Below are 56,212 nucleotides of genomic sequence, written 5' to 3'. Positions count from 1 at the left end.
CGGCTGTGTCACTGGCATCAGCCGGGAAACCTGACCAAAATGGGTTCATGGAAAATGAATCGACTTTGGAACACGAGACAACGCTGGAACACGCGTTGGACGTAGCACGGGCCAACCACAAGCAGGCACAGAAACTGCTGGACCAGGCCATCGCAGCAAACGCCGCGGGGGACGTCAGCGACGAACGCGTCCAGCAATTGCGTACGCTGCTGGAGGTGGCTGCGGAAGACCTGCAACGCGTTATGCGTGAGCAGTAACCCGGGGAAGAACCCCACCACTGCAGTGTGACTTCTCCTACACACTGTGGATATCGGCTCTGACTGTCGGTGCCGTGTCCTACGCTCGAAGGACACCACCCACCCCGACTGGACGGAGCCCCTTGAGTATCACCTGGTCTGCCTACAAACGCGCACGCAGACGATCACGCCAAGCCTGGGCCGTTCTAGGGTTAGTGGCCGCCACCCTCGTGGCAGGACTGTCTTGGTTCTTCACCACCGGCCAGTTCAACGCGGCTGAGCCTTGGGTCTCCGGCCCCGCTGATGCGCCGGTATTTAACCCGGCTTGGATGAAACCCATTTCCGGCATCGAGGCTGTTCCCGCGGAGAAGGCAAGCGCCGCACTGGAAGGTCTGGAAGTCAAGGGGCGGGCATCCCAGGAAGACTATGAGCGAACCGCATTCGGCCAGGCCTGGCTGGATGCGGACCGAAACGGATGCGATACCAGGAACGACATCCTGCGCAGGGACCTGTCGTCGGTGGAGTTCACCAGCGGTTCCTCATGCAAGGTTGCCACTGGAGAGTTTCACGAACCCTACACGGGCGCCCACGTGACCTTCCGTCGGGGCCAGGACACCAGCGCTGATGTTCAGATTGACCACATTGTCGCCCTCGCCGACGCATGGCAGAAGGGTGCCAAGCAATTAACGGTGCAGCAGCGTCAAAGGCTGGCAAATGATCCCTTGAACCTGATTGCAGCTGATGGGCCCGAGAATGTGAAGAAGGGCGCAGGCGACGCCGCCACCTGGCTCCCGCCGAACAAGAACTTCCGGTGTCACTACGTAGCACGGCAGATCTCCGTCAAGGCAGCCTACAAGCTCTGGGTCACACAGGCGGAGAAGGACGCCATGATGCGCGTCCTCTCTTCTTGCCCGGATCAGCAGACCATTTACAGCGCCAGGTGACCGTGTCCCAGTTGCCAGGTACCGCCGTCGTCGATTCTTTTCAGAACTATGCGTTGAAGCGAAGTTTCCCGGGGTAGTTTGTCCAGGTTCTCCAGCCCCCGCTGCCGAAACGTGAAGTACACGGCATCCGTGGGGGCATCGGTGCACCGATCCAACGTGAAACGGCGGGCGAAGGATGCGATGTTGCTGTTTGGAAGCCGCTCAACCAAGTAGGGATCCAACATCCAGGACTCGCACGTGGCCACGGTAACTGGCTTGTCCGGGAAATAGTGGGGAAAAAACGAGCGCGCCTCGTCAAAGCTGGCGTCTACCAGTGCGGGGGAGAGACCGCCATCCTCGGGAATGTGGACACCCAGGACCCAATCGGATGCGTACGTCAGGCTRCTCCCTGGCCCGTCGTGAGGCCCGCTCCGGATCAAATGGAATTGCAATCGGCCGAGCCGGAACAGATTGCCTGCCATATGTAACGTCAGCCAGCTCCAGGTGTCCAAGCCGAAATGTCCATGCACGCGGCGGTTGATGCGGAGCTGAAGTCCCACGTCAGCCAGCGTGGCTGCCGACACGTCGGCGCTGATTCCCAACTCCAGATGGTATGCGTGGACCCTGGGTGCGAAGCGGAGCAGGGCTTCGATCCAGACGGTCTCGCCCAGCTCATGGGGAGAAATACTGTCAGCTGGAAAAGTGCCAAGCCTTTGCTGCAGCAGTTCCAATGCGTCCAAGACGTGGCCGCCGGGGTTTCTGTCCAAGAGCGTGGTGCATTCCATGGCGTCCTCGCCGGTAATGTCCAGGAGCTGAAACAATTCTGCGTGGCGTTCTTGGTTCATCGGATCAGTGTCCGAACGGGTCCGGGTCGACGCCAGGCATCCATGTCAATCCGGGAACGCCCCAACCGTTCTTCTTGGCCTGCTTCATTGCCTTCCTGGCATATCGGTCCACAAGGCGGTTGATGTAAAGCTTGCCGTCCAAATGGTCGTACTCGTGTTGCATGACTCGAGCGAACCAGCCCGTAGCTTCGAAGTCCACGGGGTTTCCGTCACCATCAAAGCCTTGGACGCGGGCCCACTCAGCGCGCTGCAGAGGATAGTGCTCTCCGGGGAACGACAGGCACCCCTCAATGTGCTCTTCCGGGTCCGGGAGGGCTCCTGAGATCTTTGAGAGGGTCAAGACGGGATTGACCAGAACGCCTTGCTCAGGCGCGTCGTCGTCATTGGCGTACTTATACACAAAGATGCGCTTGCCGACTCCCACCTGGGGTGCGGCGAGGCCCACTCCGTTCGCGGCATCATTGGTTTCGAACATGTCCGCGATGAGTTTTCGGAGCTCGTCATCGAATACTTCAACTTCACTTGCCCGACGGTGCAAAACGGGTTCGCCCCAAATGGTCACAGGGAGGACGGTCATGTCAGCTCTTCCTTATACGATCGCTGTGTTCCGGAAGCAACCCGTGGGACTGCAGGCGGGCCAAAACAAAACAAAGGCCGCACCGGATAACCGGTGCGGCCTTTGTGGAAACCGGCTTTTGAGCCAATCTCGGCGGGGTGAGCGACGGGGGTTGAACCCGCGACCTCCTGGACCACAACCAGGCGCTCTGCCAACTGAGCTACGCCCACCATGCGCCTTTTTCGGTAAGTCCGTATGACCGGCATTCCGTGAAGGCAACGACAAATAGCTTACCTGCTGTTTTGGGGTGAAAAGTCCACTTTTGCCGGTTTCGACGAAAAAACCTTCAAAAATGGCACAGATCACATAGTTTCTGTTGAACCCAGAGTCTCAGCAGTGGCCGTGATGTCCTTGGAGATGCGCTGCGCCGTGGCAGTGTCGGGTCCCGGCGCTGGGACAAATACAGCCTGCCTGTAGTAGCGGAGCTCGTCGATGGAATCCTTGATGTCTCCCAGTGCGCGGTGTCCGCCATGCTTGGCCGGCGACTGGAAGTAGGCCCGCGGGAACCAGCGGCGGGAGAGTTCCTTGATGGTGCTCACATCGATGACGCGATAGTGGAGGTGCTCCACGATGTTCGGCATGTCCCTGGCCAGGAACATCCTGTCCGTGCCCACTGAGTTGCCTCCCAAGGGGGCCTTGCGGGGGTCCGGAACCCACTTCTCGATGTACTCAAGCACCTGCGCCTCAGCTTCGGCCATCGTCTTGCCGTGGGGGAGTTCGTCAAGGAGTTTCGATCGGGTGTGCATGTCGCGAACGAAGTCGTTCATTTGCTCCAGCGCTGCGTCGTCGGGCTTGATGACGACGTCCACGCCATCGCCCAGGATGTTGAGCTCGGAGTCCGTCACGAGCGCTGCAACCTCAATCAGGGCATCGTTCTTGAGGTCCAGGCCGGTCATTTCGCAGTCAATCCAGACGATGCGTTCATTAGTAATAGGCACGCGCCTAGCCTATCCTTCAGGCGGTTCCAACTGCTCCGATGGTAGGATTTTTGAGCACGGCAGTGTCCTTTCTTCCTGTCGTGGACAGCCCCCAGAGATTCAGATTTCTGTCCCGGAACGCAACGGGCAAACGATTGGATGAAGACCACATGACGGTGCCTGTACCCGCCGCCCAGAAGGCAGGGAAAGAAGCGCCGMCTGCGGATGCTGCTGCCAGCGAAGTGGATAACGCCAGGTCCCCGCTGATCGCCGGTTTCATTGGTTCGCTGTTCCTTGTCTTCGGCTCGCTGGGCGTTGGCTGGCTCGCGCCGGTTTCTGAACTTCGCCGGCTTCCGCTTTTCATCTGGATGCGTACCGAAGGTGTGGGCGTCGCGCTGTCCATCGTCCTGCTGGCCGTTGGTGGCATGCTGCTTGTCCGGGCTTGGCTGCGCCTGGGGCAACGTGTTCGGGTCTGGGGACTCCAAGCCCGCAAGGCCACCTTGCAGGCTGTGGTGGCCTGGGGACTGCCTATGATGTTCACTGTCCCGCTGTTCAGTAGGGACGTCTACGCCTACATCGGGCAAGGCAGACTCATGGTTGAGGGAATGAATCCCTACGAGAATGGGATTTCCGCCCTCCCGAACTACTTCCAATTGGGTGCTGACAAGATGTGGACGGAAGCCCCCGTTCCCTACGGTCAGCTCTTCCTTTGGATCGAACAATTTGTTGTTTGGGTGACCAATGTCCAACCTGAGGCTTGCATCATGCTCTTCAGGCTGGTGGCAGTTGCGGGCGTCATACTTTGCATCATTTACGTACCCAAGCTGGCAGAACTCCACGGCGTCAATCCGCACCGCGCACTATGGTTGACAGCCGCCAACCCCCTCTTTCTCACCAACTTCATTGCCAGTGTCCATAATGACGCACTCATGATTGGTCTGGCCTTGGCAGGCCTGTACTACTGCGCCACCCGCCGGGTGGTCCTGGGCTTGGTGCTGGTGACACTCTCCATTTCGGTCAAGCCAATTACGGTGGTCTTCCTGCCCTTTATTGGCTTGCTCTGGGCGGGCAAGGGTGCGTCATGGCCGCGCAAGATCCTTTTCTGGTTCCTGACGGCCGCCCTGACCTTCGGCCTCCTGTATGCCATGAGCCTGGTCAACGGGTTTGGGTTTGGATGGGTGAAGGGCCTGTCTGCCCCCGGGAGCGTCTGGATCTGGTACGCACCCATCGGCTTGATTGGCCTGGTTGTCGCGTCGATCTTCAACGTCTTTGGACTCGATGGCTGGGGCATGGCCAAGTGGGTTTACGACGCCGGCAAAGTGCTGATGGTGGGAGCCATTGCCTGGCAGGTCTTCCGGGGAGAACACGATCGCCTCATGCGCCGGCTCACCCTTGCCTTTGCGGCGATCGTCTTGTTGGCCCCGATGATCCAGTCCTGGTACGTGGTGTGGCTGATTCCGTTGTTTGCGGTGACAGGCATACGCAATGACTGGCAGGTAAAGGCGGTCTACTTCGTCGTGTCGTTCTTCATGGTCTACGCCATCTCAGACCAACTGGATGTGTTTCCCTATCTTCAAAGCGAGGATCTCGGCCTTGCCCTGACCTTGGCGCGGAACGCGGCAGCCATCATCGCGCTGCTTTTTGCCGTTTACTTGATCTTCGTTGATCCGAAGACAAAGAGCCTTTTCCGCAAGCGCGACGAGCCGGGCCTGCGCCCGATCATCTGAGGAATCGGGCGAGCGTCTTGAGGGCTCCTGTTCCAATGCTTAAAGCGACGACAGAAGCCGTACCGCCTCACGCGTGGAGAGTGGGCTAAGCGCTGGAGCATTCTCTGCCGCGAATGCCCTGACCCATTCGGGGTTCGTCTTACTGTACTCCCGCAAGGCCCATCCGATGGCCTTGCGGATGAAGAACTCCTTGTCGGCAAGGTTCGGTTTGATGACAGCCGCCAGCAGTCCCGGGTCCGTAAGGCCCTTGGCTGCCAATTGCGCAGTAATGGACGCCCTTCGGATCCACATGTCCTGGTCCGTGGACCATTGGAGTAATAACGGCGTCATGGTGGACCTGTGGGCAAGCAGGAGGCTGCAGAGACGGTGGGCCACCCCGTCGACGAGGTCCCACCACGCGCCGGTGCGAATTATTTCCTCGTAGACCGGCAGCATGCCAAGGTCTTCCTTGACCAACGGCAGGCCCGTCAATTCAATGGCTGCATATCGTTCTTCGCGCGCCTGGGCATTCCGCCATAAATCATGAACGGCCTCGCGAAGGCTGGCGGGTGAAGAGATGGGAAACTGCTTCGCTGCCACCTTGACGATCCTGCGAACTTCAGGCACCCGGATTCCCCAGGACGGCATGTCCGACTTCATATATGCCTGGGCTCCCCGGGCTCGCTCAGCGTCCCCCGCGGAGCGAAGTGTTGACCGGATGGCCTCAAGTAAGTCCTTGTTCTCCATGCCCCAACTCTATGACCGGCCGTCCTGGGAAGTATCCAGTCGGGAACTCCTCCTTATTCTCCACGCCATGCAGCCACCTGCCCCACGTAGAGTGGGTCCAATGGCCAGCGGATCCCACGATGATCCAGAACAGCGAATGACCCTGAACAGCGAATGACCCTGAACAGCAAATGCTCCCGCCCAGCAAAACCGGAGGAATCCCATGTCCATGCTTAAGACACCGGACCAGATCTCGATGATGCGTGAGGCCGGCAGGGTGGTGGCCAACGCCTTGGCAGCAGTCAGGGAGCATGCCGACGTCGGCGTTTCCCTCAAGGAACTGGATGAGGTTGCTGCGGACGTCATTTCAGGCGCTGGGGCCAAACCGGCCTTCCTGGATTACCACCCGCGGTGGGCAGCGCTCCCGTTTCCCGGGGTGATCTGTGCCAGCGTTAATGACGCTGTGGTGCATGGAATACCAGATGGCTACGTCCTCCAGGACGGGGACCTCCTAAGTGTGGATTGCGGCGCCTTCCTTGAAGGCTGGTGTGGAGATGCTGCCATCAGCTTTGTCGTAGGGACGGCAGATCCAGCGGACCAGGCACTGATCGATGCCACAGACGCTGCACTCGCCCGGGGTATCGAAGCTGCCCGGGTGGGCAACAAGATGGGCGACCTCGCCTATGCAATCGGCGGTGAGGCCAAACGTGCTGGATATGGTTTGTTGGCCGATCACGGTGGCCACGGTATCGGCCGGACAATGCACGCCGAACCGCCCGTTCCCAACATCGGCAGGCCGGGCAGGGGCATCAAACTTCAAGAAGGGCTGGTCATTGCCATCGAACCAATGCTCATCCTTGGAGGTAAGGACGACTATTACCACGATGACGATGAGTGGACTCTGCGCTCCTCCAGCGGAAACAGGGCCGCGCATAGCGAACACACCGTGGCGATCACCGCCGATGGGCCCATGATCCTGACCTTGCCGTAGCTGCCTCGATGGCGCGGTTCCACAGCGCACCAGCCGACCGCCTGACCGCCCCGGAATGCCAGTACCCCTGGCTCTGGATCCTCATCGAAGCGTGCCCGCAGGAGCTCCTTGAGTTCGCTGGGTGCCGTGGACCTGAACTCCTTGCCGGGGAGGGCGAACCAGCGGCACCAGCACCGGGATGGCTCGCCCTTGACCCCGAATAACTCCTCCAAGGCCTCCCAGGATGCAGGAGCGGTCTCCAGCCGGGGAGCTGCTGCGTCGTATGCCATGGACCCAGAATAATCTCCACCCGCGGGGCTGGTCCCACGAGTTTCATCGCGGTCCCCGATGCGGAAGTTCAAGCCCCGGCGCCCACCAACTCACCTGTGGTGGTGTTTACCACCAGCGGACCGGTACCGTCCGGGTCATCGACGTCGACTGTTTCTGTCTCCTCCTCCGGGGGCGCTTGTTCGTTGTCGCCGGACTCCCACTCAATCCCCGGATCTCCAAGCTTCCCGGCTGCCTCGCCGGACGGGTTCGAGTCAGCTGGAGCCGACGTCCCGTTCATCCGGGTGAAGTTCGCAGAGCCCCACATGAGATCGTGCCCGACTGATTCCGCGTCGACTTCTGCCACATGGTAGATCCTGCCCTCGTGTTCCCACTGCCGCAGGCGTAGCTTTCCGACGACGATGACGCGTTGACCCTTCTTCACGCTGCAGCCGACATGGCCGGCTAAGTAGCGAAACGACTGCACGGTGTACCAGTTGGTATTGCCGTCCACCCATGTATTGCTGGCCCGGTCGTAGCGGCGTTCAGTTGTCCCAAGACGAAATGAAGCAGTGGACGTACCCCGCGTAGTGGTAGAACTCTTGACCTCCGAGGCTACGAAGCCTCGAAGAGTAATGGTGTCGTTCATGGTGGTCCTTCTGGATGTAGGAAAGTGCCCGTCCGGCCCTCTTAGCTTCATCCACACAACCCGCGCAGGGGAGTACGGTATGTGCCTATGTGAATAACTACCGAACGAAGGCCTGTTGTGGAGGAGAAGTACCCATAGGCGTGGGCTGACAGGCTGGAGGTCGAATGCACTGTAAACTCTTTGTGGCGCCAGCGGCTTAGGCTGGTATTGGCGCCAGTGCGCCCCAGTAGCTCAGGGGATAGAGCAGCGGCCTTCTAATCCGCCGGTCGGGGGTTCGATTCCCTCCTGGGGCACGAGAAATCCCCCGGAACCTGCAGGGTTCCGGGGGATTTATTCTTTCAATGCCTGGCACCTGGCCTGTGACTCAAGAAATTTGGGGCTGTGACTCAAGAAATTCCTTGAGGTTCTGAAGAACCGTGCGCCACGTCGCTGCGGAATGCTCCACTTCTTCTTCGCTCTTGTTGTTGCCCTGCGCAATCGTGACTGATGTTCCTTCATCCGCATCGTCGAGTCGGTATTCGACCGTGTGATAGTTCCCGGGGGAATCGAGAAGTCCTGACGCAGGACTGTAGTGAGTGGTTTTCAAGAGCTGTAGGGGTTCGAAGGCCAGGATGACGCCCTTGTCCTCGTATGCTTTGCCGTTGTACTCGCCGGAGTACGTGATTGGGTCGCCGACCTTCCACGACGTTTCGACATTGGTCCCGAGGAAGTATTGCTTGATGAGGCCAGGATCCGTCAGGGCCTTCCATACCTGCTCGCGCCGGGCGGCCACCGTGATCGAGGCCTCGGCATTGGGAACTTTCCCTTCCATGGTTTCTCCTTCCTGCGGCCCACCCGTCCCGGCGAGCCAGCACTTGACCCACGCTACGCCCGCCTGCAGCCCGTGGGAATGGCAGAATGGCTATGTGATGAGCAGGGGAACCAGGGTGGAGCAGCCGAGTCGTGCAAGAAATTTTCAGTTGAACGGTAAGGCTGTTGGGACGGCCCTGGTCATTGTTGCTGCGCTGGCGCTGCCTGCATGTGCCGCGTCCCCCAAAACACCCACGGCAGGCAACACTTCTTCAAGCCCTGCATCCCAACAGCCCGGCGGCGAAGCGAGTGTGGACCCTGCAGCAGTGGCCACCAGCACGGCTGTGGAGGCGGCACTGAAGAAAATCGTGGCTGCCAACCCCAAGCCGGATACGGAAGCCGTGCGCGCAGCCTTGGTATCTGCGGGCATTCCCAAAGCGAATGTGGAAGTGTCTGTGAGCCGGACACCCACAGGTCTTGATGTCGATGCGTTGGAAGCTGCGGCGCTGGCAGGCGATAGTTGCGTCATGGGCCAGATCCGGGATGGAGGCGTCGTGATGAGCGTTCTGCCGGTACTTGCCACGGGGAAATGCTTCGTGGGCAGCGTTCGCTAGGAGCACCGCCCCAAGGAGCTGCTGGCAGGGGCCCAATCGCACCGAATGTGAGATCTGTCCGCCTACCCACTAGATTTAAGGGCATGGCGGAATTCATTTACACGATGACCAAGGCTCGCAAGGCCGTTGGCGACAAACTTATTTTGGACGATGTAAGCATGTCGTTCTACCCTGGCGCGAAGATTGGCGTCGTGGGCCCGAACGGTGCTGGCAAGTCCACCATCCTGAAGATCATGGCCGGGCTGGACACTCCTTCAAACGGCGAGGCCCGCCTGAGCCCCGGGTATACCGTGGGCATCCTCTTGCAGGAACCGCCGCTGAATGAGGAAAAGACTGTCCTTGGCAACGTCCAGGAAGGCGTTGGCGAGATCTACGGCAAGATCCAGCGTTTCAACGAGATCTCCGAAGAGATGGCGAACCCGGATGCGGACTATGACACTCTCCTGGATGAGATGGGCAAGCTGCAGGAAGCCATTGACGCTGCCGATGCCTGGGATATCGATTCCCAGCTCGAGCAGGCCATGGACGCATTGCGATGCCCGCCGGCTGATTCCGATGTCACCGTCCTCTCCGGTGGTGAGCGCCGCCGCGTAGCGCTGTGCAAGCTTCTGCTCCAGAAGCCGGACCTTCTGCTCCTTGACGAGCCCACCAACCACTTGGACGCCGAGAGCGTTCTTTGGCTTGAGCAGCACCTCTCCCAGTACCCCGGTGCCGTCCTTGCCGTGACTCACGACCGGTACTTCCTGGATCACGTGGCTGAGTGGATCGCAGAAGTGGACCGCGGCCACCTTTACCCGTACGAAGGTAACTACTCCACCTACCTGGAGAAGAAGAAGGCCCGCCTTGAGGTCCAAGGTAAGAAGGACGCAAAGCTGTCCAAGCGCCTTACCGAAGAACTTGAATGGGTGCGCTCCAACGCCAAGGGCCGTCAGACCAAGTCAAAGGCCCGTCTTGCCCGCTATGAAGAAATGGCTGCAGAGGCCGAGCGCACACGCAAGCTCGACTTCGAAGAGATCCAGATTCCGCCGGGCCCGCGCCTGGGTTCCGTGGTTATCGAGGCGAAGAACCTGAAGAAGGGCTTCGACGATCGTGTCCTGATCGAGGACCTCTCCTTCTCACTGCCCCGGAACGGCATTGTCGGCGTCATCGGCCCGAACGGTGTGGGCAAGTCCACCTTGTTCAAGACCATCGTTGGCATGGAGCCCCTGGACGATGGTGAGCTCAAGATCGGCGAGTCCGTGAAGATCTCCTACGTGGACCAGTCCCGTGGCGGCATCGATCCCAATAAGTCTCTCTGGGAAGTTGTTTCCGAAGGCCATGACTACATTCAGGTCGGGCAGGTCGAAATGCCTTCACGTGCCTACGTTTCGGCGTTTGGCTTCAAGGGACCGGACCAGCAGAAGAAGGCTGGTGTCCTCTCCGGTGGTGAGCGCAACCGCCTCAACCTTGCCTTGACCCTTAAGCAGGGTGGCAACCTCCTGCTCCTTGACGAGCCCACTAACGACCTCGACGTCGAAACCCTGAGCAGCCTGGAAAATGCCCTGCTCGAGTTCCCTGGCTGCGCCGTGGTGGTCTCTCACGACCGTTGGTTCCTGGACAGGGTAGCAACCCACATCCTCGCCTATGAAGGTGACGACGAGAACCCCTCCAAGTGGTACTGGTTCGAAGGTAACTTCGACTCCTATGAGGAGAACAAGGTGGAGCGCCTCGGCGCTGATGCGGCAAAGCCGCACCGCGTGACGCACCGCCGTCTGACCCGCGATTAACGGGTAGCCACAGACACAAAAGAGGCCGGTCCCACCAGGGGCCGGCCTCTTTGCTTTAACACCTGCGCTTCAACCTTCCAGCGCACCAACTGCCTACGGAATCCTGATCATCCCCTCCTGTGCCACGGTCGCGACGTGCACGCCTTCGCGGTTGAATATCCGGCCGGTAGCCAAACCACGTGCCCCTTGGGCGCTGGGGGACTCCTGGACGTACAGCATCCACTCGTCCACCCGGACGGGCCGGTGCCACCACATGGCGTGATCGAGACTTGCGACGCTCATGCCCGGTGTCATCCAGGCGAGGCCGTGTTTGCGGAGAATGGGCTCCAACAAGGTGTAGTCGCTGGCGTATGCCAACGCGGCCAAGTGCAGCTTGGGATCGTCGGGCAAGGGGCCCATGGTTTTCATCCAGACGGCATTGGTGGCCACGTGCTCGTTGGGCGGTGACACGTAAAGTGCGGGGTCGATGTGGCGGACATCGAACGGCCGCTCCGAGGACATATGCCGTGCCAACGGGTGGTCGAATTGAGCCAGCAACTCAGCCGTGCTGGGCAAGGATTCGGGGTCCGGAATGCCTTCGGGCATTGTCGCTTGATGGTCCAGGCCTTCATCTTGAACCTGGAATGAGGCAATCATGGAAAGGATGGGGACACCGTCCTGATAAGCATGAACGCGCCGCGCCGAGAAGGACCGACCGTCACGCAACCGTTCCACACCGAAGGTGATGGGCTTATTGGCGTCACCGGGACGCAGGAAATAGCCGTGCATGGAGTGCGCCACCCGGTCAGGTTCCACGGTTCGCATGCCAGCCATCATGGATTGGGCTAGAACCTGGCCGCCGAATACACGATGCCGGGGCTGTTTTTGGGAAGGTCCAAGGAAGATGTCCTCATTGGTCCGGGCTCCGTCGAAGTCACCCAGGTCCAACAGGCCAATCAGGACTTCCGTCGGATCTTCGGCGGGTGCCTCAACCTTGAGGCCAGCGTTCGTGTCAGTCATGGTTCGACTCTAGACGGCCCCCGGACCCCTCTCAACCGCGGACATGCCGGTAGAGTCGATGCTGTGACAGACCTCTTGACCCAGTCCTTCCGCTTTGCCGATCCCAGCGACCTCGTTGACCTGCGGACGTACGTCACGCGTGCCAAGAGCATCGATGACGGTGCTATCCGCCTGCAGGCCGCAGGCCAGGTATTGGCCGCGTACGTGTGTGTGCTCAGGCCACGCATCCTGGGCGAATCGACTCCCACAATCCTTGGGTTACGGACTATGGCACTTGCAGAACCCGCGCAGGCCGATGTCACGGTGACGCTCGCCTCCGTCATGGACCGTCTTGCCCGCTCAGGTGCCGACGACGTCGAGTTGCCCATTCCGCCGTCGACGGTTTCGGAGTCCTGGGCTGGCGTCGGCGCGCCGAGGAGCGGTTGGGAAGTCCTGGGGAAGGTGCTCGACGCCGACCTGAAGTCAGCAGCGGAGGCCGGCATTGCAGAGGTGGCTGGCGTGGTGCCCACTGCCGCCGGGGCTGCCGTTGTGAATACCGCCCGGGCCGCCGTGTGGGGACGGGAGCTACCCGGCCTCAGTGACCTGCCTGCCGGTGCGGCCTTCGCTGCATTCGCCCTGGGATTCCTGGGAGCGGGCGAACAGCAGTTGTTCCGCAATGGACGGTGGTTCCGCTTAAGTGGTCCTCGTGGCCATGTACTGGTTCGCACGGGCGCAGGCTTGGGCCTGGGCTTCTAGCCTCAGACGACCAGAAGCAGACGACCAGGAGCAGACGACCAGGTTCAGACGGCGGAGGGGCTGTTCACCATGGTCAGGGCAGCGCGTTCCATGTAGTCCCAAAGGGTTCCCTCGTGAAGGGGCGACAACCCCAGCGAGTCCACTGCTGTCCGCATGTGGAAGAGCCAGCGGTCCTTCGCTTCGGGCGTGACGCGGAACGGCATGTGGCGCATCCGCAGGCGTGGATGGCCGCGCTCCTCACTGTAAGTAGTAGGACCGCCCCAATACTGTTCAAGGAACATGAGGAAGCGCCGTTTGGCCGGTTCCAGGTCTTCTTCGGGGTACATGGGCCGCAGGAGTGGATCCTGCGCCACGCCGTCGTAGAAGACGTCAATCAGCTTCACGAAAGTATCGTGCCCGCCCACAGCTGCGTAAAAGCTGTCGGTGTAGGCAGGTTGGCTGAAGGGATCGTTCTGCATGAGCTGGCGTCGTGGACCAGCCTGGGGGTTCGTGTCACTCACTGGCCTTCTCCTCAGCCTTCTTGGCAGCATCATTGTCGTCGGTTTCCGGCGACTCCAACGGAACGTAGTCTCCCTGCGAGCGGTTGCCCACGCGCAGGATTTCACCGTTTCGCAGATACCAGATGGCTCCGTCCTCAGCGCGGACCCGCGTAATGCGCAGGCCCACTGATTCAACGGTACCAATCACTTCGCTGGTGACGATCACATCGCCTATTCCGTACTGGTCTTCGATGGTGATGAAGATACCGGCGAGGAAGTCACGGATCAGCTGCTGTGCACCGAAACCGATAGCGACACCCAGTATTCCCACGCTTGTCAGCAGGGGCGCGACGTCCACGTTCATGAACTTGAGGACGTAAATGATCACGATCACCACAACGACGACGCTCACGAGGCTTGTCAGCAAAGTGCCGATGGTTTCGGCACGCTGTGAACGGCGTTCGTGATCCAGTGCGCGGATTGCCGGTTGCACCCATTTGAAGTGGGGCTTCTTGAAGAAGGAACTGCCCGCGGACACTCGCCGCGTGATGCGCAGGATGATGAATCGCGCCACGATCCACACCAGCAGGCCCACGGCCAAGGTGATGAGGATCGAAACGAAGTCGATTTTCTCCGGTTCGATGGTGATGGTTTCCGCCAGGGGGATGGAGGTCAAGGTGGAATAACTCCTTGTGGTCGGCCCGTGTTCGCCGGGCGCGGAACACTCTGTCCACGTCCAACCCTATCGCCGTAGCGTGACGGTATGCGCATCCTGGTCCTTGGCGGTACTGCCTTCCTGTCAGCTGAAATCGCAAAGCAGGCGCTTGCCTTGGGGCACGACGTCACGTGTCTTGCCCTTCGGCACCCAGGCGAACCCGCCCGACGGCGTGACCTGGGTTCGTGGCGATCGCGCCTTGGGTAGAGCAGCCTATAAGGATGTGAACAGCAGCTGGGACGCGGTTATTGATGTTTCCAGGGATCCTGTTCAGGCGCGGGATGCCCTTGAGGTCTTGGGACCGCCTGCGCGCCATTGGACCTTCGTGTCCAGTTGCTCTGTGTATGCCGATCATTCGGTTCCCGGGGCTGACGAGACGGCGGGGCTCCTTGAACCCCTGCCCGAAGGACAAGCCGGAACTCCGGAAACCTATGGGGAATCAAAATCTGCGATCGAGCGCATAACGCTGGACCTGGTGGGGCACAAGGCCCACATTGTGCGGGCAGGTCTGATCGGAGGGCCAGAGGACGGCTCTGACCGTTACGGCTATTGGCCTGGGCGCTTTGCTGCCAATACTGAGCCGGTTCTAGTGCCAAATATTCCAGATGACGCCACCCAGGTCATCGACGTCCGGGACCTCGCCAGGTGGATCATTCAAGGGGCACAGAAGGGCCTGACGGGCACCTACAACGCGTTGGGAGATGTAGTTCCGTTCCGTGAGTATATTTCGGAATCCAGCCGCGTGGCCCTGGGCCGGGAGAGGCAGCCGGACACTGAGGAGAGGCTACCGTTGAGCGAAACAGTCCAGGCCGACGAAGACTGGCTGGTGGAGCAAGGCGTTGACTACTGGGCCGGGCCGGACTCACTTCCCTTGTGGTTGCCAGCGGACCACGACGGCTTCCAATCGCGAAGCAACCAAGCCGCCAAGGTCCTCGGTATGACGTTGCGCCCATGGCAGGAGACTCTCCGGGACGCCTTGGACTACGAGCGCAGCCTGGGCTTGGAAAGGGAGCGCAAGGCAGGCTTAAGCCGCGAAACCGAACGCAGGCTGGTAGGACTCCTGCGGGAACAAAGGACCTAAGGCGGGTTCAACAGCCTCAGGCTGGTGCCGACGTCGTGATTGGTTCGTGCAGAACGGGGAAGTTGACGCTGCGGGCTATGAAACAGACCTGGTTGGCTTCGTGGTGAAGTTGCGCCATCAATGCCGAATGAGCCGGGTCTGCGATGGTGACGTGAGGCTTCAGGGTCACGCTCTCGAACTGACCGCTGCCATCACGATTTAGCTTCATGACGCCCTCGGCGTTGTCCTCGTAACCGGTAACAACAACTCCATGTCTTACCGCCACGTGGAGGAACGAGAGCATGTGGCATTGCGCCAGAGCAGCAAGCAGGAGTTGCTCTGGGTTGTAGCGTGCGCGGTCGCCGTGGAAGGTCGGGTCCGAGGAACCCTTCAAGATCGGAAGGCCCGGGATATCCACATCATGATCCCGCGAGTACCCTCGGTAGCTTTCTGTACCGACGCCCAGGTTTCCAGTCCAGCGGACGGTCAATGCATAGTGGTGTTCGTTGAGGCCCATGTGGACAGTTTAGCCATCAGCCAAACAGCGCCAGCACAGGCCCCAACGGACTTGCTTAGGCGTCTGCGTCCACGTCCACGTCCGCTGCCCGGGCACGGAGCGCCCGCGCCACTGCGTCCCGGTTTTCCAGCATCATGCGGCGCAGCGCTGCACTTTCTTCGGGCAGGTTCGCGAGGAACTCGTCCGTGCGGTCCACCGTGGCCTGGGTTGTGAGTTGCGCCGGGTAGAGGCCCACGACGATCTGCTGGGCCAAGGCGTGCGTGCGTTCTTTGACAATCCCGGGGACCGCTTCAAAGTACTTTTCCGCGTACGGCTCCAGCAGGCTGGTGTCAGGCACCCGCATGAAGCCGGCCACCGCTGAGGCTTGCAGGGCGTTGGAGAGTTCGCCCTTGACCACGATGGAATCCCACGCCGCAGCCTTGGCCCCGGCTGTGGGAATAGCGGCCTTGGCCTGTGCCGCGGCATTTTGGCCGGTGGAGGTGTTGTCGCGGGCGAGTTCCTGGTCGATGCGCTCCTGGCCCTGCCTGCCGCCGGCCACCAAGGCGGTTAGCAGCTCCCACCGCATGTCCTGGTCGACGGTGAGGCCCTCAAGCGTGTCGGTCCCGTCCAGCAGCCCTTGGATGCGATCCAGCTGATCCCCGCTCCGTGAAAGTTGAGCATAGGACTTCACGAACTGCAGCTGCGCATCCGAGCCGGCTTCCACTTCGGAGGCGAGGTCCCACAACTTGTCGGCGGAGGCAATCGTTGCGTTCTGCTTGTGCTCGGCTGCCACGTAGTAGGTCAGCGTCGTGGCAAGCTGCCGCAATTGGACGAGGATCACCGAGGAGTCTGTTTCCTCTGCGATGTTTGCCAGGATCAGGTCGACGTAGCCGCGCGCGGGAGTTTCTCCGTCCCGTGCCGCATCCCACGCCGAACCCCAGACCAGCGTGCGGGGCAGGCTGGCGGCAAAATCCTTGAGATGCGCTTTCGCTGTGGCCAGCGAGTGAGCATCCAGGCGTACCTTGGCGTAGGCGAGATCGTCGTCGTTGAGCAGGATGAGGTCCGGGCGTGCGAGGCCAGCCAGGGTGGGGACTTCGGTCCGAGGGCCCTCGACGTCCAGCTCCTCGCGATGCGTCCGCTCCAGCTTGCCCTGTTCGGAAAGGTTGTAGAAGCCCACCGCAAGGCGGTGAGGGCGGAGGGTTGGTTGTTCATCGATCGCGGACTGCAGGATGCTGAACGCGGTGATGGTGCCGTCGGCGTCCACGTCCACCTCGGGAGCGAGGGTGTTCACGCCGGCGGTTTCAAGCCAGAGCTTGCCCCAAACGTCCAGGTCACGGCCGCTTGCGGCTTCAAGTTCCACCATGAGATCAGCAAGTTCAGTGTTCTTCCAGGCGTGCTTGGCAAAATACGCGCGCACCCCGGACATGAACTGCTCGGGTCCAACCCAGGCAACCAATTGCCGCAAGACAGAGGCGCCCTTGGCATAGGTGATGCCGTCGAAGTTAACTTCCACATCTTCAAGGTTGTTGATTTCCGCGAAGATCGGGTGCGTGGTGGGCAGCTGGTCCTGACGGTAGGCCCAGGACTTCTCCACCGAGGCGAAGGTGGTCCACGCCCGGTCGAAGGCAGTGTTTTCCACCGCGGCCAGGTGGGACATGTACTCGGCGAAGGACTCGTTGAGCCAGAGGTCGTTCCACCAGCGCATGGTCACAAGGTCCCCGAACCACATGTGCGCGAGCTCGTGCAGGACCGTGATGGCACGGCGCTCGATCTGTGCACCGGCGACCTTGCCGCGGAAGATGTATCCCTCCAGGATTGTCACGGCACCTGCGTTTTCCATCGCGCCGGCATTGAACTCCGGGACGAACAGCTGATCGTACTTTTCAAACGGGTACGGGCAGCCGAACTGTGCCTCGAAGAATTCGAAGCCCTGGCGGGTCAGTTCGAAGATGTTGTCCGCGTCCAGGTACTGCATCAGGGATTTGCGCGCGAAGACGCCGAGCGGAATGACCCTGCCATCCGAACTTGTCACCTCGGAACGAATGGACTGGTACGGTCCGGCTATCAGGGCGGTGACATACGAGGACAGACGCGGCGTGGGAGCGAATTCCCACACGGACCTGCCTCCACCGTCCTCGTCTCCATCAGTTTCAACCGGTACCGGCGTGGGGGAGTTGGAGACGACGTCCCAGTGGGAGGGAGCGGTGATGTGGAACGTGAAGCTGGCCTTCAGGTCCGGCTGCTCGAAGACAGCGAACATCCGCCGGGAATCCGGAACCTCGAACTGGGTGTAGAGATAGACCTCCCCATCCACCGGATCCACGAAGCGGTGGAGGCCCTCGCCCGTGTTCATGTACCGCGCATCGGCGACGACTATGAGTTCATTCTCGGCAGCGAGGTTTGGAAGTTGGATGCGGATGCCATCAGATACCTCGGCGGGATCCAGTTCGGTGCCGTTAAGGGTAACGCTGTGAACGCTCTCGGTGACGGCGTCGATAAAGGTCGCGGTTCCAGCCTTGGCCGAAAACTTCACCATGGTGGTGGATCCGAAGACCTCGGCACCCTTGGTCAGATCCAGGGTGACGTTGTAGGACTCGACGTTGAGCATTTCAGCGCGCTGAGCAGCTTCTTCGCGCGTCAGGTTAAGGCCTGGCAAGTGGTGCCTCCAGAGGTTGGGGTGACCGGCCGGGGCAGGTCCGGTCGATGGTGTGAAGCCATTCTTTCACTCCACGCGCCGATGGCAAGGAGGTGCCACCACAGTGTCGCCGCCACGGAGTAGCTTTGAACCATGGGAACGTTCAGGGAGTCTCTTGATATCCGCGCACTCAGGTTTGCACTCGCCTTTCCGTTGCTGCTGGCCACAGGTTTCGTCGTATGCGCACAGATGGTGCGAAACGATCTTCCTGATCCCGTAGCAGTCATGTGGAACGCCGACGGCGGCAGCGCCTTTGCTCCCTTCGGCGCCTATGTAGCCGGCGGCGCGGCCATGATCACCTTTTTCGGTTGGGTCGCCTTCCTGCAGGCCGTACCGCTATCACGACCGGTGGTCATGCGCAGGGTCATGATGGGTCTTGGCCTCATGGTGAGCCTCTTCGTGACAACAGTGCTGGCCGCCGGGCTGGTAGGACAATCGGGACTGGAGGACGCGCGCGCTTCCCACGTTGATCCGATCGTCCTCGCCATGGGCAGTGGTGCGGCCGTGTCCTTGGGAGTCGTCCTCATGTTCGCCTTCAAACCGGATCCCCGGTGGACGCGGGAGGATGACGAAGCCCTTGAGGCCGCACGTTTGCACGTCACGGACCCGGACCTCGCACGGGATACCCTGCGCATGTGGGTCCATGCCCGCAGTTCAGTTTTCATCATGATCATCGTGTCCACGCTGTTTCCAGCCGCGCTGATCGCGATAGCCGTCCCATGGCTGGGAGCCTTGGTGGCCGCAGCGGCGTTGGTTGGCGCCGGCTTCCTCTTCGCCCGCGTCCGGGCTGACAGGGGAGGTCTTCAGGTCTTCGCAGGTGGCATCGTGCCGGTCCTGACCGTCCCCGCCGTCGACATCGCGGCAGCAGCTCCCGCTGACGTGAAAGCCGCAGACTTTGGTGGATGGGGTTGGCGGCATCATGACGACGCAACAGCGATGCTGGTCAGCAGCGGACCGGCCGTCGTCGTAAGGAAACTTAATGGAGGAAGGGTAGCGCTCAGTGCAGGGACTACGGCAACCGCGGACGAACTCGCCGGTATCCTGAACCGGGCTGCCGAGCGGGCCCACCACGGCGGGCAACCCCAGCAACCCGGGGCGCGGTAACCTAGGTAGCGCATCCCACACCGCCGCGCCCGGCCAGGTGCCGTACCGGCGCGCCAGAAAGAATGGACTTCCTGTGACTACACCCCGCGTCCACATCGCCACCGACCACGCCGGCATGGAACTCAGCGCCCACCTGGTCAGCCACCTCACGGCCAAGGGCTACGAGGTTGTGGACCACGGACCCAAGGAATATGACGCACTGGATGACTACCCGTCCTTCTGCATCAATGCAGGAGTTGCAGTGGTGGCTGACCAGCAAGCAGGCGTGCACGCGCTGGGCATCGTTCTGGGTGGTTCAGGAAACGGTGAACAAATTGCCGCCAACAAGGTCAAGGGTGTGCGTGCCGCGCTGGCCTGGAACCTCTCTACCGCCAAGCTCGCCCGCGAGCACAACGACGCCAACGTAGTGGCCGTTGGCGGCCGCCAGCATACGGTGGAAGAAGCAACCGAACTCATTGAGGCCTTCCTGCAGGAACCTTTCAGCAATGATGAACGCCACATCCGCCGTATCGGCAAGATTGCGGCTTACGAGACCACCGGCGAGATCGTCGAGTAGTGCCTGAGGGGCACTCCATCCATAGGCTGGCCCGCCAATTCCACGATGTTTTTGGCGGCCGGCGTTTGGATGTTTCCAGTCCACAGGGGCGATTCGCGGCAGGTGCCGAGCTTCTGAGCGGTCATGTGATGGTTGAAGCTGTTGCCCACGGAAAGCAGCTGTTCCTCAGGTTCGATCACGATCTTCTCCTCCACGTTCACCTTGGTCTTTATGGCGCTTGGAGCTTTGGTGGCGATAGCTCCTTCACGGGGGCGTCCAGCATTGGAGCGCCTCGCCGGATCGGGGAGCGCGAGACTGCCTCATCCCGTGCTGAGGTGGAGCCCGGTGCTGACGTGCACTACGCCGGACCTCCCGCCCCGGTGGGTGCCGTCCGCGCGCGCCTGGTGTCCGACAACGGCTGGGCCGATCTTCGTGGCGCCACCACTTGCGCCGCTGTTACGTCTCATGAAGCCGAAGGCGTACTGGGCCGGCTGGGTCCTGATCCGCTGCGTAACCGCCCGGGGGACCGGGACGAGTTCGTCCGTCGGTTGCGACGCCGCAAGACGGCCGTGGCTTTGCTGTTGATGGATCAATCGGTGCTGGCAGGGGTCGGCAATATTTATCGTGCCGAGGTCCTCTTTCGTCAGGCTGTGGATCCATGGACTCCCGGAAACACGATTGATGCCGAGACGGCGGGCAAGTTGTGGGATGACGCCGTCCTTGCAATGTCCGACGGCGTACGCGACGGCCGGATTGTCACCACGCCGCCAGCGCTGTGGACCGGTAACGGCGCCTCAGCGCCCGACGCCGATGCCCACTTTGTCTATAAGCGCGAAGGGCAGCCCTGCCGCGCTTGCGGAACGCTGGTAGGCATGGCCGAAATCGGCGCCCGCAAACTGTACTGGTGCCCTGGCTGCCAGGTGTAGCCTCGGCTGCAACAACGAAAAAGCCCCAATCCGAGGATTGGGGCTTTTTACTGGAGGGGACGACGGGAATCGAACCCGCGTAATCAGTTTGGAAGACTGAGGCTTTACCATTAAGCTACGTCCCCGTATGGATCTCCTGTGCGATCCCTGTATGGATCACTCGCTCAGGACATCTTCCCGGTGGCTGTTCAAGCCGGGTACAACTAAACCTAATTCCGGCGTCGGTGTCAAATGTGCATTCAGGGCCTGCTTGCCCGTAGACTGTCCTGTGCATTCGGGGTGTAGCTCAGCTTGGCTAGAGCGCCTGCTTTGGGAGCAGGAAGTCGCAGGTTCAAATCCTGTCACCCCGACTCTGTGTTTCGTGTCCGCCTCAGGGATGCGGCAGAACCCCATACCCACAAAATCAGGAGTACTTAGACTGTGAAGAGCGCTGTCGAGAACCTCACCCCCACGCGGGTCAAGCTCAACGTTGAGGTTCCCTTTGAGGAACTGAAGCCGAGCATCGATGCCGCTTACAAGACTGTTGCTTCGCAGATCCAGGTCCCCGGATTCCGCAAGGGCAAGGTTCCGTCCAAGCTGATTGACCAGCGTGTTGGTCGTGGCTATGTCCTGGAAACCGCCATCAACGATGGCCTCAACGGCTGGTACCAGGCCGCTGTCCAGGAAACGGGTGTTCGCCCCCTGAGCCGTCCCGAAGTTGAGATCACTGAGGTTCCGGACCCGTCCGCAACCGATGGCGAGCTTAAGTTCCAGGTGGAAATTGACGTTCGCCCCGAGATCGAACTGCCGGACTACGCAGGCATCAAGGTTGAGGTTGCTGCGGCTGAGTCCTCCTCTGAAGACGTCGACAAGGCCCTGGACGAACTGCGTGGCCGCTTCGGCACGCTGAAGTCCGTGGAGCGTCCCGCCCAGAACGAGGACTTCCTCACGATCGACATCACCGCAACGATCGATGGCGAAGAAATCGACTCAGCTTCTGGCTTGTCCTACCAGGTTGGTGCCGGCACCATGCTTGAGGGCCTGGACGAGGCCGTGACCGGCCTGTCCGCAGACGAAGAAGCAATCTTCGACACCACACTCGTTGGCGGCGACCACGCCGGCGAGGCAGCCCAGGTCAAGGTTGTTGTCAAGGCCGTCAAGGAGCGCGAGCTTCCTGAAGCCAACGACGACTTTGCACAGCTGGCCTCGGAATTCGACACCCTTGATGAGCTCCGCGAGGACCTCGCCAAGCAGGCTGCAGATTCCAAGGTCGTCGGACAGGGTGTTGAGGCCCGCGACAAGGTTCTGGACAAGCTTGTAGAGCTCGTCGAGGTCCCGGTTCCGGCTTCGGTTGTCGAAGAGCAGATCGAAGCTCACTTCAACCCGGAGAACGCCCACGGCGAAGGTGACCACGACACCGAGGAGCACCGCGCTGAGGTCAAGGCAAACACTGAGCGCGCCTTCCAGAACGAGGTCATCCTTGACGCCATTGCGGACAAGGAAGAAGTTGACGTCAGCCAGAACGAGCTGATCGACTACATCGTCAGCACCGCAAGCCAGTACGGCATGGATCCGAACCAGTTCGCCCAGATCATCGATCAGAGCGGCCAGGTCCCCATGATGGTTTCCGAGGTACGCCGCCGCAAGGCACTGGCCGTTGTGCTGGGCCAGGCCGAGGTCGTTGACTCTGAAGGCAACAAGGTTGACCTGAGCGATTTCGTCCGCCCTGCCGGCGAAGTTGCTGCCGATGAGGCTGCACCTGTCGAAAGCGGCGAGGAAGCGGATGTCGTCGCCAGCGATGACCCCGCAGCCGTGAAGTTCTAGTCAATAACGCATCTACCGACCCCGGATCAGTGATCCGGGGTCGGTTTGTTTTAAGCCCTGAACGGACAAGCCCTCAAACAATCAGGGCGCCGGATCCGCGGGCCTGCTTCAATCGTGCGCCGTCAGCGAACAGCGCGATTCCGGCGAACAAATCCTCAGTGAAAACGGTTAGTGTCCAAGTAGTGAAGTTCAGTGAGGTCACTGGCACCAGCGAGAGGTAAGTACTTATGTCACAGCAATCAGAGGCTCCCCGGATGGCAACTGTCGATCCCGCAGCCCAGGACAACTACATCTACAACCGCCTGCTGAAAGAGCGCATCATCTGGCTTGGCTCTGAAGTCCGTGACGAGAACGCCAACGCCATCTGCTCCCAGCTGCTCCTCCTCTCGGCTGAAGACCCCGAGAAGGACATCTACCTTTACATCAACTCACCCGGTGGCTCCGTGACGGCCGGCATGGCCATCTACGACACCATGCAGTTCATCCCCAACGATGTTGTCACTGTTGCCACCGGCCTGGCTGCTTCCATGGGGCAGTTCCTGCTCTCCTCCGGGACCAAGGGGAAGCGCTACGCCACCCCCAACGCCCGTATCCTCATGCACCAGCCTTCCGGTGGAATCGGTGGCACTGCCTCGGATATCAAGATCCAGGCCGAACTGATCCTGCACATGAAGAAGGTCATGGCGGAACTCACCGCTGAACAGACAGGTCAGACTGTGGAGACCATCCTCAAGGACAATGACCGCGACAAATGGTTCACGGCCACAGAGGCTTTGGAGTACGGCTTCTTCGATAAGATCTCGGCTCACGCAGGCTCGGTAGCTGGTGGCGGTGGAACGGCCAACCAGTCGAACTCCGAGCCAGGCTCCGAAAACTAACCGGCACCAAGAACCACTGAAACCCCCAGGAGTAATGACATGAACTACAACTTCGGATGGTCTGCCGGTAATCTCCCAACCAGCCGCTACGTCCTGCCCCAGTTCGAAGAGCGCACACCGTACGGCTTCAAGCGCCAGGATCCGTACACCAAGCTGTTCGAGGACCGCATCATCTTCCTCGGCGTCCAGGTTGACGACGCTTCTGCCGATGACATCATGGCCCAGCTGCTGGTCCTTGAATCGACGGATCCGGACCGCGACATCACGCTGTACATCAACTCGCCAGGTGGATCGTTTACGGCCATGACGGCGATCTACGACACGATGCAGTACATTCGTCCGGAGATCCAGACGGTGTGCCTGGGCCAGGCAGCCAGCGCGGCTGCTGTACTGCTTGCAGCGGGAACTCCCGGCAAGCGGCTGGCACTGCCGAACGCACGCGTGCTGATCCACCAGCCGGCGTTGTCCGGCGGCCAGGGCGGCCAGGCATCCGACCTCGAGATCCAGGCTGCTGAAGTCATGCGCATGCGTACATGGCTTGAGGACACTTTGGCACATCACTCGGGCCGCACGTCCGAGCAGGTCAACAACGACATCGAGCGCGATAAGATCCTCACCGCGGCAGAGGCCATGAGCTATGGCCTGATCGACCAAGTGCTGGACTCCCGCAAGATCAAGCCCCAGGCAATCGCCCGGTAGCATACGGAAATCGACGCCGGTGCGGTTCGCGAAATATGAACCGCACCGGCGTTCTGTTTCCACCCAAGCAGCCCATTGTGACCTAGAGTGGATGGTGTCACGGTGGTGCCAACCCCGGCCACGCTGCACACTTAAGTACGGCCCGGTGCCGCATCACCCGCATGTAACGAAGGGATTCCCACATGGCTCGGATTGGCGAGAGCACGGATCTGCTGAAGTGTTCTTTCTGCGGAAAGAGCCAGAAGCAGGTACGGAAGCTGATTGCCGGGCCCGGTGTCTACATCTGCGATGAGTGCATCGAGCTTTGCAACGAGATCATCGAAGAAGAACTTGCGGAAGTTTCGGACCTTGGCAGCTTCGAACTCCCCAAGCCCCGTGAGATCTTCGATTTCCTGCAGGAATACGTCATCGGTCAGGAACCTGCCAAGCGGTCGCTGGCGGTTGCCGTGTACAACCACTACAAGCGCATCCAGGCCGGCCATGCTCCCAAGGCCGGCAGCCTTGGTGAGGGCCCTCATCACGAGGATGTGGAGATCGCCAAATCCAACATCCTGCTGATTGGCCCAACAGGTTGTGGCAAGACGTACTTGGCGCAAACGCTCGCACGGAGGCTGAACGTGCCCTTCGCTGTAGCCGATGCCACGGCGCTCACGGAGGCAGGCTATGTCGGCGAGGATGTTGAGAACATCCTGCTCAAGCTCATCCAGGCCGCCGATTACGACGTCAAGAAAGCCGAACAAGGCATTATCTACATTGACGAGATCGACAAAATTTCACGCAAGAGCGAGAACCCCTCGATTACCCGGGATGTCTCCGGCGAAGGAGTCCAGCAGGCCCTGCTGAAGATCCTCGAAGGCACGGTCGCCTCCGTGCCGCCCCAGGGTGGACGTAAGCATCCGCACCAGGAATTCATCCAGATCGATACCACCAATGTGCTCTTCATCGTGGCAGGCGCATTTGCCGGGCTCGAGGACATCATCGGTTCCCGGTCCGGGCGCAAGGGCATCGGCTTCGGGGCGCCGCTGAATGAGGTCCGGGACAACGTGGACACCTACGGTGAAGTCATGCCCGAGGACCTGCTGAAGTTCGGACTCATTCCGGAGTTCATCGGCCGCCTGCCGGTGATCACCACCGTCTCGAATCTTGACCGTCCTGCGTTGATTCAGATCCTCTCCACGCCCAAGAACGCCTTGGTGAAGCAATACCAGAAGATGTTCCAGTTGGATGGTGTGGAGCTGCAATTCGACGACGACGCGTTGGATGCCATCGCAGACCAAGCTCTTGAGCGCGGCACCGGCGCCCGCGGCTTGAGGGCCATCATGGAAGAAGTGTTGCTGCCCGTCATGTTTGATCTCCCGAGCAGGGATGACATCGCAACTGTGGTCATAACCGCTGATGTCGTGGAAAACAAGGCACAGCCGACCATGATTGGACACGACGTCGTAGCGAAGCGTCGGAATAAGTCGGCCTAGCCACCCGTTGGCCTAGTAAGCGGCGGTTCACTGAATCCGCCTTGCCCTACGCCCGTTTTCACTCTTTCAAGGAGTTTCCTGTGCCCGAACAGAATCTGTCCGAACAGAATTTGCCTGAGCAGCCCGTCAACAAAGCCGATTTCTGGTTCGATCCCGTTTGTCCCTTCGCGTGGATCACATCGCGCTGGATCGGCGAGGTGGAACAAGTGCGTGGTATTGAGACCGAATGGCATGTCATGAGCTTGTCCGTCCTGAATGAGGGCCGTGACCTTCCCGGGAATTACAGGGCAATGATGGACGACAGCTGGGGTCCTGTTCGCGTGATCATTGCTGCCCAGGAGCTCCATGGCAGCAGCTATATTAAGCCTTTGTACGACGCCATGGGGGAGCAGATCCACCATGAAGGCAACAAGGACCGCAGTTCCGTGATCCAGAAAGCGCTGGCAGAGGTAGGCCTTCCTGCTGAGCTGGCAGGCTTCGCGGATTCAGAGGAGTACGACGCCCAGCTGCGAGCCAGTCACGAGGCCGGCATCTCCCTGGTAGGCCAGGATGTCGGAACACCCGTGGTCGCCGTAAATGGCACGGCCTTCTTCGGCCCGGTACTCACCCGGATTCCGAGGGGCGAAGAGGCGGGACAGCTTTGGGATGCCACGGTGACCCTTGCCGGGTACCCACACTTCTTCGAACTCAAGCGCAGCCGCACCGAAAGCCCTGAGTTCAACTAGGGAAAGCCCGGAGTTCAACTAGGGAAAGCCCGGGATTCAACAGGCTGGGGTTCAGCGCCCTACTTCAGGAAGCGTGATGTGCGCCGGTCTGCGAGGATCTTTCCATGGGTTTGGCAGGTGGCACAGTACTGAAGTGAGGTGTCGGCGAAGGACACCTCACGCACTGTATCTCCGCAAACAGGGCACGGCAGCCCGGTCCGGGCATGCACCCTGAAATTGCTTCGCTTGGTGTCCTTCAGCTCGCTGGAAGGCTTTCCGGCTGCCGCGTTGACGGCACCCACCAGAACTTCCTGCATGGCATCGTAGAGCCGCTGCACCGTTTCGCCGTCGAGCGTCTTGGCGATGGCAAAGGGCGAGATTTTGGCAGCGTGCAGAATCTCGTCGCTATAGGCGTTGCCGATCCCTGCGATAACACTTTGGCTGCGAAGAAGTCCCTTGATCTGTTGGGAGCTTGACCTCAGGATTGCTGCCAAGGCTTCTTCGTCGAAGTCGGGGCTGAGCGGCTCAGGGCCCAGGGTTGCGATTCCAGGAACATCCAAGGGATCCCGGACCACGTAGATGGCGAGGCTTTTCTTGGTGCCGGCTTCTGTCAGGTCAAGGCCGATATGGGCATCGTCGGACTCCCGGTGCAGCAGTAGCCTGGCCGCGATATTGCTCTTGCCCATGCGCAAACCTGCTGATGAGGGATGCTCCGTATAACGGACCCAGCCAGCCTTTGCCAGGTGGAAAACGAAAAACAGGCCGTCAGCATCGAGGCAAATGAACTTGCCGAAGCGCTGCGTGCCCTGGATGGTGCGGCCCTCAAGTGCGCTGTATGGCGGATCAGCGGTCTTCAGGGCGGCGATGGAGTTAATGCGGACGCTGTTCAGTACAGCTCCGTGGAGCTGGGTGTCCAGATACGTGCACAGGCCGTGCACTTCGGGAAGTTCCGGCATGACCATACTCTGCCATAGCTTTGCCCCGGCTGCAGGAAAAGCTATGCGAAAGGGCCCCGCAGAACTACAGGATTGTAGTTCTGCCGGGCCCCTTGTGCATGGACCCGGGCGGGACCACAATGGTTCTTACCCACTTCGAAAGAAGAGGGACACGGAAACCAAAGATTCAGTGATATGCAACCAACGCAGCCTTTGGCAAAGTTGGAAGCAAGCTACCAGTGACGAGGTAGTAAGACCTGAAATTCCGAGGATTCCGCCAGACTGTCAAGCCGTCACCAGACAGCCGAAAAGTCGAAGCCCCACCAACGGCAAAACGCTGATGGGGCTTCCCCTTTGCCCAAAAATTCTAGACGGCGGGCGTTTCTTCTGCTGGTGCCAGGACGACGTCGCTGACCGTCAGCTCACCCTCGCCGGACTGGAGTGCAATCTCCTGGGCGTTAGCGGCGGCCTTCAGGTCTCCGAGTCCGGCCTTCAGCTGTGCAACCAGCATTTCATTGGCCGTGATGGAGGCCGAGAGTACTGCGGTGCGCTGCTTCACTTTGGCCTCGGACTTGGCCTTGCGGATGCCACTCAGTGCTACGCCAACAGTGCCAAGCATCGTGGTGTCGCCATCGGCGATTTCCAGTGCGGCCGGCCACTGGGCGCGGTGAACCGAGCCAGTGCGCCACCAGCTCCACACCTCTTCGGTTGCGAAGGGCAGGAACGGCGCGAAAAGGCGCAGCAAGGAATCCAAGGTGGTGGCCAGGGCAGCCAGCACGGATGCTTGCTCCGAGTCCCCGGCCGCACCGTAGGCGCGGTCCTTGATCAACTCGACGTAGTCATCAGTGAACTGCCAGAAGAATGACTCGCTGATCTGCAGTGCCCGGGCGTAGTCGTAGTTTTCGAAGGCCTTGGTGGACTGGGCCACGACGTCCGACAACTGAGCGAGCAGTGCCCGGTCCAGCGGATTGGTCAGCACGGAGAGATCGCTGGACACCACAGAGTTTTCGGTGGCGCCAAGGTTCAATACGAACTTGGAGGCGTTGAGCAGCTTGATGGCCAACCGACGGCCGATCTTCATCTGCGCGATCTCATACGCCGTGTCTGCGCCGAGCTTGGCCGAAGCTGCCCAGTAGCGGACGGCGTCTGAGCCGAACTCGTTCAGGACGTCCGTGGGGACAACCACGTTGCCCTTGGACTTGGACATCTTTTTGCGGTCCGGGTCAAGAATCCATCCGGAGATAGCTGCGTGCTTCCAAGGCGCGCTCTTCTGCAGGGCATCGGCACGGACAGCGGAGGAGAACAGCCACGTGCGGATGATGTCGTGACCCTGGGGGCGGAGGTCGAAGGGGTAGACCTTTGAGAACAGTTCCTCGTCACGGCTCCAGCCACCCACGATCTGCGGGGTAAGGGAGGAGGTGGCCCAGGTGTCCAGGACGTCGGCGTCACCTGTGAAGCCGTTGGCCTGATCGCGCTGCGCTTCCTCAAAGCCAGGGGCTGCATCTGCGGCGGGATCCACGGGGAGCATGTCGTCCGAGGGCAGGATGGGGTGGTCGTAGTCCGGGTTGCCCTGCGCATCCAGGGGGTACCAGACGGGGATGGGCACGCCGAAGAAGCGTTGGCGCGATACGAGCCAGTCGCCGTTCAGTCCCGCAATCCAGTTCTCGTAGCGGGATCGCATGAAGGAGGGGTGGAAGGCGATTTCCTGGCCGCGGCCGATCAGGCGTTCGCGGCGTTCTTCGTCTCGCCCGCCGTTGCGGATGTACCACTGGCGTGAGGTCACGACCTCCAGGGGCTTGTCGCCCTTTTCGAAGAAGTTCACAGGGTGCGTGATCTTCTTTGGTTCGCCGTCCAACAGGTCTGCTGCAGTGAGGAGCTCTACGACTGCTTCTTTAGCGGAGAAAGCCGTCTTGCCGGCGATCGCAGCGTAGGCTTCCTTGCCGGCGTCGGTGGTGATCCATTCCGGGGTTTCGGCGATGATGCGGCCGTCGCGGCCCATGATGGCGCGTGTAGGCAACTGCAGTTCACGCCACCAGGTGACGTCGGTGAGGTCACCAAAGGTGCAGACCATGGCAATGCCGGAACCCTTGTCCGCCTTGGCGAGCAGGTGGGCCTTGACTTCAAGCTCTACATCGAACAGCGGGGATTTCACTGTTTTGCCGAAGAGCGGCTTGTACCGTTCGTCGTCGGGGTTTGCCACCAGGGCAGCGCAGGCGGCAAGAAGCTCCGGGCGCGTGGTTTCGATGAAGATCTTTTCGCCGTCTTCGGTGAAGAAGGGGTAGCGGTAGTATGCGCCGGCAACCTCGCGGTCCTCCAGCTCAGCCTGGGCAACGGCGGTGCGGAAGGTAACGTCCCACAGCGTGGGCGCCTCGGCCATGTAAGCGTCGCCGGCAGAGAGGTTGGCGAGGAAGGCTCGCTGGGACACCGCACGGGAGGTGTCGTCGATGGTGCGGTAGGTCAGGTCCCAGTCCACGGACAAACCGAGGGTCTGGAAGAGGTTCTCGAAGACTTTCTCATCCTCGACAGCGAGTTCCTCGCACAGCTCGATGAAGTTCTGCCGGGAAACGACGTCGAAATCGCGCTGGTTCTTGGCAGGCTGTGCGGGAGGACGGTAGTCGGCGTTGTAGGGGATGGCGGGATCGCAGCGCACACCGTAGTAGTTCTGGACGCGACGCTCGGTGGGCAGGCCGTTGTCGTCCCAACCCATGGGGTAGAAGACGTTCTTTCCGGTCATGCGCATGTAGCGGGCCTGGACGTCCGTCTGGGTGAACGAGAACATGTGCCCCACATGCAGGGAGCCCGAGGCGGTCGGCGGGGGAGTGTCGATCGAGTAGACCTGCTCCCGGGTGGTGTCCGGGTTGAACTTGTAGGTTCCTTCGTTCAGCCAGCGCCGCGTCAGCGTGGCCTCCAGGCCTTCGAGGGCCGGTTTGTCGGGAACGTTGATGGGGGCGGTGGCGGGCGTGTCTGTACCCTGCGTTGATTCAGCCATGGGTCAATTGTTTCATGGCCCAGGCCGGCGGCTTGCCGTAGCATGCCGTCATGGCTGGCCATCAAAGCGTTTTCGTCCTCAAACGCATCTACGATGAACCCACTGACGACGACGGCTTCCGGGTTTTAGTGGACCGTCTCTGGCCGCGCGGGGTGTCCAAGGACAAAGCCCACTTGGATCTTTGGCTCAAGGACGTTGCCCCATCGCCGCCGTTGCGGACCGGGTTCGCCCACATGCAGGAACGATTCGCCGATTTCAGGCAGCAGTACGAGGCTGAGTTGGACGGAAATCCCGCAGTTCCGACCTTGCTGGAGTTGGCGGCGTCGAATCCGCGGGTCACCCTGCTTTATGCCGCACGGGATCCGCAGGTCAACCATGCCGCGGTGTTACGCGACTTCCTGCTCGGCCGAGCAGATGCTTGAGGCCTGCGGATAGTGTGGTGCCATGACTTTGGCAGCACAGACGGCTCATCCAGTACAGAACAAAACGGCAGTAGTAACCGGCGCGAGCACGGGCATTGGCGAGGCTACGGTGCGGGCGCTGGCCTCCACAGGCTGGAAGGTCTTTGCGGTTGCCCGCAGGGCCGATCGGTTGGGCGCGCTGGGTGCCGAAACCGGCGCCATTCCGTTCGCGGCTGACATCACCAGCGACGACGACGTGGCAGCCCTTTTGCAGGCTGTTTCCAAAGCCGGGGGAGCCGATACCCTCATCAACATTGCCGGCGGTGCCCGGGGCGCCGACACGATCGCGAACGCCGATACTGAGGATTGGGAGTGGATGTACCAGGTCAACGTCCTGGGCACCATGAAAATCACCCGGGCATTCCTTCCGATGTTGAGGGAGGACGGGGAAGGAACTGTCCTGAACCTGACATCCACCGCCGGACTGGCTGCTTACGAAGGCGGCGCCGGATACAACGCGGCAAAGTTTGCCCAGCACGCGATGACCACCGCCCTGAGGCTGGAAGAAGTGGGTAACAACATCCGGGTTATCGAGGTAGCACCGGGACTGGTCCACACTGAGGAATTTGCCCTCAACCGGCTGGGCGACAAGGACGCAGCCGCCAAGGTTTATGCCGGAGTCGAAAAGCCCCTCACGGCAGAGGATGTGGCCGACGTCGTCAAGTACGCAGTCTCGCTGCCACACCACATCAACCTGGACCAGATCGTTATCCGCCCTGTTGCGCAGGCGGCCAACCACAAGCTCATCCGCAAGGACAGCTAAAGCACAGCACCTTCTACACGGCACCTTCTAATTGGCGGGGATAATCAGCGTTGCCACAATGGCGGCATGGTCAGAACCGGAAACCTGGTGGACTCCGTAGCCGCTGCTGCTGATCCGGGGCGAGGTAACCATATGGTCGATCACGATTCCCGGAAGAGGTGGTCCCTCCATTGGCCAAGTGGGAGAGAACCGCCCGCCTGAGGCTGTTCCGACGTCGACGAGCTTTTTGCCGTCCTGTCCACCGCCCAGTGCGGGGTCGAGCAAGGCCCGGAACTCGGAGTGATCGTAGGTGGAGTTGTAGTCGCCCATCAGCAGGTGATGTCCCGGACGGGAGGCCTGTCGGGCAACCTGGACGAGGTCGCTGCGCCACTGCTGGATCCGCTCATCAACCGGGGGCAGAGCATGAACGTTCGTGAGGTTCAACGTGGCCTTGGAGCTGCCCGGATCGGTGATGCTGACCGGATCTGTGATGAGGACCCGCGTGACGTCCATCCGGAACGGTGTATCAGGCAGAAGTCCCTCCGGCTGCAAAGGAAACACGGAATACACGGCGCCACCGGAAGCGTCATCGTTGGGTTCACTGACAAGGTTCGGCAGTATTGACTCCAGGCCCTCGGAGCGCAGACGGTCTTCCAGCCCCTGCGAATGTTCCTGGAGGGTCAAGAGTTGGACCCCGTTGTCTCGAACCAGCTTCACGATGGCACTTGCGTCAGCCTCACCGTATTCAGTGTTGAGGCTCATTACCTTCAGGGAAACAGTCGCGGTCCCGGCAGGAACGGTTTCCCTTCCGCCGTCAAGCGGAAACAGCCAGAACAGCTGGAGAGCCAGCAGGGCCGCCGTCGTGATGATGACCCACAGGCGACGCCCCGCGAACGCAAGGACCATCGCCAGGGCCGAGGGCAGCGCCATCCACGGGGTGAACGACAACAATTGAACAACCACCAGCGGCCACTCCGTGGCGACCGCCCTGAACAGGGACATTCCTGCCACCGGCAACACCAAGAGCAGAGCCAGCACCGACCAAATTGGGGATGCCTGGCCACTCAACCAGCGTTTTACCGGGCGTGCGGCTGGAAGGACAGCGGCGGGGTTGGTCATGGGGTCGAGTCTATGCAGCCGAGGGCATCCAGCTGATCCACCCGAAGGATGATCCTGCGAGTGGAGCACCGGGCTCTCCTGCCGCTAGACTTGGGAGACCAGCTTTGACCCGGCCATCACCGGTGAGCTTCCGGAAGAACAGCACTGACCACCGCAAAGGTGCCAAGCGCCCAGTAGAACCGGACGGGTAAGCCCGTCACAGCAGTAATGAGAGGCCGGAACCGGAAGTTTCCCCCACCAAGGGGCGCCAAGGTATCGGTAAGTGAGGTGGTACCGCGGCAACAGCAAACACTGAAGCCGTCCTCGCATCCTGACAGTCAACCAGCTATCACAGGATATGAGATGACCCACTACCCCAAGGCCTCAGCGTCTCCTTCAGGCACGCACGGCGTGTCCGCTTCCGTGAAGTTCCCGGAAATCGAAGAGCGCATCCTCAAGTACTGGGATGAAGACGGCACCTTCCAGGCAAGCATCGACCAGCGTGATGCTGGCAAAGACGGCAGCAACGAATTCGTCTTCTACGATGGCCCTCCCTTCGCCAACGGCCTCCCGCACTACGGCCACCTCCTCACTGGTTACGCCAAAGACCTTGTAGGGCGCTACCAAACGCAGCGCGGAAAGCGCGTGGAACGCCGCTTCGGCTGGGACACCCACGGGCTCCCCGCTGAATTGGAAGCCATGAAGCAGCTGGGAATGACGGACAAGACCCAGATCGAAGCCATGGGCATCGACAAATTCAACGACGCCTGCCGCGCCTCCGTGATGAAGTACGCCAACGAATGGAAGGCCTACGTCACCCGCCAGGCCCGCTGGGTGGACTTCGACAACGATTACAAGACACTCAACGTCGAGTACATGGAATCAGTGCTGTGGGCCTTCAAGCAGTTGCATGAGAAGGGCCTCACCTATAACGGGTACCGAGTGCTCCCGTACTGCTGGAAGGACGAGACCCCGCTCTCCAACCATGAACTCCGCATGGACGACGACGTCTACAAGAACCGCCAGGACCAGACCGTCACGGTGACGTTCCCCATCAAAGCCGGTTCGTCTGAACTCTCACAGGCGCTCGCAGGCGTCCAGGCCCTGGCCTGGACCACTACGCCCTGGACGCTGCCCACCAACCTGGCGCTCGCCGTCGGGCCTGGGATTTCTTACGCCGTCCTGCCCGCCGGCCCGAATGGCGTCAAGGCTGCTTCTGCCGAAGCGCCGGTCTCGGGCAGCTTCCTTCTGGCCGCTGACCTAGTGGGGACCTACGCCAAGGATTTGGGGTACGACGACGCAGAGGCCGCAACTGCCGCCGTTGTTTCCAAGCACACAGGCGCCGAGTTGGCGGGCCTTGAGTACGAGCCGTTGTGGAACGACTTCGCCGATGCCGAGAAGTACGGCACCCAGAACGCCTGGCGCTTCCTCGTAGCTGACTACGTGACTACCACTGACGGTACGGGCATTGTCCACCAGGCCCCGGCCTATGGTGAGGATGACCAGAAGGTCTGTGAAGACGCCGGCATTCCCGTTGTCCTGTCCGTGGACGAGGGCGCGAAGTTCCTGCCGTTGTTTGCGCACGGAGAACTGGCCTCCATTGTGGGCCTGCAGGTCTTCGATGCCAACAAGCCCATCACGCAGGTCCTCCGCGCGGACGGCCGACTGGTCCGCCAGGCCAGCTACGAGCACAGCTACCCGCATTGCTGGCGTTGCCGGAACCCGCTGATCTACCGGGCCGTATCGTCCTGGTACGTCGAGGTCACCAAGTTCAAGGACCGCATGTCCGAACTGAACCAGGAGATCAACTGGATCCCCGGCAACGTCAAGGATGGCCAGTTCGGCAAGTGGCTGGAGAACGCCCGGGACTGGTCCATCAGTCGTAACCGCTATTGGGGTTCGCCGATTCCCGTATGGCAGTCCGATGACCCCGAGTACCCGCGGACTGACGTTTACGGCTCGCTCGCTGACATTGAGGCGGACTTCGGCCGACTGCCGGTCAACAATGAAGGTCAAGTGGACCTGCACAGGCCCTTCATCGATGAGCTGACGCGCCCCAACCCGGACGACCCCCGTACGCCGGCTGAGGGGCAATCCACCATGCGCCGCGTCGAAGATGTCCTGGACGTCTGGTTCGACTCCGGTTCCATGCCCTACGGCCAGGTGCACTACCCGTTCCAGAACGAGGAATGGTTCGACACCCACAACCCTGCGGACTTCATCGTGGAGTACATCGGCCAGACCCGCGGCTGGTTCTACATGCTTCACATCCTGTCCACGGCGCTGTTTGACCGTCCCGCTTTCCGCAACGTCATCAGCCACGGCATCGTCTTGGGCTCCGACGGCCAAAAAATGTCCAAGAGCCTGCGGAACTATCCGGACGTTTCCGAGGTCCTGGACCGTGACGGCTCCGACGCCATGCGCTGGTTCCTCATGTCCAGCCCGATCCTTCGCGGCGGCAACCTGGTGGTCACCGAGCAGGGCATCCGCGACGGCGTCCGCCAGGTCATCTTGCCGTTATGGAATGTTTACAGCTTCTTCACGCTGTACACGAACGCTGCCAACGGCGGCTCGGGCTACGAAGCGAAGCTGCGCTATGACGGCTACTCCGACACCCTGGACCAGTACCTCCTGGCGAACACCGGGGACCTCGTCCGCAACCTCACGGAAAGCCTGGATACCTACGACATCTCCGGTGCCTGCGATGAACTGCGCAGCTACCTGGACATGCTCACCAACTGGTACGTTCGTCGCAGCCGCCAGCGCTTCTTCGACGAGAATGTTGATGCCTTTGACGCCTTGTACACCGCCCTCGAAGCTGTGTGCCGCGTATCTGCGTCCCTGCTGCCGCTGGTGACCGAGGAGATCTGGCGCGGGCTGACAGGCGGCCGCTCTGTGCACCTGGCTGACTGGCCTGATGCTTCGCTCTTCCCCTCCAACCCAGAGCTCGTGGAGGCCATGGACCGCGTGCAGCAGATCTGCTCCACCGGTTCGAGCCTGCGCAAGGCCGCTAACCTGCGGGTCCGCCTGCCGCTCCAGGAACTGACTGTGGTGGCACCTGGTGCAGATGCGCTGGAAGGCTTCGCCGCCGTCGTCGCTGATGAACTGAACCTTCGCTCCGTCCGCTTGTTGGACGCTGCTTCGGCTTCGCCGGAGGAGTTCGGCATCGAGCAGAAACTGGTGGTCAACGCCCGGGCTGCTGGTCCGCGCCTGGGCAAGAACGTGCAGCAGGCCATTAAGGGGTCCAAGTCAGGCGACTGGTCCGTGAACGATTCAGGTGCAGTGGTGGCCGGGGGACTCGAGCTTGAGCCGCATGAATACAGCCTGGAGACTGTGGTCGGAGAAACGTCCGACGGCGGTGCTGCCGCCCGGAAGGCCGTCTCGGTGCTGCCTGGTGGGGGATTCGTCGTCCTGAACACCGAAGTCACTCCTGAGCTTGCTGCGGAAGGACTTGCCCGTGACATGGTTCGTTCCATCCAGCAAGCACGCAAGGATGCTGGATTGAATGTCAGCGACCGCATCCGCACGTCTGTCCAGGCACAGCAGGACGTTGTTGATGCCTTGGAAGCCAACGCTGAGCTCGTCAAGACCGAGACGCTGTCCCTGGAATTGGAAGTCCTTCTCTCCAGCGCCGAGGAACCGCGCGTCACCGTAGCAAAGGCAGGGGCCTGAATCATGACTGACGAATTCTCAGTGGAAAGTGTGTACGCCGAACTTCTTGGCCGTGCACCTGAAAACAAGATGGAACCCCGGTTGGCACCGCTTTTCAGGGCCATGGACGTGCTGGGGGAGCCCAACAAGGCTTTCCCGATCATCCACATCACGGGAACCAACGGGAAGACCTCCACGGCCCGCATGATTGAGGCCGGGCTTCGTGCACACGGGTTGAGCACAGGCCGTTACACCAGCCCGCACCTTTCAAAAGTCACCGAGCGCATCAGCATTGATGGTGAGCCCGTATCAGATGCGACGTTTGTTCGGATCTGGGACGAGATCCGTCCGTACCTGGAAATCGTGGACAACGAGCTCATAGCTGAGAACCAGCCCCGGCTCACGTACTTTGAGTGCGTGACGATCCTTGGCTTCGCGATTTTCGCTGACCAGCCGGTGGATGTGGCGGTCATGGAAGTTGGCCTCGGCGGCATTACGGATGCCACCAATGTGGGCGATGGCCAAGTCTCTGTCATCACGCCGATCTCCCTGGACCACACGGATCTCCTGGGCGACACCACCGAGGACATCGCCTATGAGAAGGCCGGGATCATCAAACCGGGTGGTTTCCTGGTGAGCGCTGCCCAGCCGGTGGACGCTGCCCAGGTCCTGCTGGAAAAGGCCCGCGAGGTGGACGTCCCGTTCCGCTTCGAGGGTGTTGAGTTTGGTGTGGAGTCGCGCAGCGTTGCGGTGGGCGGACAAGTGCTGACCGTCCAAGGCCTGGCGGGTCGCTACGAGGACCTCCTGCTGCCTCTGCATGGTGCGCATCAGGCAGAGAATGCGGCCGTTGCTGTAGCGGCATTGGAGGCGTTCTTCGGTGGAGGAGAGAAAGAGCTCGATATCGATGTCCTGAAAGAAGCCTTCGGCAATGTGACGTCCCCCGGCCGCCTGGAAGTGGTGCGGACAGCACCGACCATTGTGGTGGATGCCGCCCACAACCCCGAAGGGATCCGCGTCTCTGCGGAGGCCATCCATGAGGCCTTCAGCTTCGGCAAGCTCGTGGTGGTCGTGGGAGTACTCCGGGAGAAGGACGCCGAGGAGATCCTGAAGACCCTGAAGGAGCAGCTCGGAGACCTGGCCGAGGAGTTCTGCTTCACCCAGTCCAACTCGCTGCGGGCCGTCCCTGCAGCGGAACTGGCCGAACTCGCCGTCGATCTTGGCTTTGGCGAGGACAACGTCCACATCGCCGAGAAACTTGATGATGCCCTGGAGTGGGCCGTTGAACGCGCCGAGTCCAATGATGACCTTTCCGGCGGCGTCCTTGTCACCGGTTCCATCACCCTGGTGGCCGAGGCACGCATACTGCTTGGCAAGGAAGGTGCCTGACCGTGGCAAGGCTGACCAAGGCCCAGCGTGAATGGCGCCCCGGGATGCCCAAAAAGCGCCGGTCCACCAAAGTGATGTTTGCATCCACCGTGCTGTTGCTTGAAGCCTTCGTAGCCTTCTTCGGCACGTTGGTGGTCTTTGGCTTAAAGCGTGGCGAAGTGGCTCCTGGAATCATCCTTGGCGTCGGCATCACGCTCAGCGTAGTCCTCGTTCTGGCCTGTGCCGTGTTGTCCAAGCCCTGGGGAATCGGCCTCGGCTGGGGGCTGCAGCTCCTCCTGATCCTGACTGGGATCGCCGAGCCCATGATGTTCATCGTCGGCGTCCTCTTCGCCATCTGCTGGTGGTACGGAATCCGGACGGGGATGCGGATCGACCGTGAAGTGGCTCAACGGGACCGGGAACAGGCTGAATGGGATGCAACGCACAGTGACGGGGCAGGTCCGGAAACCCCGTAAACTGGCTGGGAAACCCACCCGCCCATCACATTGGAGCAACTGTGAGCATTGAACGGACCCTTGTCCTGATCAAGCCCGACGGCGTCGCCCGCAACCTCAGCGGAAGCATCCTCGCCCGGATCGAAGCCAAGGGCTACGCCTTGGCTGAGCTGAAGAAGGTCAACGCGACCCGCGAGCTGCTGGAGCAGCACTACGAAGAACACGTAGGCAAGCCGTTCTACGAACCACTGGTGGAATTCATGCTCAGTGGCCCGGTCATTGCCGCGGTCTTCGAAGGCCACCGCGTGATCGAAGGCTTCCGCTCCTTGGCGGGCACTACCGACCCCACCACTGCCGCGCCGGGCACCATCCGGGGCGACTTCGGCCGGGACTGGGGCCTGGCAGTCCAGCAGAACCTCGTGCACGGCTCGGACTCCGTTGACTCCGCCGAGCGTGAGATCAAGATCTGGTTCGCCGGCTAACGACACCCTCGCCGACATAACAGTTAAGGCCAATGTTCGCCATGAACATTGGCCTTAACTGTTATGTCGCGGAGTTGTTTTAGTAGCCCGAGGTACCGGCGAAGACGTGGATGAAGGCGAAGAAGATCGTGGCGATCACAGCTACGTACAGCAGTGCCACAATGATCCATCCGGAGTCACCCAGGATCTTGGCCAGCGCTGGCGGGGCTTTGATGACTCCATGGGAGATGTTGCGGATGGTCACCCAGACGAACATGGGGATCATGACCGCCCACACCACCATGCAGTACGGGCACAGCACGTTGATGACGTACAGGGCCTGAGACCACAACCACACAACAAAAACGAATCCAAGGGTTACACCTGCCTGCAAGCCCAGCCAGTAGCTGCGTGAATACTTGGCCCCGGCCAGGAGTCCCATGGCAGTGGTGATGATCACCGCAAAGGCAACAATCCCGATGAACATGTTGGGGAACCCGAAAACGGAGCTTTGCGGTGTCTGCATCACGGCTCCGCAGGAAACCCACGGATTCACATCGCAGAGCGTGATGTGGTTGGGGTCTTTGAGCACTGCCAGCTTCTCAAGGACCAATGCCCCGGAAGCCAGCCAGCCGATGACGCCGGTGATCAGCAGGAGCCACGCAAATGGCTTGTTTTGCACTGCTTTAGGCAGGGAATCAGGCCCGGCCGCGCGCTGCAATCCTGGCTCGGTGGTCTTTCCACCCGCAGGGGTGGAGGCTTGATTGGCCAGGTTTCCCCTGGCGGTGCTTGGCATCGCGGACGCAATCCTTTTCGACAATGACCCGGCCGGTCCGGGAACGGCTCTTGTGAGGATTGTAACGCCGGAGGCTGGACGTGGTCCCCAGCTCGTGGCGGCACTTTCCCCACTGTGCGACACAGTCTCCTACGCTTCGAATGTGCAGGGGTGTGAGAGAATGAACATGGCCGGAAGCCGATCCACATTCGGAATCCGGTCCGGTGACTTGTTCCCAAGACCGCCAGCATGAGCAGGGCCTGCCTGGATCACGTGATCCTCCGCATGCCCGCCATGACAATGGACGGCACCTGGTTGTGGCAGCAGAACAACGGGTTTCAGAGCAAAGCCACCGGCCTTCCAGGGCTGCCGCACCCCAATGATGGTGCGAACCGGAAGGAATACTACCGACTTCTGTCAACGCCTGAGGGTTTTGACAAATAATTGCCCCACTGGGCGCCGGATGTGGCGGCGTCGCTGGGGCAGGAGTGTTGCCACATATGGATAATGACCAGGTTGTAGCCGTTAATGAAGAGGCAGCTACCGCGGAAACTGCGGAAGCGCCCAAAAAGACCACCCGGACACGGCGCAAGGCTGCGCCCAAGGCGGTCGAAACAGCCGGTACTGAAGAAGCCGTCGCTTCTGAGGAAGCTGCCGAAGAAGCCACCGGTACTGAACCCACCGAAGCAGCCGTGAAGGCGCCGGCACGCCGTAGCCGCGCGCGCAAGACAACAGTGCCTGCCGAGCCGCTCCCCGGTTTTGATGACCAGGCCGGGATAGCGTCCCTGCCGGAAACCGATGGCGAACCTGCCCCTGAAAAGCCGGTCCGCCGTCGTCGGGCTACCAAGCCCAAGGACGTTGACGCAACGGCCGCTGAGACGCCTGCAGCCGCTCCCGCTGCGGAAACCACTGAAGAAATCACGACGCCGGACGCCGGGTCCCAGCCTGCGCTGGACGCTCCTGTAGAAGGCACTGTTCCCGCCGAGGAAGAGGCCGAAGCTGCCGAGGAGTCCGCCCCCGGTTCAACGTCTTTGTTCCTGGAGCCGGTCTCCATTACGTCCATGATCTTCCAGGCCCCTGACCTCAGCACCGTGGCACGTCCGGCCGTCGAGGAAAAGGCCGAAGAGGCTGAAGAAACTCCGGAAACGGGGACAACCGAGGAGCTGGAGGATTCCAGCAGCCGTCGTCGTCGCCGGAGCCGTGGCCGCCGTGGTCGGCGCGGAAACGAACGCGACGAGTCCGATGCCGAGGACGGCACTGAGACTGAGGACGAAGAAGAAGCTCCGGCAGCGGAAGCGCTCGAAGAGGGCGTCACGTCGCGTCGTCGTCGCCGTCGCCGCAGGGGTGACCAGGATCTCGAACTGACTGGCGGCTCTGACGATGACCCGCCCAACACGGTGACCCGTGTCCGCGCGCCCCGCCCGATCACTGAGACGGCCCCGTCAAACCGCGTTACCAGCGTTAAGGGTTCCACCAGGCTTGAGGCCAAGAAGCAGCGCCGCCGCGAATCCCGCGAGACCGGACGTCGCCGCCAGGTGATCACCGAGGCTGAGTTCCTTGCCCGCCGCGAGTCCGTGGATCGCCAGATGATCGTCCGCCAGCGCGACGACAGAATCCAGATCGCGGTCCTTGAAGACGGCGTCTTGGCCGAGCACTTTGTGTCCAAGACCCAGCAGGACTCCCTCATTGGCAACGTGTATCTGGGCAAGGTCCAGAATGTTCTGCCTTCCATGGAGGCTGCTTTTGTTGACATCGGACGTGGCCGCAATGCGGTGTTGTACGCCGGTGAAGTGAACTGGGATGCAGTCAACCTTGAAGGCCAGCCGCGCCGGATCGAGAATGCGCTGAAGTCCGGCGATTCCGTCCTGGTGCAGGTCACCAAGGACCCCGTCGGCCACAAGGGCGCCCGCCTTACCAGCCAGATTTCCCTCCCGGGCCGCTACCTTGTGTACGTGCCGGGCGGTTCCATGACCGGTATCTCGCGCAAACTGCCTGACGTGGAACGCAACCGCCTCAAGCGCATCCTCAAGGATCGCTTGCCGGAGAACGCCGGCGTCATTGTGCGCACAGCCGCTGAAGGTGCGTCCGAAGAAGAACTGACGCATGACATCAACCGTTTGCGCGCGCAGTGGGAAGGCATTGAAGGGCAGGCGTCCTCCACGAAGGTGCTGGCTCCGGAACTGCTTTACGGCGAACCGGACCTCACCATCAAGGTTGTCCGGGATGTCTTCAACGAAGACTTCTCCAAGTTGATCGTTTCCGGGGACGACGCCTGGGACACCATCGAGGCTTACGTTACGTACGTGGCTCCCGATCTGGTGGGCCGCCTTGAGAAGTGGACCAAGGACCAGGACATTTTTGCTGCCTGGCGGATCGACGAACAGATCCACAAGGCGCTGGAACGCAAGGTTTTCCTGCCGTCTGGTGGTTCCCTTGTCATCGACCGCACCGAAGCCATGACTGTGGTGGACGTCAACACAGGTAAGTTCACCGGCAGCGGCGGAAACCTGGAAGAAACCGTCACCAAGAACAACCTTGAAGCAGCCGAGGAAGTTGTTCGCCAGCTACGCCTGCGCGATATCGGTGGCATCATCGTCATCGACTTCATTGACATGGTCCTCGAATCGAACCGTGACCTGGTGCTCCGCCGAATGGTGGAATGCCTGGGTCGTGACCGCACCAAACACCAAGTGGCCGAAGTGACATCGCTGGGCCTGGTGCAGATGACCCGCAAGCGCATGGGCACCGGCCTGCTCGAGGTATTCGGTGAGCAGTGCGAGCACTGTGCCGGACGGGGTGTCGTCACCCATGATGAGCCGGTGGAGCACCGACGCGCCAACGTCGTTGCTGCCGAGCATCACCGCCCGCACGTCGAACCCCAACAGCCTGCTGCACGCACTGATCGTAAGCGCCGCCGTGGCAAGGGTGGGGGACCGGCAATGGCCGAAGTGCCTCCTGCAGTCCACAGCACGCCGGCCGCCCCTGCAGCTCCTGCGACCACGGAGTCCGTGGACCCGGTCCGCCAGGCGAAGGCTGAGGCGACCAGGGCAGCTCTTGCCACGATAGCCGCTGCAGCACATGCCGCCCACCTGCACGATGACGAGGTTCACCGCGCGGAGGAGCAGGCCCGTGCAGCAGGTCAGCAGGGTCACACCGATGGATCTGCCCTTGAGGCTGCAAGCGGCGAGGCTGGCGTTCCGGCTGCACCTGATACCGCCAGTCATGAGGCTGCGGTTCGGGAAGCGCGCGCCACTCCTGTTCTGCGTTTCGGTGGCGAAGAAGTGGCTCTTCCGTTTGTGGAACACCATGAGGAACCAACTGCTGGCAAGCCGGCCATGAGCCTGGACCTGCTGGCCGAGGCGTTCTCGCACCTTGGTGCCGCACCTGCTGCGGAGGAAGAGGCCACGGCTTCGGTTTCCGAACCTGCCGCTGCTTCCGCCGTTTCCCCTGCCAGTGCTTCTGCCGGCACTACCGATGAGCACGATCATTCGTTGCGTTCCCGTGGTCGTCGTGGCCGGAGGAACCGCAGTGCCAGCAGGGCGCAGGGTGCCGCAAACGAAACCAGTGTGGAACACCACGAGGTAACTGCTGCTGCCGCAGGCGGATCTGCCCATGAGGCCAAGGCGCCGGCAGCGGAAGAGCCCGCCAAAAAGAAGGTAGCGGACGAACCCATCATCCTTGGGGTGGGAGTTCCCGCTTCCGAGCTGTAGGCAGGGCAACCTGCCACTATGCAACCAAAGAGTCCCGCAGCATCCGTTTACGGCGGATACTGCGGGACTCTTTTGTTTGCCGCCAGTCACATCGATTCCCCGAAGCTGTCCGGTTCCCGGGGCGAGGGGCTTCCGGGCTACGCTAGGAAACTGACACGGGGTGCCGGGCACGGGCCAGGCTGAGATCCAGACCCGTTGAACCTGTCCGGTTAGCACCGGCGAAGGGATGTCCACCATGGCTTCATCGTCGAATTCCGCTGTCTACCCTGTCTACGCCGCGGGTATGGGAGCAGTCCCGGCCCGGCCACATCCGAGGGTGCTCAGCATTGCCGGCTCGGATCCTTCTGGCGGCGCCGGAATCCAGGCAGACTTGAAGAGCATCGCAGCGCACGGGGGCTATGGCATGGCTGCCATCACGGCTTTGACGGCCCAGAACACGTTGGGTGTCAGTGCAATCCATGTTCCGCCCGTCGAGTTCCTGCGTCAGCAACTGGACGCGATCAGCAGCGATATTGAGATTGATGCGGTCAAGATCGGGATGTTGGGTGATGCGGCCGTCATCGACGAAGTCCGCAGTTGGCTCGAAGAGGTGCGTCCCGCCGTCGTGGTCCTTGACCCGGTGATGGTGGCCACCAGCGGCGACCGCCTTCTGCGGGAGACCGCTGAAACTGCGTTACGCAGCCTCCTGCCGTTGGCGGATCTCGTCACCCCAAACCTTCCCGAGCTGGCGATGTTGCTGGGGGAGCCCGAAGCCCCCGACTGGGCTACGGCGCTTGACCAGGGTAAACGCCTGGCTGCTGAGTGTGGAACGACGGTTTTGGTAAAAGGCGGCCACTTGGCAGGAAACGACTGCCCGGATGCACTGGTCAATACGAGCGGTTTGCTGCGACAGGACGTCATCGAGGTGCCTGGGCCCCGCGTTGATACCAGGAACAGCCACGGAACAGGGTGCTCGCTCTCCTCGGCGTTGGCCACAGTCCAGGCCCGCAGGGGCGATTGGGAGGTATCACTCCGCGAGGTCAAGCCGTGGCTGCTGCAGGCCCTCGCGGCGGCCGACGGGCTCGAGGTAGGCAAGGGCAGCGGGCCTGTCCACCACTTCCACCACATGGAGCCAGCGCTGAATCCTGCCGGGAAATCCGGCGACTTTGCCGCCCGGCTGTGGGCCGAAGCTGCACCGGAATTGGACGCAATTTACGGCCTCGCCTTCATTCAGGGCTTGCAGTCCGGGCGCCTCCCGGAGCCCCAGTTCAACTATTACCTCGCCCAGGACGCCATCTACCTGAACGGCTACTCCCGGGTTTTGGCGCGGGCAGGTGCACTTGCCCCCACTGAAGAAGAGCAGCTCTTCTGGGCAAAGTCATCGCAACTTTGCCTTGAAGTGGAGTCCGAGCTCCATCGGAACTGGCTGAGCACGCGCTCGGCCTCAACACAGACCGGACCCGTGACAAGGTCGTACGTGGACCACCTGCTGGCCACATCAGCCTCGGGCAGTTACGCCGTGTTGCTGGCGGCAATCCTGCCCTGCTATTGGCTGTATGCGGAGGTAGGACAGCAACTCCACGCCGCCTATGTGGACGCCGGCGCCCCCAGCGAGCACCCGTACGCCGCCTGGCTGACGACGTACGCGGACGAGGAGTTTGCTGCCGCAACCCGGAAGGCGATCGACTTTACTGATGCCGCGGCAATTAGCGCCTCCACCCAGGAACGCGGGGCCATGGTTGAGGCCTTCGCCCAGTCTTGCCGCTACGAGACAGCCTTCTTTGATGCACCCCGGCTCTTCGCCTGAGCAGGGCCTCCGGGGTTGGCGGCTGGGCAATTCCACAAAAATCCAGCGCGTCGTCGGCCAAATCGCAGTATTACTCCACAAACCCTGTAGGCTGTATGGGCACGGTGCCGGGAGAGTCCGTTACAACTGGTGATGCAAGTCACCCGATAGCCTCCGGACGCGGCCTCATTTGCAGCTGAAGGTCAAACTAGCGTAATCTTGATCTTCGGTGCTTACGCCAACACTTGGGTTATGCCCCTTGGAATTGTTCATGGGATGACTCGCGGGCTTCGATCAGAAGTCCACGGCGTTGAGGCACAGCGCGAACCAAGCCTGATTCCGGTTCAAGGTTCCGCACGCAAATTTAGTAAGAAACGTCGAGAGAAGTGAGTACCCAAGTGGTGTACGCGATTGTCCGCGCAGGCGGCCGCCAAGAAAAAGTTTCCGTTGGAGACTACGTAACGCTTAACCGCGTCCCCGGTGGAGCCGGCAGCACTCTTGAGCTGCCCGCCTTGCTCCTGGTTGACGGCGACAAGGTCACGTCCGCTGCTGCGGACCTGGCCAAGGTCACGGTCACGGCTGAGATCCTTGAGGACCTTCGCGGTCCCAAGATCGTCATCCAGAAGTTCAAGAACAAGACCGGCTACAAGAAGCGCCAGGGTCACCGTCAGGAACTGACCAAGATCAAGATCACGAGCATCAAGTAACTTCCGTTACTCTGTTCAGATTTTCAGTTTCCCCAGAAATTTAGAGGCAGGCATTTCACATGGCACACAAAAAAGGCGCGAGCTCCACTCGCAACGGTCGTGACTCCAACGCACAGCGCCTCGGCGTCAAGCGGTTCGGTGGCCAGGTAGTTTCCGCAGGCGAGATCATCGTTCGCCAGCGTGGAACCCACTTCCACCCCGGTGCAGGCGTCGGCCGCGGTGGCGACGACACCCTGTTCGCACTCGAGGCCGGTGCGGTTGAGTTTGGTACTCGCCGCGGCCGTCGCGTAGTGAACATCGTTGCTGCTGCAGCTGCAGAGTAACAACAAGTTCTGAACCGGTGGAGCGGGCCAAACGGCCCGCTCCACCGTTCTTTTAACCGCATTACAATCGATTAGGGCGTCTATGGCGCTCTGATTTATGCAACAGCGCTGGCAACAGCAAGAGGAGATTCACGTGGCGAGCTTTGTAGACCGGGTAGTCCTGCACGTATCCGGCGGAACCGGCGGCCACGGCTGTGTCTCTGTTAAGCGCGAAAAGTTCAAGCCACTCGGCGGACCCGACGGTGGCAATGGTGGCAATGGTGGCGACGTCATCCTTCGGGTGTCGGCGCAGACCACCACCCTGCTGGATTATCACCACGCCCCCCACCGCCATGCCACCAACGGTGGCCCGGGCATGGGCGATTGGCGCGGCGGCAAGAACGGCGAAACCCTGATCCTTCCCGTGCCGGACGGCACTGTGGTGAAGACCAAGGACGGCGAAGTCCTGGCCGACCTCGTTGGCGAGGGCACGGAGTATGTTGCGGCTGCAGGTGGCCAGGGAGGCCTCGGAAACGCCTCACTTTCCTCCCAGAAGCGCCGCGCGCCAGGCTTTGCGCTGCTTGGCATCGAGGGCGAATCCAGCGACATCGTCCTGGAGCTGAAGTCCATCGCCGATATCGCCTTGGTCGGATTTCCGTCCGCAGGAAAATCCAGCCTCATTGCAGCGATGTCAGCTGCCCGGCCCAAGATTGCCGATTACCCGTTCACCACCCTCATTCCCAACCTTGGCGTCGTCCAGGCCGGCGACATCCGCTTCACCATCGCCGATGTTCCCGGACTGATCGAGGGCGCCAGCGAGGGCAAGGGCCTTGGCCACAACTTCCTGCGCCACGTCGAGCGCTGCGCAGCACTGGTTCACGTCCTGGACTGCGGAACTTTGGAATCGGACCGTGATCCCCTCTCCGATTTGGCCATCATCGAGGCGGAACTGGAAAAGTACGCCGTTGACATGAGCTATGCCGGCGTCGACGGCGAAGTTGTGCCGTTGAACGAACGCCCCAAGCTTGTTGTCCTGAACAAGGTGGACCTCCCTGACGGCAAGGACATGGCTGAGTTCGTTCGTCCGGAACTCGAATCACGCGGCTACCGGGTCTTCGAAGTCTCGGCCACCAGCCATGAAGGCCTGCGCCAGCTTGGCTTCGCAATGGCAGAGATCGTCAAGGTAGCACGGGATGCGGTTGAGACCGCGCCTCCCAAGGTTGCCCCGCCTATCCTTCGTCCGCGCGCCGTCAACGAGAGCGGCTTCCGCATCCGCCGCGAGGAAAAGAATCTCGAACCGTTGTTCCGCGTCCTTGGCGAGAAGCCTGTCCGCTGGGTCAAGCAGACCGATTTCACCAACGAGGAAGCCATTGGCTACCTGGCTGATCGTCTGGCCAAGCTTGGCGTCGAGAATGAGCTTTTCAAGGTTGGTGCCAAGCCTGGCGATACCGTGGTCATCGGTGAGGACGATGGCGTGGTCTTCGACTGGGAGCCCACCATGATGGCCGGTGCCGAACTGCTGGCTACTCCCCGCGGTACCGACATCCGCGTTGCCGACATCGGCGACCGTCCCACCCGTTCACAGAAGCGCGATGAACAGCTTGAGCGCCGCGAAGCCAAGGCCGCTGCCCGCGCTGAACTGGAAGCCGAGCGCAAGGCGGGCATCTGGACTGAGTCCGTCAGCCGCCGTCGTGCGCAGCCTGTGACGGAAGGCACCCTGGATACCGGTGATGACGACTAGGACCATCGAAGTTCCGAACGAAGAGGTTCTTGAGCGCCAGGCCCTGGCCACCGCCAAGAGGATTGTGGTCAAAGTGGGCTCGTCCTCGCTGACCAGTATCAAGGGTGGCATCTCCGAAAAATCGCTGACGTCGCTGGTTAATGCGCTGGCGGACAAGCGAAACGCAGGCACTGAAATCATCCTGGTTTCTTCGGGTGCTATTGCAGCCGGCCTTGCTCCGCTGGGGCTGGCCAAGCGCCCGAAGGATCTTGCCACCCAGCAAGCCGCGGCAAGCGTGGGCCAGGGCCTGTTGATGGCGCGCTATACGCAAGCTTTCAGCGCTCACGGCGTCACGGTCAGCCAGGTCCTGCTGACGGCTGATGACCTCATGCGCCGGACGCAGCACACCAACGCTTTCCGGGCCCTGGACCGTTTGCTGAATCTTGGCGTCGTTCCCGTCGTCAATGAGAACGACACCGTCGCGACCCACGAGATCCGTTTTGGCGACAACGACCGCCTGGCGGCTTTGGTGGCCCATCTGGTCCGCGCCGACGCGCTGGTGTTGCTCTCTGACGTCGATGCCCTCTACGATGGTCCGCCCTCCCATGGGGCCAAGCGGATCGCCTTGGTTCGCGGTCCGCAGGACCTCGAAGACGTGACCATCGGCAAGGCGGGTAAAGCAGGTGTGGGCACCGGCGGCATGATGACCAAAGTGGAGGCCGCTTCCATTGCCGCGGGCTCGGGCATCCATGCCTTGGTGACGTCCACGGCGAACGCTGCGGCAGCCCTTGCGGGGGAGGACGTGGGAACGTGGTTCGCCGTGAACGGCAACCGCAAGCCCGTTCGCCTGTTGTGGTTGGCCCACCTGGCAACGGTTCACGGGCGCTTGATGCTCGACGACGGCGCGGTGAAAGCCGTGCGCGACCGGCACAGGTCACTCCTTCCTGCGGGCATTTCGGACATCAGCGGTGATTTTGAAGCAGGCGACCCCGTGGAAATGGTGGCCTTGGACGGGACCGTCGTGGCGCGTGGCCTGGTGAACTATTCCTCGGAAGAGCTTCCCCGCATGCTTGGCCGCAGCACACAGGAGCTCGGACAGGCGATGGGCAGGGGTTACGACCGCGAAGTTGTTCATGTTGACGACCTCGTACTCCTTCAGGCCGTCCGCTCATCTAAACTTGGAACATGACTGAAGCGCTGACCCCTGACGCCCCTGTGATTTCCGACGTTACCGGTGCCGCCGGCCAGACGCCGGAGAGCCCTGTGGCAGGCGGCGTTCCGTTGTCACCGGAGGACGTCCAAACCGCGGTATACGCCATTGCAGACCGCTCCCGCAAGGCTGCCCGACGCATGGGACAGGCTAATCGGGCATGGAAGGATAGCGCACTGCGTGCCATCGGGACCGCCCTTCAGGAGCGCCGGAAGCACGTGCTGGACGCAAACGCGAAGGACGTCGCCGCAGGCCGTGCCAATGGTACGTCTGCCGCACTCCTGGACAGGCTGACACTGACACCTGCCCGCATTGATGGCTTGGTTGCGGCTTTGGAGAACCTGGCTGGCCTGCCGGATCCCGTGGGCAACGTAGTCCGCGGCCAGACCCTTCCCAACGGCTTGCGCTTGCGCCAGGTCAATGTCCCCATGGGCGTTGTTGCCGCTATTTATGAAGCGCGCCCCAACGTCACGGTGGATATTGCCGGCTTGGCACTCAAGAGCGGTAACGCCGTCATCCTGCGTGGCGGATCGGCAGCTGCGAACACCAACGAGGCCTTGGTGCAGATTCTTCGGGAAGCTCTGGATTCGGTAGGCCTGCCTGCCGATGCTGTGCAGACCGTGGACCAGTACGGCCGTGAGGGCGCCAACGTGCTCATGCGTGCCCGTGGCCGCGTTGACGTCCTGATTCCCCGCGGTGGACGGGACCTTATCCAGACTGTCGTGACCAACTCTGCCGTGCCCGTTATTGAAACGGGTGAAGGCAACGTGCATATCTTCATCGACGAATCAGCAAACGAAGAGATGGCCGTTGACATTCTTTTGAATGCCAAGACCCAGCGTCCCAGCGTTTGCAACACCGTAGAGACCCTCCTCGTCCACTCGGGCTCCACAGTGCTGCCTGCCGTTGCAGCCGCACTCCGCTCTGCCGGAGTCACGCTCCACGTGGATGACCGGATCGCCGCTGCCTTGGGCAAGGACGTGGAAACCGTTCCGGCCGACGACGACGATTGGGCCACCGAGTACATGGACCTGGACCTCGCTGTGGCCATGGTGGACAACCTTGATGATGCCGTTGATCACATCCGGAAGTGGACGACTGGACACACCGAAGCGATCCTGACGAACAACCTGGCCAACGCCGAAAGATTTATCGCTGAAATCGACTCGGCCGCCGTCATCGTCAATGCTTCCACGCGTTTCACCGACGGCGGTGAGCTCGGGCTCGGAGCAGAAGTGGGCATTTCCACCCAAAAGCTGCATGCTCGCGGGCCCATGGGCCTCACGGAACTCACCACAACCAAGTGGATCGTCCAGGGCGAAGGCCAGATCCGCGGCTAGCTACGCGGTAACATAGAACAGAAGTCCGGAACGGCGGGGAGTCCCGCCGTCGAAAATCCTTGAGAACCAACTAGGGGAGAAGATGCTGTTTCAGCAGATCGCCACGTCCATAGCAGCCCAAACAGAAGGCGGCCACGAAGCGCCCGCCCCGCTCTGGGCCGAGCCGTGGGTCTTCGGAGTCAGCATGTTTGCTCTCCTGCTGGTTTTGATGTTCGTTGCTCTCTCCTACACCAACCTCGGCAACCGTCACGAGGCTGTAGAAGAGCACTCGGATCCGCACCGCCAGCACCCGAACAAGCACACCCACAAGCAGGGCCACTAACATTATCGCCGCAACTCCGCGCGGGGAGTCGGAGCGCAGGCTCCGGCTGGGCGTGATGGGTGGAACTTTTGATCCCATCCATCACGGCCACCTTGTGGCTGCAAGTGAGGTTGCCGCCAAGTTCGATCTCGACGAAGTCGTTTTCGTGCCTACTGGCCAACCTTGGCAGAAGTCCAGCAAGCAGGTCAGCAAACCCGAGCATCGATATTTGATGACCGTGATCGCCACGGCATCAAACCCGAGGTTCACGGTGAGCCGGGTTGATGTTGACCGCCCCGGACCCACTTACACTATCGACACCCTGCGCGATCTAAGGGCCCAGCGACCCGACGCTGATCTGTTCTTCATCACTGGCGCTGACGCTTTGGCCCAGATTCTGTCCTGGAAGGACGTTGACGAACTCTGGTCTTTGGCGCACTTCGTTGGTGTCACGCGCCCTGGCCACGAACTGGACGGCATGGGCAGGGAAGACGTCAGCCTCCTGGAAGTTCCAGCTATGGCGATTTCTTCAACGGATTGCCGAACACGCGTAGGTGCGGGGAACCCCGTCTGGTACCTCGTGCCCGATGGCGTGGTGCAGTACATCGCCAAATATGGTCTGTACGCCGCACATTCCGGGACCGCGCGGCCAGGGACAGGGGAGCTGGCCCCCGCATTATCCGGATCAGACGACCAAGCACGTACTGAATGAGTTTTGAATGAGCAGCCAGGAACAGCGACCCATCCGCAGCAGGCGTGAGCTTCGCCGCGCCCGCGAAGAGAACCAGGAGCCGCAGGCCGAAGCTACACCACCCCAGGTAGTGGATGTAGCGGAGAATGCTGTAACTGGCCGTAATCGCCGTGCTGCTGACGCGCCTGTAGACGCAGTGGGTGCCGCCGCGCAGGAGCGGTCCTCCCAGATCCGCGCCCGCGACCGCGCTGCGCTGCGTACTATCAAAGAGCTCGCAGACAAGGAAGAGCAGCTCTCCGGCGGCGGCCCACCAACACGTCGCCAGCTTCGCCTGCAGCAACTCCAGGCAGAAGTAGCCACCTCTGCCAACCCCATTGTCCCCATACCTTCCGGAAAGCCAGCCGATAAACCGACTGACAAACCGGTTGCTGCCAAGGCCGCCCCAGCGCCTGATGCGGGCGCTAAGGGTTCCGACGACGATTCGCCAGCCAGCGCTGGTACCGCAGAATCTGAAATGTCTGTGGAGCAGGCACTCGCGGTACGTGAACTGATTGCTGCCCAGGTCCAGAATCAAACCGCCAAGCTTGAGCACATTGCCGAGCAAGATCCACTGGCTGTCGATCCTGAAGTCCTCGCCCAGCAGATTGCCCTTGCCGAGCGTGCTGCGGTGCTGAACAAGCGGGCCGCGGCCAAGCAGAAGCTTGCCGAACAGAACCAAGCCGAAGCAAAGGTGCCAGCTGCAGCCTCGGTAGGTCCGTCCACTGCCAACAACCTTGCCATGGTCACGCCACTGGAGTTCGTCAAGGTTCCGGGTATTGAACGCCCGGTCATGAAGCGTCCCAGCACCACATTCGTGCCGCTCGTGACGTCGTCGGGTCCCACGCTTGATACCGCGAAGGCCCCGGCCAGCGGAAAGGGCACACGTGGCCGTTCGGGTATTCTCGCGCGTGCCGAGGCTGTGGCAAGGAACGCGCGGAAGCGGCCTGTCGCCGTCGACGAACAGCTTGAAGAAACGCAACGCCCGCCGGTTTCTGCCAGTGCGGCCTATGGGCTTGACCCCCTGGACGCCAACACGGCCGGCTTGGCCCGGGCACAGCGCAACAGGCTGCTGCAGCTCGGCGTCCTGGCGTTGGGTGTTCTCGCGCTCATCGTCGGCATCATCATGATCACCAGCGGCTAGTTTCGCTAGAACCCGGCTAACGCCATTTACAGGCCACTGGCCACAACAAGGAGTCCCCGTGTCTGCACATGAACAATCCATCACTCTCGCCCGTCACGCCGCGCGTGCTGCGGCCGACAAACTGGCAGAGGACATCGTTGCCCTCGATGTCAGCGAACGTCTGGCCCTGACTGACATCTTCCTCATTGCCTCTGCGCCCACAGAACGCCAGGTCAACGCAATCGTTGATGGCATCGAGGAAGAGCTGATGAAGCAGGACCTTCGCCCGGTGCGTCGTGAAGGACGATCCGAGGGCCGCTGGGTGCTTTTGGACTACGCTGACATCGTCATCCACGTCCAGCACGCCGAGGACCGTGTTTTCTACGCGCTGGAGCGCCTTTGGAAGGACTGCCCTGTAGTTGACCTTGAACTCGGGGATGACGCCTCGGCAAAGGCCGCGCCAGCAGGGGAATCAGAGCTCTAAACATGGGCCGGCATCCGAATATGCCCGATTTGGAATTTTCGGAAACGCTGTTCTAAGATATTTGAGTTGCTTCGGCGTGAACAGTTTTGAAGCAGCGAGGATATGGGGCTGTGGCGCAGCTGGTAGCGCACCTGCATGGCATGCAGGGGGTCAGGGGTTCGAGTCCCCTCAGCTCCACTTTTGAGGTTCTGCCCTTCTTCGTGATGAAGAAGGGCAGGGCCTTTTTTGTGTGGCTTTCGCCCTGGCTGCGACCTGCTAGGCGCCAGCATCCGCTTCGATTGCTGGCAGCATGAATTCCCACATCTCGTCAATGCGGCGAAGTACGTCCGTGCGGGCATTGAGGACGTTGGAAACCATCTGGACTCCAGTGAAGGAAGCAACCAGGTAGCGGGCAAAGGCGGCGGGATCCAGCATGGTCCGAACGGTCCCCTCGTCCTGGGCTTTGCGAAGCAGTTGCTCCACCGTTTCAATCCAGTCCTGGTAGGGGCCCGAGATATCGGCATCAAAGGCGGATGCTTCGAACGTCAGGCGGATCCCGCCTTGGACAATTCCTTCTTCCAGCAATTGCCGGCCAAACATCCTGCAAAGCGCAATGATCTTCTCCAGGGCAGGCATGTTTGAGGCCACAATGGCACCACCCGCCGCGAGGACCAGCGCATGCTGCTCCTGGATGACGGCCAGGGCGAGCTCCCGTTTGGATGTGAAGTGGAAGTACAGTGCTCCCTTGGTCACTCCGGCACGCTTGGTGATGTCGCTCAGGCTTGCGTTGCCGTATCCAACTTCTGCGAAGACATGGGCGGCGCCTTCAATGACGGAAAGGCGGGTGTCTTTCGCACGTTGCTGCATGGAGGGTGGGGAGCCTCTCAGTTATTCCGAGGTGTGGTGGCAAGCAAAAACGCGCCGCCGGACCCCACTACGCTACCACCGTGCATATATTCAGCTACCTAAAACCGACTGGACGGTTTGGTTTATCCTTCCCATGATTCTAGACTTCAGATGGAGTCGCCGGTCTGGACCGAATACTCCCGTGCAGCCGTTGGGGGGAGGTGCGGTGGAGCAATCCAGCGCACCCCGGCTGCGGCGTTACGAGTTCAGTAGGGCGGAAAAACCCAGAATCCCGGTGATGGGGATCACTCTCCTGTGATTTCGCTTCTCGGGGGATTGTGGTTAGTATTGACGAGTTGCTTCGGCGGGAAGGGAAATCTTCCCGCGGAAATCAACGAGATCCGGGGCTGTGGCGCAGCTGGTAGCGCACCTGCATGGCATGCAGGGGGTCAGGGGTTCGAGTCCCCTCAGCTCCACTTCGGATAAAAGACCCCGCTCGGGTGAGCGGGGTCTTTTGCTTTCTGGTTCCTTTGCGGGATGCCTGCATCAGGGGGTTAGCGGGCCGGATTCCTATTCCGGGCGGACGCCGAACTCGGCCGCACTGAGGAATTCGATGCCTTGGAAGGGCTGATCGCCTACTACCCGGGCGTGGTGTCCCGGTGGGATCGTGTAGGAATCGCCGCCGGAAATGCTGATTTGTCCACCGTCGTTGGTTTCCACCTCGAGGGCGCCGGAAACGCAGAAGCCGACATGGCTCAATTGGCAGGAGTCTGTTCCGACTACAGGTTTGATGCAGTCGTCCCACGTCCAGCCGGGTTCAAAGGTGGTCCGGCCGATTGTGTAGTCTCCGACAGTAACGATCTCAACCGTTGTCTTGTCCGGACTGCGCGTTTCATCGGGGGAGTTAAGTGACTTCACTTGGAGTTGCGTGACAACATTGACACTCATGGTTTGCTCTCAGGGAGGGAGCCGGTTAAGTGCGGTCCCGTGGCCTGGCTCTGCGGTTGGGCGGGACCGGTGCCCGCTGCCGTCAGGGTATGGGTTCGCCATCCGACGCGACAACAGGTGCTTGGAATGCTGCATCATCCACATTCCTCCGAAGCCAGCATGAAGTCGAGACACTAAAGCGAACGAATTTAAGGAAAGCGAGAACGCGATCGTGACCGTACAGGAACTGGAGTCGCTGTTCGGCGGGCTTCGTAGGTTCCCCGATGTCGAGGCGGACAACCTTCAGGCATATGACGCCACAGACAGGCTGTTGCTTCAGGCGGCCTCGGATCATATCCGGCCGGAAACCAAGGTTGTTGTCATCGGCGACCGGTACGGTGCCCTGACGCTGGGCGCTTTGGCCGGGACCGGCGTCGGGCACGTCCGCGTTAATCAAGATCTCTACACCGGCAGGCTTGCGCTGCAGCGCAATGCGGAAGCAGCTGGCCTGCAGGGACGGTTCAGTTCCCACGAATTGGGTGCTGAACTCCTGGAGGGGGCCAATCTGGTGCTCATGCAGTTGCCGAAATCGCTGGCGGAGCTGGAGGAAAACGCCGACACCGTTGCCCGCTATGCAGCGCCGGATGCGGTCCTGCTCGCGGGGGGCCGCGTCAAGCACATGTCCCTGGGTATGAATAAAGTGCTGGACCGTTATTTCTCATCTGTGCAGCCGCAGTTGGCCCGGCAGAAGTCCAGGGTACTGGTGGCCAGCAATCCCAAACCGGTTTCGAGCGAGCCTCCCTACCCTGTGGTGGAGCAGTTGCCGGAATTGGGGATCACGGTTTGTGCTCATGGTGCTGCATTTTCCGGTGCACGCCTGGATATCGGAACCAGGTACCTCCTGACCTTCCTGGACAGGATGCCGCAAGCGCGACGGGTGGTGGATCTGGGGTGTGGGACCGGCATTCTTGCCACGATGTTGGCACGGCACCAGCCGAAGGCGAGCCTGGTAGCAACTGATCAGTCGGCGGCGGCCGTGGCATCAGCTACGGCCACGGCAGCTGCCAATGGACTGGAAGACCGGATTTCCGTGATCCACGACGACGCCCTGTCAACGTTTGATGCAGGCAGCGCGGATCTTGTCCTGTTGAATCCACCTTTCCACCTTGGAGCCAGCGTGCATGCCGGCGCTGCCCTGAAGATGTTCGAGGCGGCTGCCCGCGTTCTCGCGCCCGGCGGCGAGCTGTGGACTGTGTACAACAGTCATCTGAAGTACCGGCCGGCCCTTGAGCGGCTCATTGGCCCCACCGTGGAGGAAGGCCGGAACCCGAAGTTCACGGTGACTCGGAGTCGTCGTGGATGAGCCGGTCCCGCGCTTCACGGCGGGAATTTAGTGTCATCGTTACCAAGCCCTGACACCGTTGCCTGCGTGTGCGCATACCCGTGTGAGCATGGGTATCGTACGATTCAGACAAAGACGAAGTACGATGATGTTTTTTCGAAAACGACTAGGGGAATCAGTGACTGAGATCCGGCAGCCCACACCGAGGCGCGGAACGAATCTACCCCGCATGGGTGACTTTAATCTGACGGTCATCCTGGAGGCGATCCGGCGGTCTTCGGGTGGGCTCAGCCGTGTTGAACTCGCACAGATTGTTGGACTGTCCCCGCAAACCATCTCCAATATTTCCCGTCGCCTGCTTGACCAGCACTTGATTGTGGAGGCAGGCAAAGAGGGCACTGGCCCAGGCAAGCCGCGGACCATCCTGCGGCTCAATCCGTCGGGCATGTATGCGGTAGGCGTCCACCTTGACC

The 56,212-nt window shown here is 61.1% G+C and carries 54 protein-coding genes, 6 tRNA genes, 1 pseudogene and 1 riboswitch; of the genes and pseudogenes, 41 read left to right on the top strand and 20 right to left on the bottom strand.

What is annotated here, in order from left to right:
* The first annotated feature begins 47 nt into the window (after positions 1-47).
* Positions 48-257, top strand: a complete 210-nt coding sequence (locus tag AB4Y87_RS20845; protein ID WP_224090731.1) for a hypothetical protein — start codon at positions 48-50, stop codon at positions 255-257.
* Positions 258-379: 122 nt separating this feature from the next.
* Complete coding sequence (locus AB4Y87_RS20840) at positions 380-1,180, top strand: HNH endonuclease family protein (protein WP_442006170.1); 801 nt, start codon at positions 380-382, stop codon at positions 1,178-1,180.
* On the opposite strand, the gene AB4Y87_RS20835 is transcribed toward AB4Y87_RS20840, so the two are convergent.
* The 4 genes from AB4Y87_RS20835 to orn form a co-directional block, all read right to left on the bottom strand.
* Complete coding sequence (locus AB4Y87_RS20835; protein WP_442006169.1) at positions 1,165-2,004, bottom strand: acyltransferase domain-containing protein; 840 nt, start codon at positions 2,002-2,004, stop codon at positions 1,165-1,167. The genes AB4Y87_RS20840 and AB4Y87_RS20835 overlap by 16 nt on opposite strands.
* Before the next feature lie 4 nt (positions 2,005-2,008).
* The gene (gene def / locus AB4Y87_RS20830) at positions 2,009-2,581 is read right to left on the bottom strand and encodes a peptide deformylase (protein ID WP_442006168.1); all 573 of its coding nucleotides are present in this window, start codon (positions 2,579-2,581) and stop codon (positions 2,009-2,011) included.
* 136 nt (positions 2,582-2,717) lie between these two features.
* Positions 2,718-2,790: transfer RNA gene (locus AB4Y87_RS20825), tRNA-His, on the bottom strand.
* Between the two features lie 132 nt (positions 2,791-2,922).
* Positions 2,923-3,558: an oligoribonuclease gene (gene orn / locus AB4Y87_RS20820; RefSeq protein ID WP_224090726.1), complete on the bottom strand. Its 636-nt coding sequence runs from the start codon at positions 3,556-3,558 to the stop codon at positions 2,923-2,925.
* Between the two features lie 149 nt (positions 3,559-3,707).
* Here orn and mptB point away from each other — a divergent pair, with 149 nt between their 5' ends.
* Positions 3,708-5,264, top strand: coding sequence for a polyprenol phosphomannose-dependent alpha 1,6 mannosyltransferase MptB (gene mptB / locus AB4Y87_RS20815; protein ID WP_442006167.1), 1,557 nt, complete (start codon positions 3,708-3,710; stop codon positions 5,262-5,264).
* A 39-nt stretch (positions 5,265-5,303) separates the two neighbouring features.
* Here mptB and AB4Y87_RS20810 read toward each other — a convergent pair whose 3' ends face one another.
* Complete coding sequence (locus tag AB4Y87_RS20810) at positions 5,304-5,990, bottom strand: DNA alkylation repair protein (RefSeq protein ID WP_442006166.1); 687 nt, start codon at positions 5,988-5,990, stop codon at positions 5,304-5,306.
* 202 nt (positions 5,991-6,192) lie between these two features.
* Between AB4Y87_RS20810 and map the strand changes: the two genes are divergently transcribed.
* Together map and AB4Y87_RS20800 are read left to right on the top strand one after the other, a co-directional pair.
* Positions 6,193-6,960 carry a type I methionyl aminopeptidase gene (gene map, locus AB4Y87_RS20805; RefSeq protein WP_442006165.1) on the top strand — a complete coding sequence of 256 codons (768 nt, stop codon included), beginning with the start codon at positions 6,193-6,195 and terminating at the stop codon, positions 6,958-6,960.
* An 8-nt stretch (positions 6,961-6,968) separates the two neighbouring features.
* Positions 6,969-7,163 carry a hypothetical protein gene (locus tag AB4Y87_RS20800; protein ID WP_442006164.1) on the top strand — a complete coding sequence of 65 codons (195 nt, stop codon included), beginning with the start codon at positions 6,969-6,971 and terminating at the stop codon, positions 7,161-7,163.
* A gap of 134 nt (positions 7,164-7,297) precedes the next feature.
* Here AB4Y87_RS20800 and AB4Y87_RS20795 read toward each other — a convergent pair whose 3' ends face one another.
* Positions 7,298-7,855: a single-stranded DNA-binding protein gene (locus AB4Y87_RS20795; RefSeq protein ID WP_442006163.1), complete on the bottom strand. Its 558-nt coding sequence runs from the start codon at positions 7,853-7,855 to the stop codon at positions 7,298-7,300.
* Between the two features lie 220 nt (positions 7,856-8,075).
* Between AB4Y87_RS20795 and AB4Y87_RS20790 the strand changes: the two genes are divergently transcribed.
* Positions 8,076-8,148 (top strand) — tRNA-Arg (locus AB4Y87_RS20790).
* A 71-nt stretch (positions 8,149-8,219) separates the two neighbouring features.
* Here AB4Y87_RS20790 and AB4Y87_RS20785 read toward each other — a convergent pair.
* The gene (locus tag AB4Y87_RS20785; protein ID WP_442006162.1) at positions 8,220-8,666 is read right to left on the bottom strand and encodes an SRPBCC family protein; all 447 of its coding nucleotides are present in this window, start codon (positions 8,664-8,666) and stop codon (positions 8,220-8,222) included.
* A gap of 148 nt (positions 8,667-8,814) precedes the next feature.
* Here AB4Y87_RS20785 and AB4Y87_RS20780 point away from each other — a divergent pair, with 148 nt between their 5' ends.
* Together AB4Y87_RS20780 and ettA are read left to right on the top strand one after the other, a co-directional pair.
* Positions 8,815-9,258 (top strand): DUF6993 domain-containing protein, encoded by a 444-nt coding sequence (locus AB4Y87_RS20780; RefSeq protein WP_442006161.1) that lies wholly within the window; start codon positions 8,815-8,817, stop codon positions 9,256-9,258.
* Between the two features lie 83 nt (positions 9,259-9,341).
* Entirely contained in the window at positions 9,342-11,024 is a 1,683-nt protein-coding gene (gene ettA / locus AB4Y87_RS20775) for an energy-dependent translational throttle protein EttA (protein WP_224164549.1), read from the top strand.
* A 93-nt stretch (positions 11,025-11,117) separates the two neighbouring features.
* Here the strand turns inward: ettA and AB4Y87_RS20770 are convergent, their stop codons facing one another.
* Entirely contained in the window at positions 11,118-12,023 is a 906-nt protein-coding gene (locus AB4Y87_RS20770; RefSeq protein ID WP_442006160.1) for an acyl-CoA thioesterase, read from the bottom strand.
* Between the two features lie 63 nt (positions 12,024-12,086).
* Between AB4Y87_RS20770 and AB4Y87_RS20765 the strand changes: the two genes are divergently transcribed.
* Positions 12,087-12,758 (top strand): hypothetical protein, encoded by a 672-nt coding sequence (locus tag AB4Y87_RS20765; RefSeq protein ID WP_442006159.1) that lies wholly within the window; start codon positions 12,087-12,089, stop codon positions 12,756-12,758.
* Positions 12,759-12,802: 44 nt separating this feature from the next.
* Here the strand turns inward: AB4Y87_RS20765 and AB4Y87_RS20760 are convergent, their stop codons facing one another.
* Together AB4Y87_RS20760 and AB4Y87_RS20755 are read right to left on the bottom strand one after the other, a co-directional pair.
* Positions 12,803-13,216, bottom strand: a complete 414-nt coding sequence (locus tag AB4Y87_RS20760; protein WP_223949302.1) for a globin — start codon at positions 13,214-13,216, stop codon at positions 12,803-12,805.
* Positions 13,217-13,250: 34 nt separating this feature from the next.
* Positions 13,251-13,913, bottom strand: a complete 663-nt coding sequence (locus AB4Y87_RS20755) for a mechanosensitive ion channel family protein (protein ID WP_442006158.1) — start codon at positions 13,911-13,913, stop codon at positions 13,251-13,253.
* An 87-nt stretch (positions 13,914-14,000) separates the two neighbouring features.
* Between AB4Y87_RS20755 and AB4Y87_RS20750 the strand changes: the two are divergent.
* Positions 14,001-15,033, top strand: a pseudogene (locus tag AB4Y87_RS20750) (epimerase).
* A gap of 16 nt (positions 15,034-15,049) precedes the next feature.
* Here AB4Y87_RS20750 and AB4Y87_RS20745 read toward each other — a convergent pair.
* Positions 15,050-15,529, bottom strand: a complete 480-nt coding sequence (locus AB4Y87_RS20745; RefSeq protein ID WP_442006157.1) for an OsmC family protein — start codon at positions 15,527-15,529, stop codon at positions 15,050-15,052.
* A gap of 55 nt (positions 15,530-15,584) precedes the next feature.
* Positions 15,585-18,164 (bottom strand): aminopeptidase N, encoded by a 2,580-nt coding sequence (gene pepN, locus AB4Y87_RS20740; RefSeq protein WP_442006156.1) that lies wholly within the window; start codon positions 18,162-18,164, stop codon positions 15,585-15,587.
* A gap of 132 nt (positions 18,165-18,296) precedes the next feature.
* Here pepN and AB4Y87_RS20735 point away from each other — a divergent pair, with 132 nt between their 5' ends.
* From AB4Y87_RS20735 to AB4Y87_RS20725, 3 genes are all read left to right on the top strand, one after another.
* Complete coding sequence (locus AB4Y87_RS20735; RefSeq protein ID WP_442006155.1) at positions 18,297-19,307, top strand: hypothetical protein; 1,011 nt, start codon at positions 18,297-18,299, stop codon at positions 19,305-19,307.
* Between the two features lie 73 nt (positions 19,308-19,380).
* On the top strand, positions 19,381-19,863 hold the full coding sequence (locus AB4Y87_RS20730; protein WP_223933158.1) for a ribose-5-phosphate isomerase: 483 nt from the start codon (positions 19,381-19,383) through the stop codon (positions 19,861-19,863).
* Positions 19,863-20,768 (top strand): Fpg/Nei family DNA glycosylase, encoded by a 906-nt coding sequence (locus tag AB4Y87_RS20725; RefSeq protein ID WP_442006154.1) that lies wholly within the window; start codon positions 19,863-19,865, stop codon positions 20,766-20,768. The genes AB4Y87_RS20730 and AB4Y87_RS20725 overlap by 1 nt, the downstream gene beginning before the upstream one ends.
* 51 nt (positions 20,769-20,819) lie before the next feature.
* Here AB4Y87_RS20725 and AB4Y87_RS20720 read toward each other — a convergent pair.
* Positions 20,820-20,893: transfer RNA gene (locus AB4Y87_RS20720), tRNA-Gly, on the bottom strand.
* Positions 20,894-21,043: 150 nt separating this feature from the next.
* On the opposite strand from AB4Y87_RS20720, the gene AB4Y87_RS20715 reads away from it, so the two are divergent.
* Together AB4Y87_RS20715 and tig are read left to right on the top strand one after the other, a co-directional pair.
* Positions 21,044-21,118 (top strand) — tRNA-Pro (locus AB4Y87_RS20715).
* Positions 21,119-21,188: 70 nt separating this feature from the next.
* Complete coding sequence (gene tig, locus AB4Y87_RS20710) at positions 21,189-22,571, top strand: trigger factor (protein ID WP_442006153.1); 1,383 nt, start codon at positions 21,189-21,191, stop codon at positions 22,569-22,571.
* A 73-nt stretch (positions 22,572-22,644) separates the two neighbouring features.
* Here the strand turns inward: tig and AB4Y87_RS20705 are convergent, their stop codons facing one another.
* Positions 22,645-22,773 carry a hypothetical protein gene (locus AB4Y87_RS20705; protein ID WP_442006152.1) on the bottom strand — a complete coding sequence of 43 codons (129 nt, stop codon included), beginning with the start codon at positions 22,771-22,773 and terminating at the stop codon, positions 22,645-22,647.
* 52 nt (positions 22,774-22,825) lie between these two features.
* On the opposite strand from AB4Y87_RS20705, the gene AB4Y87_RS20700 reads away from it, so the two are divergent.
* The 4 genes from AB4Y87_RS20700 to AB4Y87_RS20685 all read left to right on the top strand — a co-directional run bounded on the left by AB4Y87_RS20700 (position 22,826) and on the right by AB4Y87_RS20685 (position 26,345).
* The gene (locus AB4Y87_RS20700; protein ID WP_275964122.1) at positions 22,826-23,449 is read left to right on the top strand and encodes an ATP-dependent Clp protease proteolytic subunit; all 624 of its coding nucleotides are present in this window, start codon (positions 22,826-22,828) and stop codon (positions 23,447-23,449) included.
* A 39-nt stretch (positions 23,450-23,488) separates the two neighbouring features.
* Positions 23,489-24,148, top strand: coding sequence for an ATP-dependent Clp protease proteolytic subunit (locus AB4Y87_RS20695; RefSeq protein WP_216925476.1), 660 nt, complete (start codon positions 23,489-23,491; stop codon positions 24,146-24,148).
* Between the two features lie 182 nt (positions 24,149-24,330).
* Positions 24,331-25,620 carry an ATP-dependent Clp protease ATP-binding subunit ClpX gene (gene clpX, locus AB4Y87_RS20690; protein WP_442006151.1) on the top strand — a complete coding sequence of 430 codons (1,290 nt, stop codon included), beginning with the start codon at positions 24,331-24,333 and terminating at the stop codon, positions 25,618-25,620.
* An 80-nt stretch (positions 25,621-25,700) separates the two neighbouring features.
* Positions 25,701-26,345, top strand: a complete 645-nt coding sequence (locus AB4Y87_RS20685) for a mycothiol-dependent nitroreductase Rv2466c family protein (protein ID WP_442006150.1) — start codon at positions 25,701-25,703, stop codon at positions 26,343-26,345.
* Positions 26,346-26,404: 59 nt separating this feature from the next.
* Here the strand turns inward: AB4Y87_RS20685 and AB4Y87_RS20680 are convergent, their stop codons facing one another.
* Both AB4Y87_RS20680 and valS read right to left on the bottom strand, forming a co-directional pair.
* Positions 26,405-27,280 carry an Fpg/Nei family DNA glycosylase gene (locus tag AB4Y87_RS20680; RefSeq protein ID WP_442006149.1) on the bottom strand — a complete coding sequence of 292 codons (876 nt, stop codon included), beginning with the start codon at positions 27,278-27,280 and terminating at the stop codon, positions 26,405-26,407.
* A 346-nt stretch (positions 27,281-27,626) separates the two neighbouring features.
* Positions 27,627-30,248 carry a valine--tRNA ligase gene (gene valS / locus AB4Y87_RS20675; RefSeq protein ID WP_442006148.1) on the bottom strand — a complete coding sequence of 874 codons (2,622 nt, stop codon included), beginning with the start codon at positions 30,246-30,248 and terminating at the stop codon, positions 27,627-27,629.
* Positions 30,249-30,298: 50 nt separating this feature from the next.
* Between valS and AB4Y87_RS20670 the strand changes: the two genes are divergently transcribed.
* Positions 30,299-30,670 carry a DUF488 domain-containing protein gene (locus tag AB4Y87_RS20670; RefSeq protein WP_442006147.1) on the top strand — a complete coding sequence of 124 codons (372 nt, stop codon included), beginning with the start codon at positions 30,299-30,301 and terminating at the stop codon, positions 30,668-30,670.
* Between the two features lie 22 nt (positions 30,671-30,692).
* Entirely contained in the window at positions 30,693-31,472 is a 780-nt protein-coding gene (locus tag AB4Y87_RS20665) for an SDR family oxidoreductase (RefSeq protein ID WP_442006146.1), read from the top strand.
* A gap of 27 nt (positions 31,473-31,499) precedes the next feature.
* Here AB4Y87_RS20665 and AB4Y87_RS20660 read toward each other — a convergent pair whose 3' ends face one another.
* Positions 31,500-32,570: an endonuclease/exonuclease/phosphatase family protein gene (locus AB4Y87_RS20660; RefSeq protein ID WP_442006145.1), complete on the bottom strand. Its 1,071-nt coding sequence runs from the start codon at positions 32,568-32,570 to the stop codon at positions 31,500-31,502.
* Positions 32,571-32,912: 342 nt separating this feature from the next.
* Here AB4Y87_RS20660 and ileS point away from each other — a divergent pair, with 342 nt between their 5' ends.
* From ileS to ndk, 4 genes are read left to right on the top strand one after another with little or no spacing between them, the layout of a single operon-like run.
* Complete coding sequence (gene ileS / locus AB4Y87_RS20655) at positions 32,913-36,221, top strand: isoleucine--tRNA ligase (protein ID WP_442006144.1); 3,309 nt, start codon at positions 32,913-32,915, stop codon at positions 36,219-36,221.
* 3 nt (positions 36,222-36,224) lie between these two features.
* Positions 36,225-37,586 carry a bifunctional folylpolyglutamate synthase/dihydrofolate synthase gene (locus tag AB4Y87_RS20650; protein WP_442006143.1) on the top strand — a complete coding sequence of 454 codons (1,362 nt, stop codon included), beginning with the start codon at positions 36,225-36,227 and terminating at the stop codon, positions 37,584-37,586.
* 2 nt (positions 37,587-37,588) lie between these two features.
* Positions 37,589-38,041: a DUF4233 domain-containing protein gene (locus AB4Y87_RS20645; protein ID WP_442006142.1), complete on the top strand. Its 453-nt coding sequence runs from the start codon at positions 37,589-37,591 to the stop codon at positions 38,039-38,041.
* Positions 38,042-38,082: 41 nt separating this feature from the next.
* The gene (gene ndk, locus AB4Y87_RS20640; RefSeq protein WP_216925485.1) at positions 38,083-38,502 is read left to right on the top strand and encodes a nucleoside-diphosphate kinase; all 420 of its coding nucleotides are present in this window, start codon (positions 38,083-38,085) and stop codon (positions 38,500-38,502) included.
* A 79-nt stretch (positions 38,503-38,581) separates the two neighbouring features.
* On the opposite strand, the gene AB4Y87_RS20635 is transcribed toward ndk, so the two are convergent.
* On the bottom strand, positions 38,582-39,277 hold the full coding sequence (locus AB4Y87_RS20635) for a vitamin K epoxide reductase family protein (RefSeq protein WP_442006141.1): 696 nt from the start codon (positions 39,275-39,277) through the stop codon (positions 38,582-38,584).
* Between the two features lie 228 nt (positions 39,278-39,505).
* On the opposite strand from AB4Y87_RS20635, the gene AB4Y87_RS20630 reads away from it, so the two are divergent.
* The 13 genes from AB4Y87_RS20630 (at position 39,506) to AB4Y87_RS20570 (ending at position 52,822) form a co-directional block, all read left to right on the top strand.
* Entirely contained in the window at positions 39,506-39,700 is a 195-nt protein-coding gene (locus tag AB4Y87_RS20630; RefSeq protein ID WP_442006140.1) for a hypothetical protein, read from the top strand.
* 56 nt (positions 39,701-39,756) lie between these two features.
* Positions 39,757-42,966, top strand: coding sequence for an Rne/Rng family ribonuclease (locus AB4Y87_RS20625; protein WP_442006139.1), 3,210 nt, complete (start codon positions 39,757-39,759; stop codon positions 42,964-42,966).
* A gap of 146 nt (positions 42,967-43,112) precedes the next feature.
* A riboswitch (TPP riboswitch) is annotated at positions 43,113-43,210 on the top strand.
* Positions 43,202-44,752, top strand: a complete 1,551-nt coding sequence (locus AB4Y87_RS20620) for a bifunctional hydroxymethylpyrimidine kinase/phosphomethylpyrimidine kinase (RefSeq protein ID WP_442006138.1) — start codon at positions 43,202-43,204, stop codon at positions 44,750-44,752. Its footprint overlaps the riboswitch before it by 9 nt.
* A gap of 377 nt (positions 44,753-45,129) precedes the next feature.
* Entirely contained in the window at positions 45,130-45,438 is a 309-nt protein-coding gene (gene rplU / locus AB4Y87_RS20615; protein ID WP_216925647.1) for a 50S ribosomal protein L21, read from the top strand.
* A gap of 59 nt (positions 45,439-45,497) precedes the next feature.
* Positions 45,498-45,761 carry a 50S ribosomal protein L27 gene (gene rpmA / locus AB4Y87_RS20610; protein ID WP_021470683.1) on the top strand — a complete coding sequence of 88 codons (264 nt, stop codon included), beginning with the start codon at positions 45,498-45,500 and terminating at the stop codon, positions 45,759-45,761.
* A 133-nt stretch (positions 45,762-45,894) separates the two neighbouring features.
* Positions 45,895-47,481 (top strand): GTPase ObgE, encoded by a 1,587-nt coding sequence (gene obgE, locus AB4Y87_RS20605; RefSeq protein ID WP_442006137.1) that lies wholly within the window; start codon positions 45,895-45,897, stop codon positions 47,479-47,481.
* Positions 47,471-48,649, top strand: a complete 1,179-nt coding sequence (gene proB, locus AB4Y87_RS20600; RefSeq protein WP_442006136.1) for a glutamate 5-kinase — start codon at positions 47,471-47,473, stop codon at positions 48,647-48,649. Before obgE ends, proB begins: the two co-directional genes overlap by 11 nt.
* A complete protein-coding gene (locus tag AB4Y87_RS20595) occupies positions 48,646-50,010 on the top strand; it encodes a glutamate-5-semialdehyde dehydrogenase (RefSeq protein WP_442006135.1) in 1,365 nt (454 codons plus the stop codon). Before proB ends, AB4Y87_RS20595 begins: the two co-directional genes overlap by 4 nt.
* Before the next feature lie 82 nt (positions 50,011-50,092).
* A complete protein-coding gene (locus AB4Y87_RS20590) occupies positions 50,093-50,332 on the top strand; it encodes a hypothetical protein (protein ID WP_224090660.1) in 240 nt (79 codons plus the stop codon).
* A 4-nt stretch (positions 50,333-50,336) separates the two neighbouring features.
* Positions 50,337-51,023 (top strand): nicotinate-nucleotide adenylyltransferase, encoded by a 687-nt coding sequence (gene nadD, locus AB4Y87_RS20585; protein ID WP_442006191.1) that lies wholly within the window; start codon positions 50,337-50,339, stop codon positions 51,021-51,023.
* 7 nt (positions 51,024-51,030) lie between these two features.
* Positions 51,031-52,182, top strand: coding sequence for a hypothetical protein (locus AB4Y87_RS20580; protein ID WP_442006134.1), 1,152 nt, complete (start codon positions 51,031-51,033; stop codon positions 52,180-52,182).
* Between the two features lie 58 nt (positions 52,183-52,240).
* Positions 52,241-52,645, top strand: coding sequence for a ribosome silencing factor (rsfS, locus tag AB4Y87_RS20575; RefSeq protein ID WP_442006133.1), 405 nt, complete (start codon positions 52,241-52,243; stop codon positions 52,643-52,645).
* A 104-nt stretch (positions 52,646-52,749) separates the two neighbouring features.
* Positions 52,750-52,822 (top strand) — tRNA-Ala (locus AB4Y87_RS20570).
* A gap of 78 nt (positions 52,823-52,900) precedes the next feature.
* On the opposite strand, the gene AB4Y87_RS20565 is transcribed toward AB4Y87_RS20570, so the two are convergent.
* Complete coding sequence (locus AB4Y87_RS20565; protein WP_442006132.1) at positions 52,901-53,491, bottom strand: ScbR family autoregulator-binding transcription factor; 591 nt, start codon at positions 53,489-53,491, stop codon at positions 52,901-52,903.
* 382 nt (positions 53,492-53,873) lie between these two features.
* On the opposite strand from AB4Y87_RS20565, the gene AB4Y87_RS20560 reads away from it, so the two are divergent.
* Positions 53,874-53,946: transfer RNA gene (locus AB4Y87_RS20560), tRNA-Ala, on the top strand.
* A 94-nt stretch (positions 53,947-54,040) separates the two neighbouring features.
* On the opposite strand, the gene AB4Y87_RS20555 is transcribed toward AB4Y87_RS20560, so the two are convergent.
* Positions 54,041-54,418, bottom strand: coding sequence for a cupin domain-containing protein (locus AB4Y87_RS20555; RefSeq protein ID WP_431115447.1), 378 nt, complete (start codon positions 54,416-54,418; stop codon positions 54,041-54,043).
* A gap of 211 nt (positions 54,419-54,629) precedes the next feature.
* Here AB4Y87_RS20555 and AB4Y87_RS20550 point away from each other — a divergent pair, with 211 nt between their 5' ends.
* The gene (locus tag AB4Y87_RS20550) at positions 54,630-55,760 is read left to right on the top strand and encodes a class I SAM-dependent methyltransferase (RefSeq protein WP_442006131.1); all 1,131 of its coding nucleotides are present in this window, start codon (positions 54,630-54,632) and stop codon (positions 55,758-55,760) included.
* A gap of 208 nt (positions 55,761-55,968) precedes the next feature.
* Positions 55,969-56,212: winged helix-turn-helix transcriptional regulator (locus tag AB4Y87_RS20545; protein WP_442006130.1), on the top strand; the 244-nt coding region annotated here is incomplete at its 3' end.

The organism is Paenarthrobacter sp. RAF54_2 (assembly GCF_052113945.1).
In the GTDB taxonomy this organism is placed as follows: Bacteria; Actinomycetota; Actinomycetes; order Actinomycetales; family Micrococcaceae; genus Arthrobacter.
The sequence above is the reverse complement of the archived record's forward strand: the minus strand, read 5'-3'. Positions and strand labels throughout refer to the sequence as shown.

Excerpts from the sequence above, each read along its gene's own strand:
- AB4Y87_RS20845 (WP_224090731.1), top strand. The coding sequence starts at position 48 with ATGGAAAATGAATCGACTTTGGAACACGAGACAACGCTGGAACACGCG.
- def (WP_442006168.1), bottom strand. The coding sequence starts at position 2,581 with ATGACCGTCCTCCCTGTGACCATTTGGGGCGAACCCGTTTTGCACCGT.
- AB4Y87_RS20810 (WP_442006166.1), bottom strand. The coding sequence starts at position 5,990 with ATGGAGAACAAGGACTTACTTGAGGCCATCCGGTCAACACTTCGCTCC.
- map (WP_442006165.1), top strand. The coding sequence starts at position 6,193 with ATGTCCATGCTTAAGACACCGGACCAGATCTCGATGATGCGTGAGGCC.
- AB4Y87_RS20800 (WP_442006164.1), top strand. The coding sequence starts at position 6,969 with ATGGCGCGGTTCCACAGCGCACCAGCCGACCGCCTGACCGCCCCGGAA.
- AB4Y87_RS20795 (WP_442006163.1), bottom strand. The coding sequence starts at position 7,855 with ATGAACGACACCATTACTCTTCGAGGCTTCGTAGCCTCGGAGGTCAAG.
- AB4Y87_RS20785 (WP_442006162.1), bottom strand. The coding sequence starts at position 8,666 with ATGGAAGGGAAAGTTCCCAATGCCGAGGCCTCGATCACGGTGGCCGCC.
- ettA (WP_224164549.1), top strand. The coding sequence starts at position 9,342 with ATGGCGGAATTCATTTACACGATGACCAAGGCTCGCAAGGCCGTTGGC.
- AB4Y87_RS20770 (WP_442006160.1), bottom strand. The coding sequence starts at position 12,023 with ATGACTGACACGAACGCTGGCCTCAAGGTTGAGGCACCCGCCGAAGAT.
- AB4Y87_RS20760 (WP_223949302.1), bottom strand. The coding sequence starts at position 13,216 with ATGCAGAACGATCCCTTCAGCCAACCTGCCTACACCGACAGCTTTTAC.
- AB4Y87_RS20745 (WP_442006157.1), bottom strand. The coding sequence starts at position 15,529 with ATGGGCCTCAACGAACACCACTATGCATTGACCGTCCGCTGGACTGGA.
- AB4Y87_RS20735 (WP_442006155.1), top strand. The coding sequence starts at position 18,297 with ATGGGAACGTTCAGGGAGTCTCTTGATATCCGCGCACTCAGGTTTGCA.
- AB4Y87_RS20700 (WP_275964122.1), top strand. The coding sequence starts at position 22,826 with ATGGCAACTGTCGATCCCGCAGCCCAGGACAACTACATCTACAACCGC.
- AB4Y87_RS20695 (WP_216925476.1), top strand. The coding sequence starts at position 23,489 with ATGAACTACAACTTCGGATGGTCTGCCGGTAATCTCCCAACCAGCCGC.
- clpX (WP_442006151.1), top strand. The coding sequence starts at position 24,331 with ATGGCTCGGATTGGCGAGAGCACGGATCTGCTGAAGTGTTCTTTCTGC.
- AB4Y87_RS20680 (WP_442006149.1), bottom strand. The coding sequence starts at position 27,280 with ATGCCGGAACTTCCCGAAGTGCACGGCCTGTGCACGTATCTGGACACC.
- valS (WP_442006148.1), bottom strand. The coding sequence starts at position 30,248 with ATGGCTGAATCAACGCAGGGTACAGACACGCCCGCCACCGCCCCCATC.
- AB4Y87_RS20670 (WP_442006147.1), top strand. The coding sequence starts at position 30,299 with ATGGCTGGCCATCAAAGCGTTTTCGTCCTCAAACGCATCTACGATGAA.
- AB4Y87_RS20665 (WP_442006146.1), top strand. The coding sequence starts at position 30,693 with ATGACTTTGGCAGCACAGACGGCTCATCCAGTACAGAACAAAACGGCA.
- AB4Y87_RS20660 (WP_442006145.1), bottom strand. The coding sequence starts at position 32,570 with ATGACCAACCCCGCCGCTGTCCTTCCAGCCGCACGCCCGGTAAAACGC.
- ileS (WP_442006144.1), top strand. The coding sequence starts at position 32,913 with ATGACCCACTACCCCAAGGCCTCAGCGTCTCCTTCAGGCACGCACGGC.
- AB4Y87_RS20650 (WP_442006143.1), top strand. The coding sequence starts at position 36,225 with ATGACTGACGAATTCTCAGTGGAAAGTGTGTACGCCGAACTTCTTGGC.
- AB4Y87_RS20635 (WP_442006141.1), bottom strand. The coding sequence starts at position 39,277 with ATGCCAAGCACCGCCAGGGGAAACCTGGCCAATCAAGCCTCCACCCCT.
- AB4Y87_RS20630 (WP_442006140.1), top strand. The coding sequence starts at position 39,506 with ATGAGCAGGGCCTGCCTGGATCACGTGATCCTCCGCATGCCCGCCATG.
- AB4Y87_RS20625 (WP_442006139.1), top strand. The coding sequence starts at position 39,757 with ATGGATAATGACCAGGTTGTAGCCGTTAATGAAGAGGCAGCTACCGCG.
- AB4Y87_RS20620 (WP_442006138.1), top strand. The coding sequence starts at position 43,202 with ATGGCTTCATCGTCGAATTCCGCTGTCTACCCTGTCTACGCCGCGGGT.
- rpmA (WP_021470683.1), top strand. The coding sequence starts at position 45,498 with ATGGCACACAAAAAAGGCGCGAGCTCCACTCGCAACGGTCGTGACTCC.
- proB (WP_442006136.1), top strand. The coding sequence starts at position 47,471 with ATGACGACTAGGACCATCGAAGTTCCGAACGAAGAGGTTCTTGAGCGC.
- AB4Y87_RS20595 (WP_442006135.1), top strand. The coding sequence starts at position 48,646 with ATGACTGAAGCGCTGACCCCTGACGCCCCTGTGATTTCCGACGTTACC.
- AB4Y87_RS20590 (WP_224090660.1), top strand. The coding sequence starts at position 50,093 with ATGCTGTTTCAGCAGATCGCCACGTCCATAGCAGCCCAAACAGAAGGC.
- AB4Y87_RS20580 (WP_442006134.1), top strand. The coding sequence starts at position 51,031 with ATGAGCAGCCAGGAACAGCGACCCATCCGCAGCAGGCGTGAGCTTCGC.
- AB4Y87_RS20565 (WP_442006132.1), bottom strand. The coding sequence starts at position 53,491 with ATGCAGCAACGTGCGAAAGACACCCGCCTTTCCGTCATTGAAGGCGCC.
- AB4Y87_RS20555 (WP_431115447.1), bottom strand. The coding sequence starts at position 54,418 with ATGAGTGTCAATGTTGTCACGCAACTCCAAGTGAAGTCACTTAACTCC.